This is a genomic window from Roseovarius azorensis (assembly GCF_900109455.1).
Lineage (GTDB): Bacteria > Pseudomonadota > Alphaproteobacteria > Rhodobacterales > Rhodobacteraceae > Roseovarius > Roseovarius azorensis.
Genome location: NZ_FOAG01000011.1, coordinates 1 through 56431, shown reverse-complemented (window position 1 = coordinate 56431; position 56431 = coordinate 1). Strand labels below are relative to the sequence as shown.

Annotated in this window: 53 protein-coding genes and 1 tRNA gene (1 of these 54 cut by a window edge); 31 read left to right on the top strand and 23 right to left on the bottom strand. The window is 64.8% G+C overall.

Features of this window, described 5'->3' with window-relative positions; genetic code table 11:
• On the top strand, positions 1-26 hold the final stretch of the coding sequence (locus BSG08_RS15070) for an outer membrane protein (RefSeq protein ID WP_093038640.1). Its footprint begins 568 nt before the window's first position; the window shows 26 of its 594 coding nt (coding positions 569-594); its start codon lies off the left edge, out of view; its stop codon occupies positions 24-26.
• 60 nt (positions 27-86) lie between these two features.
• Here BSG08_RS15070 and hisG read toward each other — a convergent pair whose 3' ends face one another.
• The 3 genes from hisG to hisS are packed head-to-tail and all read right to left on the bottom strand — an operon-like array spanning position 87 to position 3438.
• Positions 87-782, bottom strand: coding sequence for an ATP phosphoribosyltransferase (gene hisG / locus BSG08_RS15065; protein WP_093038638.1), 696 nt, complete (start codon positions 780-782; stop codon positions 87-89).
• Positions 779-1864, bottom strand: coding sequence for an ATP phosphoribosyltransferase regulatory subunit (locus BSG08_RS15060; RefSeq protein WP_093038636.1), 1086 nt, complete (start codon positions 1862-1864; stop codon positions 779-781). Before BSG08_RS15060 ends, hisG begins: the two co-directional genes overlap by 4 nt.
• A complete protein-coding gene (hisS, locus tag BSG08_RS15055; RefSeq protein ID WP_093038634.1) occupies positions 1864-3438 on the bottom strand; it encodes a histidine--tRNA ligase in 1575 nt (524 codons plus the stop codon). Before hisS ends, BSG08_RS15060 begins: the two co-directional genes overlap by 1 nt.
• Positions 3439-3549: 111 nt before the next feature.
• Between hisS and BSG08_RS15050 the strand changes: the two genes are divergently transcribed.
• Positions 3550-3744: a SlyX family protein gene (locus BSG08_RS15050; RefSeq protein ID WP_093038632.1), complete on the top strand. Its 195-nt coding sequence runs from the start codon at positions 3550-3552 to the stop codon at positions 3742-3744.
• An 88-nt stretch (positions 3745-3832) separates the two neighbouring features.
• On the opposite strand, the gene dnaE is transcribed toward BSG08_RS15050, so the two are convergent.
• Complete coding sequence (dnaE, locus tag BSG08_RS15045) at positions 3833-7333, bottom strand: DNA polymerase III subunit alpha (protein ID WP_093038630.1); 3501 nt, start codon at positions 7331-7333, stop codon at positions 3833-3835.
• A 160-nt stretch (positions 7334-7493) separates the two neighbouring features.
• On the opposite strand from dnaE, the gene xdhA reads away from it, so the two are divergent.
• The 7 genes from xdhA to BSG08_RS15010 all read left to right on the top strand — a co-directional run bounded on the left by xdhA (position 7494) and on the right by BSG08_RS15010 (position 17288).
• Positions 7494-8918 (top strand): xanthine dehydrogenase small subunit, encoded by a 1425-nt coding sequence (xdhA, locus tag BSG08_RS15040; RefSeq protein ID WP_093038628.1) that lies wholly within the window; start codon positions 7494-7496, stop codon positions 8916-8918.
• Positions 8915-11272, top strand: a complete 2358-nt coding sequence (gene xdhB / locus BSG08_RS15035) for a xanthine dehydrogenase molybdopterin binding subunit (protein ID WP_093038626.1) — start codon at positions 8915-8917, stop codon at positions 11270-11272. The genes xdhA and xdhB overlap by 4 nt, the downstream gene beginning before the upstream one ends.
• Positions 11265-12191, top strand: a complete 927-nt coding sequence (gene xdhC, locus BSG08_RS15030; RefSeq protein WP_093038721.1) for a xanthine dehydrogenase accessory protein XdhC — start codon at positions 11265-11267, stop codon at positions 12189-12191. Before xdhB ends, xdhC begins: the two co-directional genes overlap by 8 nt.
• 426 nt (positions 12192-12617) lie before the next feature.
• Positions 12618-14135, top strand: a complete 1518-nt coding sequence (locus BSG08_RS15025; RefSeq protein ID WP_093038624.1) for an ABC transporter ATP-binding protein — start codon at positions 12618-12620, stop codon at positions 14133-14135.
• A gap of 48 nt (positions 14136-14183) precedes the next feature.
• Complete coding sequence (locus BSG08_RS15020) at positions 14184-15266, top strand: ABC transporter permease (protein WP_093038622.1); 1083 nt, start codon at positions 14184-14186, stop codon at positions 15264-15266.
• Positions 15266-16186: an ABC transporter permease gene (locus BSG08_RS15015; RefSeq protein ID WP_093038620.1), complete on the top strand. Its 921-nt coding sequence runs from the start codon at positions 15266-15268 to the stop codon at positions 16184-16186. The genes BSG08_RS15020 and BSG08_RS15015 overlap by 1 nt, the downstream gene beginning before the upstream one ends.
• A gap of 28 nt (positions 16187-16214) precedes the next feature.
• A complete protein-coding gene (locus BSG08_RS15010; protein ID WP_093038618.1) occupies positions 16215-17288 on the top strand; it encodes a BMP family ABC transporter substrate-binding protein in 1074 nt (357 codons plus the stop codon).
• A gap of 48 nt (positions 17289-17336) precedes the next feature.
• Here BSG08_RS15010 and BSG08_RS15005 read toward each other — a convergent pair whose 3' ends face one another.
• Complete coding sequence (locus tag BSG08_RS15005; RefSeq protein ID WP_093038616.1) at positions 17337-17642, bottom strand: hypothetical protein; 306 nt, start codon at positions 17640-17642, stop codon at positions 17337-17339.
• Between the two features lie 219 nt (positions 17643-17861).
• Here BSG08_RS15005 and BSG08_RS15000 point away from each other — a divergent pair, with 219 nt between their 5' ends.
• Genes BSG08_RS15000 through BSG08_RS14985 form a run of 4 tightly spaced genes read left to right on the top strand, consistent with a single transcriptional unit; the run spans position 17862 to position 20514 of the window.
• The gene (locus tag BSG08_RS15000) at positions 17862-18719 is read left to right on the top strand and encodes an HpcH/HpaI aldolase/citrate lyase family protein (protein WP_093038614.1); all 858 of its coding nucleotides are present in this window, start codon (positions 17862-17864) and stop codon (positions 18717-18719) included.
• Between the two features lie 5 nt (positions 18720-18724).
• Positions 18725-19270, top strand: a complete 546-nt coding sequence (locus tag BSG08_RS14995; RefSeq protein ID WP_093038612.1) for an NnrU family protein — start codon at positions 18725-18727, stop codon at positions 19268-19270.
• A 5-nt stretch (positions 19271-19275) separates the two neighbouring features.
• Positions 19276-19479, top strand: coding sequence for a DUF1737 domain-containing protein (locus BSG08_RS14990; RefSeq protein ID WP_093038610.1), 204 nt, complete (start codon positions 19276-19278; stop codon positions 19477-19479).
• 3 nt (positions 19480-19482) lie between these two features.
• Positions 19483-20514 (top strand): MaoC family dehydratase, encoded by a 1032-nt coding sequence (locus tag BSG08_RS14985; protein ID WP_093038608.1) that lies wholly within the window; start codon positions 19483-19485, stop codon positions 20512-20514.
• A 6-nt stretch (positions 20515-20520) separates the two neighbouring features.
• On the opposite strand, the gene BSG08_RS14980 is transcribed toward BSG08_RS14985, so the two are convergent.
• Both BSG08_RS14980 and hrpB read right to left on the bottom strand, forming a co-directional pair.
• The gene (locus BSG08_RS14980; protein WP_093038606.1) at positions 20521-20979 is read right to left on the bottom strand and encodes an NUDIX hydrolase; all 459 of its coding nucleotides are present in this window, start codon (positions 20977-20979) and stop codon (positions 20521-20523) included.
• Between the two features lie 71 nt (positions 20980-21050).
• A complete protein-coding gene (gene hrpB, locus BSG08_RS14975; protein ID WP_093038720.1) occupies positions 21051-23507 on the bottom strand; it encodes an ATP-dependent helicase HrpB in 2457 nt (818 codons plus the stop codon).
• 144 nt (positions 23508-23651) lie between these two features.
• Here hrpB and meaB point away from each other — a divergent pair, with 144 nt between their 5' ends.
• Positions 23652-24626, top strand: a complete 975-nt coding sequence (gene meaB, locus BSG08_RS14970) for a methylmalonyl Co-A mutase-associated GTPase MeaB (RefSeq protein WP_093038604.1) — start codon at positions 23652-23654, stop codon at positions 24624-24626.
• On the opposite strand, the gene BSG08_RS14965 is transcribed toward meaB, so the two are convergent.
• Positions 24627-24866, bottom strand: a complete 240-nt coding sequence (locus BSG08_RS14965) for a hypothetical protein (RefSeq protein ID WP_093038602.1) — start codon at positions 24864-24866, stop codon at positions 24627-24629. It abuts the gene before it with no gap.
• A gap of 118 nt (positions 24867-24984) precedes the next feature.
• Here BSG08_RS14965 and BSG08_RS14960 point away from each other — a divergent pair, with 118 nt between their 5' ends.
• The gene (locus BSG08_RS14960; RefSeq protein WP_093038600.1) at positions 24985-25707 is read left to right on the top strand and encodes a M48 family metallopeptidase; all 723 of its coding nucleotides are present in this window, start codon (positions 24985-24987) and stop codon (positions 25705-25707) included.
• 35 nt (positions 25708-25742) lie between these two features.
• Here BSG08_RS14960 and tsaA read toward each other — a convergent pair whose 3' ends face one another.
• From tsaA to BSG08_RS14910, 10 genes are all read right to left on the bottom strand, one after another.
• Complete coding sequence (gene tsaA / locus BSG08_RS14955) at positions 25743-26234, bottom strand: tRNA (N6-threonylcarbamoyladenosine(37)-N6)-methyltransferase TrmO (protein ID WP_093038719.1); 492 nt, start codon at positions 26232-26234, stop codon at positions 25743-25745.
• Positions 26235-26363: 129 nt separating this feature from the next.
• Positions 26364-26440, bottom strand: a tRNA-Pro gene (locus BSG08_RS14950).
• 111 nt (positions 26441-26551) lie between these two features.
• On the bottom strand, positions 26552-27658 hold the full coding sequence (gene leuB, locus BSG08_RS14945) for a 3-isopropylmalate dehydrogenase (protein ID WP_093038598.1): 1107 nt from the start codon (positions 27656-27658) through the stop codon (positions 26552-26554).
• Between the two features lie 79 nt (positions 27659-27737).
• Positions 27738-28793, bottom strand: a complete 1056-nt coding sequence (locus BSG08_RS14940) for an endonuclease/exonuclease/phosphatase family protein (protein WP_093038596.1) — start codon at positions 28791-28793, stop codon at positions 27738-27740.
• A gap of 11 nt (positions 28794-28804) precedes the next feature.
• Positions 28805-29620, bottom strand: a complete 816-nt coding sequence (locus BSG08_RS14935) for a hypothetical protein (RefSeq protein ID WP_093038718.1) — start codon at positions 29618-29620, stop codon at positions 28805-28807.
• Positions 29621-29991: 371 nt separating this feature from the next.
• A complete protein-coding gene (gene leuD, locus BSG08_RS14930) occupies positions 29992-30597 on the bottom strand; it encodes a 3-isopropylmalate dehydratase small subunit (RefSeq protein WP_093038594.1) in 606 nt (201 codons plus the stop codon).
• Positions 30597-31223, bottom strand: coding sequence for a GIY-YIG nuclease family protein (locus tag BSG08_RS19305; protein WP_139274579.1), 627 nt, complete (start codon positions 31221-31223; stop codon positions 30597-30599). The genes leuD and BSG08_RS19305 overlap by 1 nt, the downstream gene beginning before the upstream one ends.
• Before the next feature lie 26 nt (positions 31224-31249).
• A complete protein-coding gene (gene leuC, locus BSG08_RS14920) occupies positions 31250-32653 on the bottom strand; it encodes a 3-isopropylmalate dehydratase large subunit (protein WP_093038590.1) in 1404 nt (467 codons plus the stop codon).
• Between the two features lie 477 nt (positions 32654-33130).
• On the bottom strand, positions 33131-33832 hold the full coding sequence (locus BSG08_RS14915) for a response regulator (RefSeq protein ID WP_093038588.1): 702 nt from the start codon (positions 33830-33832) through the stop codon (positions 33131-33133).
• On the bottom strand, positions 33829-34326 hold the full coding sequence (locus BSG08_RS14910) for a MarR family winged helix-turn-helix transcriptional regulator (RefSeq protein ID WP_093038586.1): 498 nt from the start codon (positions 34324-34326) through the stop codon (positions 33829-33831). Before BSG08_RS14910 ends, BSG08_RS14915 begins: the two co-directional genes overlap by 4 nt.
• A 166-nt stretch (positions 34327-34492) precedes the next feature.
• On the opposite strand from BSG08_RS14910, the gene BSG08_RS14905 reads away from it, so the two are divergent.
• The 3 genes from BSG08_RS14905 (at position 34493) to BSG08_RS14890 (ending at position 37462) form a co-directional block, all read left to right on the top strand.
• Positions 34493-35359: a branched-chain amino acid aminotransferase gene (locus tag BSG08_RS14905; protein ID WP_093038584.1), complete on the top strand. Its 867-nt coding sequence runs from the start codon at positions 34493-34495 to the stop codon at positions 35357-35359.
• An 849-nt stretch (positions 35360-36208) separates the two neighbouring features.
• Positions 36209-36898 carry a sugar transferase gene (locus BSG08_RS14895; RefSeq protein ID WP_093038580.1) on the top strand — a complete coding sequence of 230 codons (690 nt, stop codon included), beginning with the start codon at positions 36209-36211 and terminating at the stop codon, positions 36896-36898.
• Between the two features lie 63 nt (positions 36899-36961).
• Positions 36962-37462 (top strand): L,D-transpeptidase family protein, encoded by a 501-nt coding sequence (locus tag BSG08_RS14890; RefSeq protein WP_093038578.1) that lies wholly within the window; start codon positions 36962-36964, stop codon positions 37460-37462.
• Here the strand turns inward: BSG08_RS14890 and BSG08_RS14885 are convergent.
• On the bottom strand, positions 37459-38112 hold the full coding sequence (locus BSG08_RS14885; RefSeq protein WP_093038717.1) for a YggS family pyridoxal phosphate-dependent enzyme: 654 nt from the start codon (positions 38110-38112) through the stop codon (positions 37459-37461). The genes BSG08_RS14890 and BSG08_RS14885 overlap by 4 nt on opposite strands.
• 112 nt (positions 38113-38224) lie before the next feature.
• Here BSG08_RS14885 and BSG08_RS14880 point away from each other — a divergent pair, with 112 nt between their 5' ends.
• Complete coding sequence (locus BSG08_RS14880) at positions 38225-38728, top strand: DUF3576 domain-containing protein (RefSeq protein ID WP_093038576.1); 504 nt, start codon at positions 38225-38227, stop codon at positions 38726-38728.
• 68 nt (positions 38729-38796) lie between these two features.
• Here BSG08_RS14880 and BSG08_RS14875 read toward each other — a convergent pair whose 3' ends face one another.
• Positions 38797-40047, bottom strand: a complete 1251-nt coding sequence (locus tag BSG08_RS14875; protein WP_093038574.1) for a glycosyltransferase — start codon at positions 40045-40047, stop codon at positions 38797-38799.
• Between the two features lie 150 nt (positions 40048-40197).
• Between BSG08_RS14875 and leuS the strand changes: the two genes are divergently transcribed.
• From leuS to BSG08_RS14855, 4 genes are all read left to right on the top strand, one after another.
• Positions 40198-42801, top strand: coding sequence for a leucine--tRNA ligase (gene leuS, locus BSG08_RS14870; RefSeq protein ID WP_093038572.1), 2604 nt, complete (start codon positions 40198-40200; stop codon positions 42799-42801).
• Positions 42788-43279 carry an LPS assembly lipoprotein LptE gene (gene lptE, locus BSG08_RS14865; RefSeq protein ID WP_093038570.1) on the top strand — a complete coding sequence of 164 codons (492 nt, stop codon included), beginning with the start codon at positions 42788-42790 and terminating at the stop codon, positions 43277-43279. The genes leuS and lptE overlap by 14 nt, the downstream gene beginning before the upstream one ends.
• Complete coding sequence (gene holA / locus BSG08_RS14860; protein ID WP_093038568.1) at positions 43276-44304, top strand: DNA polymerase III subunit delta; 1029 nt, start codon at positions 43276-43278, stop codon at positions 44302-44304. Before lptE ends, holA begins: the two co-directional genes overlap by 4 nt.
• A gap of 408 nt (positions 44305-44712) precedes the next feature.
• Complete coding sequence (locus BSG08_RS14855) at positions 44713-45300, top strand: glutathione S-transferase family protein (protein ID WP_093038566.1); 588 nt, start codon at positions 44713-44715, stop codon at positions 45298-45300.
• Here the strand turns inward: BSG08_RS14855 and BSG08_RS14850 are convergent.
• Positions 45276-46457 carry a TIGR03862 family flavoprotein gene (locus BSG08_RS14850; RefSeq protein WP_093038564.1) on the bottom strand — a complete coding sequence of 394 codons (1182 nt, stop codon included), beginning with the start codon at positions 46455-46457 and terminating at the stop codon, positions 45276-45278. The two genes, BSG08_RS14855 and BSG08_RS14850, sit on opposite strands and share 25 nt — an antisense overlap.
• 66 nt (positions 46458-46523) lie before the next feature.
• On the bottom strand, positions 46524-47273 hold the full coding sequence (locus tag BSG08_RS14845) for an SDR family oxidoreductase (protein ID WP_093038562.1): 750 nt from the start codon (positions 47271-47273) through the stop codon (positions 46524-46526).
• Positions 47274-47402: 129 nt separating this feature from the next.
• Between BSG08_RS14845 and BSG08_RS14840 the strand changes: the two genes are divergently transcribed.
• From BSG08_RS14840 to BSG08_RS14825, 4 genes are all read left to right on the top strand, one after another.
• Positions 47403-48929: a DUF2125 domain-containing protein gene (locus BSG08_RS14840; RefSeq protein WP_093038560.1), complete on the top strand. Its 1527-nt coding sequence runs from the start codon at positions 47403-47405 to the stop codon at positions 48927-48929.
• 116 nt (positions 48930-49045) lie between these two features.
• On the top strand, positions 49046-50392 hold the full coding sequence (locus BSG08_RS14835) for a TldD/PmbA family protein (RefSeq protein WP_093038558.1): 1347 nt from the start codon (positions 49046-49048) through the stop codon (positions 50390-50392).
• Positions 50379-51161, top strand: coding sequence for an inositol monophosphatase family protein (locus BSG08_RS14830; protein ID WP_093038557.1), 783 nt, complete (start codon positions 50379-50381; stop codon positions 51159-51161). The genes BSG08_RS14835 and BSG08_RS14830 overlap by 14 nt, the downstream gene beginning before the upstream one ends.
• Before the next feature lie 68 nt (positions 51162-51229).
• Positions 51230-52150 carry a DMT family transporter gene (locus BSG08_RS14825; RefSeq protein WP_093038555.1) on the top strand — a complete coding sequence of 307 codons (921 nt, stop codon included), beginning with the start codon at positions 51230-51232 and terminating at the stop codon, positions 52148-52150.
• Here the strand turns inward: BSG08_RS14825 and BSG08_RS14820 are convergent.
• On the bottom strand, positions 52089-52907 hold the full coding sequence (locus tag BSG08_RS14820) for a glycosyltransferase (RefSeq protein ID WP_093038553.1): 819 nt from the start codon (positions 52905-52907) through the stop codon (positions 52089-52091). The two genes, BSG08_RS14825 and BSG08_RS14820, sit on opposite strands and share 62 nt — an antisense overlap.
• Before the next feature lie 351 nt (positions 52908-53258).
• Here BSG08_RS14820 and rpsL point away from each other — a divergent pair, with 351 nt between their 5' ends.
• From rpsL to BSG08_RS14800, 4 genes are all read left to right on the top strand, one after another.
• Positions 53259-53630 carry a 30S ribosomal protein S12 gene (gene rpsL, locus BSG08_RS14815; RefSeq protein ID WP_008281863.1) on the top strand — a complete coding sequence of 124 codons (372 nt, stop codon included), beginning with the start codon at positions 53259-53261 and terminating at the stop codon, positions 53628-53630.
• A gap of 12 nt (positions 53631-53642) precedes the next feature.
• Positions 53643-54113 (top strand): 30S ribosomal protein S7, encoded by a 471-nt coding sequence (gene rpsG / locus BSG08_RS14810; RefSeq protein WP_093038551.1) that lies wholly within the window; start codon positions 53643-53645, stop codon positions 54111-54113.
• Positions 54114-54134: 21 nt separating this feature from the next.
• Positions 54135-56258, top strand: a complete 2124-nt coding sequence (fusA, locus tag BSG08_RS14805; RefSeq protein WP_093038546.1) for an elongation factor G — start codon at positions 54135-54137, stop codon at positions 56256-56258.
• A 79-nt stretch (positions 56259-56337) separates the two neighbouring features.
• Positions 56338-56431 (top strand): GTP-binding protein (locus BSG08_RS14800; RefSeq protein ID WP_217649904.1); only part of this gene is annotated, 94 nt, incomplete at its 3' end.

Sequence of the window (56431 nt, the reverse complement as noted above, 5' to 3'; positions counted from 1 at the left end):
AGGCGCGCGCGGCCTTCCGCTTCTGATCCGCGTGACATGACCGAATGGCGGGCGGCCTGCGGGCCGCCCGTTTTCGCATCCCGACCTCAGTCCAGATCAAGCCGCGCCTTGAGCACCTCCAGCGTGCGCCGGTCCTCGGCCTCCATCGACGCCACCCGCGACTTGAAGAGCGTGGCCTGCGATTTCAGGATCATCCCGTCCTCGAGGATCTTCAGGTGGTTGGCGCGCAGCGTGTCGCCGCTCGACGTGATGTCGGCGATCGCCTCGGCGGTCTCGAACTTGACCGTGCCCTCGGTCGCGCCCTGACTGTCCACCAGCTGATAATCCGCGACACCGTTCTCGCGCAGGAAGTCGCGCACGAGGCGGTGGTATTTCGTTGCGATCCGCAGGCGAAACCCGTGCCGGGCACGAAACGCGGCGGCCGCGGCGTCGAGATCGTCGAGACAGTTCACATCGACCCAGGCCCGCGGCACCGCCAGCACCAGATCGGCCTGACCAAAGCCCAGTTCCGCCAGTTCCCGCACCCGTTGCTCCCATTGTCCCAGCCGGTCGCGCACCAGATCCGTGCCGGTAACACCCAGATGGATGCGCCCGGCGGCCAGTTCGCGCGGAATCTCTCCGGCAGAGAGCAGGATCAGCTCGACATTGTCGATGCCCTGCACGTAACCGGCATATTCCCGTTCTGATCCCGACCGCCCCAGCGTGATGCCGTGCCTGCCGAACCACTCGAATGTCTTGTCCATCAGCCGCCCCTTGGACGGCACGCCCAGTTTCAGCGTCATGCGCGCCCCCCAAGGCTCAGCACCAGACCGGGGCGGATCACGCCGCCGACCGCCGGGATTTCCCGCCCGCGCCCCAGGTGCCGGGTCAGGGCATCATAGCGCCCGCCCGAGGCCACGGGTGGCAGGTCGGGGCGCTCGGCGGCATAAAAGCCAAAGACGAAGCCGTCGTAATATTCCATCTGCGTGCGCCCATAGCTGGCCTCGAAATCCAGCGCCGTGATGTCGATGCCGCGCGCACCAAGCTCGTCGAGCCGCCGCGCCAGACGCTCTGTCGCGGGCTGGATCGCGGGCAGATCGACGGCGATGTCGCGCAGGTTTTCCAGCGCGTTGTCGCTGGTTTCGCGCACGGCGAGAATGGCGTCTATCAGCGCCACCTCCGAGGCCGAAATCGGCCCCAGTGCGGCATCCTCGCGTAACGCGGTGATCCGGGCGGCAATCTCGTCAGGGCCGCGCAGGCCGATGAACGGCCCGGCCCCGGCCATCGGGTCGGTGGTCGCCAGCAGGGCGGCGCGTGCCTCCGGCATCGGCGCGCGGCCCGAAAACCGGTCGATCAGCGCGCGAAACCGTCTGGGCCGCCAGATATGCCGCAACAGTGCCGCCTTGCGCCGGTCAGAGGTCCGCAGCCCGGCGACAGCCGCCATCAGGATGCCGATGTCACCCGTGGCGGCGCGCAGGCCAAGCGGGCGCAGGATGTCGAAGAACAGCGCGAACACCTCGGCATCCGCCGCCTCGGGCGCGTCGCGCTCGAAGATCTCGAATCCCACCTGCGTGTATTCATTGGCGCGGCGCGCATCCTCTTCCTGCCGGCGGAACACCTCGCCGGAATAGGTGTAGCGCGCGGGTTCCGCGCCGTGTTCCATGTGCATCTGCACCACCGGCACGGTGAAATCCGGGCGCAGCATCTGCTCGCCGCGCAGCGCGTCCGAGGTCACATAGGCGCGCGCGCGGATATCCTCGCCATAAAGGTCAAGCAGCACCTCGGCAGGTTGCAGGACAGAGGTTTCGACCGGCAGCGCGCCCGCCGCCTCGAATATTGCGCGCAGGCGCGCCGCCTCGGCCCGGATCGCGGCGCGCTCGGGCATCAGCCTTGCCCCGCAAGGATTTCGCGCACCTTTTCAACAAGCTGCCCGCGCGGCACCTCGTATTGGCTGGGCCGTTCCTTCCATTCCTCAAGCGTCGCATTCTCGGCGATCTGCGCGCCAAGGATCAGGTCCTTGATCTGCACCACATCTTTGGCAAACTCATCGCCACCCGCGATGATCGCCACCGGGCTGCCGCGCCGGTCGGCGTATTTCATCTGGTTGCCGAAATTCTTCGGGTTGCCCAGATAGACCTCGGCGCGGATGCCCGCGCGGCGCAATTCGCCCACCATCGCCTGATACTCAGCCATCCGGTCGCGATCCATGACGGTGACGACCACGGGGCCTTGCGCCGTGCCGCCAATGCGCCCCTTGGCATGCAGCGCGGCCAACAGGCGGTCAACCCCGATGGAGACCCCCACGGCCGGCACCCGTTGCCCGGTAAAGCGCGCCACGAGGTCATCGTAGCGCCCGCCACCGGCGACAGAGCCGAACTGACGCGGACGGCCCTTTTCGTCAAGGATTTCAAAGGTCAGCTCCGCCTCGAACACCGGGCCGGTGTAATAGCCAAGGCCGCGCACGACGGAGGGGTCGATGACGATGCGGTCGGGACCGTAGCCTTGGGCGGCGAGGAGGGCGGCGATTTCTTCGAGTTCGGCTACGCCTTCGGTACCAATCGTGGATGATTTCACCAACGAACGAAGGAAAGATATAGCAGACTTGCTTGGATTCGATCCTCCCGCGAATGCCATAGGCCTGCCGGACATCGCTAAGCGTTGTGTCTGTTCCCTTGCTTTCAAGCTAAACATCATATCGCCAATATTTAAGAAGGATATAATCTTGGCGGCTTGTTCATTGTTTAGGTTGGCGCCCTTCGTAAAATCCCCACTCTCATCCTTCCGCCCTTCCCCAAGCAGGGCGCGCACCCCCTCAGGCCCCAAACGGTCCAGCTTGTCTATCGCGCGCAACACGATGCCGCGTTCCTCCGCAAAATGGTCAGGATTGGCCGGATCAAGGATACCAGCAACCTCCAGCACCCCATTCAAAACCTTCCGGTTGTTCACCCGCACCACGTAATCGCCGCGCTCGATGCCCACCTCTTCCAGACAATCCGCGAGCATCGCGCAGATCTCGGCATCCGCCGCCATGCTGCTCGTGCCCACCGTATCCGCATCGCATTGATAGAACTGCCGGAACCGCCCCGGTCCCGGCTTTTCATTGCGCCAAACCGGACCCATGGCGTAGCGGCGGTAGGGAGTAGGCAGATCGTTGCGGTGCTGGGCGTATACGCGGGCGAGAGGCGCCGTCAGGTCATAGCGCAGCGCCAGCCATTTCTCGTCCTCGTCCTGCCAGGCAAAGACCCCATCGTTGGGGCGGTCCACATCGGGCAGGAACTTGCCCAATGCCTCGACCGTCTCGACCGCACTCGACTCCAAAGCATCGAAACCATAGCGATGATAGACCCCCGCAATCTTGCCCAGCATCTCGGCGCGCGTCGTCACCTCTGCGCCGAAATAATCGCGGAACCCTTTTGGCGCCTCTGCCTTGGGGCGGGGCTGTTTGCTCGGCTTGGCCATGGCGTGTGTCCTTAACGGGCTTTGTCGTGGCGCGGCATAGCCCAAGGGCCGCGCCGGGGCAAGGCGGGCTGCACGATTGACCGGATGTCGCGGCCCGGCTAGAGCGGTGCCATGACAGAGCTTGAAGAAAAGATCGCCCATCTGACGCGCGCGCTTGACGACCTCTCGGATGTGGTCGCGCGGCAGGACCGCGAGATTGACCGCCTGCGCGCGCGTGTCGACATGCTGATCGCGCGCGAGGCGGCGCGGCAATCCGACAGCGACGGCGGCGTGATCCTGGGCGACGAGCGCCCGCCGCATTACTGACCGGCGCAACCCGTCACCCCGGACTTGATCCGGGGTCTCATGATACCGGAAGATCCCGGATCAAGTCCGGGATGACGGGGCGGACCCGTCAGATTTCCTCGACCATCACCACGCCGTTAAGACTCTTGATCGCGCCCTTGATCTGCGGCGTGACCGGGTATTCCATCCCGCTGTCGATCTCGACCTCGCCGGGCAGACCCTGACCCAGCAGGCAGAAATGGATCGGCCCCGGTGCGCCCGCGCGCACGGCTTTCGCCGCCCCCTCCAGCACCGTGGCGACCGAACCGATCGCGCCGGGCTGATCGACAAAGATCCGCAATCCCACAGCGCCCGCGCCCGCGACCATGCCGTCGATGGGCTGCACGTTGCGGCACAACAGCTTCAGCTGATCGCTTTCCAGCGTCGCCTCGGCGGTGATCACCACCTGCGCGCCGGTCTCCAGAAAATCGCGCGACTTCTCCAGCGTTTCCGAGAACAGCGTCACCTCGTAACCGCCCGTGGTGTCGGATAGCTGCACAAAGGCAAAGCGGTTGCCGCGCGCCGACTTGCGCTCCTGCCGCCCGGCCACGACCCCGGCCATCCTGACCAGCGCCGGGCCGCGTTCGGCCATTGCCGTAACCTCGTCCAGCGTTTTCACGTCCTGCCGCCGCAGCACGGTCATGTAATCGTCCAGCGGATGTCCCGAGAGGTAGAATCCCACGGCCTTGAATTCCTCGGTCAGCCGTTCGGCGGGCAGCCAGTCCTCGACCGTGGCAAGGCGTGGCTCGGGCAGATCGTCGCCCGCCTCGCCGAACAGCGAGACCTGGCTGGAATTGCGCTGTTCATGGGTGGCGGCGGAATAGTTCATCAGCGCCTCGATGCTCTCGAACACCCGGTGGCGGTTGCGGTCGAGCACGTCAAACGCCCCGGCGCGCGCCAGCATCTCCAGCGGGCGCTTGCCGATCCGCTTGAGATCGACCCGGCGGGCGAGATCATAGAGCGTGACGAACGGGCGCTCGCCCCGGCCCGCGACGATCAGCTTCATCGCCTCGACGCCCACGTTCTTGAGCGCGCCCAGCGCATAATGCAACGCGCCCTCGCGCACCACAAACGTGGCCTCGGACCGGTTCACGCAGGGCGCGGCCCATTTCAGGCCCAGTCCCTTTTTCACCTCTTCGAAATAGACTGCCAGCTTGTCGGTGAGGTGGATGTCGCAATTCATCACACCGGCCATGAATTCGACCGGGTGATTGGCCTTGAGCCATGCAGTCTGATAGCTGACGACCGCATAGGCGGCGGCGTGCGACTTGTTGAAACCGTAGTTGGCGAATTTCTCCAGCAGGTCGAAAACCTCGTTGGCCTTCTTCTTGTCCACGCCATTCGCCATAGCGCCCTGTTCGAATTTCGGGCGCTCCTTTGCCATCTCGGCGGCGATCTTCTTGCCCATGGCGCGGCGCAGCAGGTCCGCACCGCCAAGGCTGTAACCCGCCATCACCTGCGCGATCTGCATCACCTGTTCCTGATAGACGATGATGCCTTGGGTCTCTTCCAGAATGTGGTCGATCAGCGGATGGATGGATTCCAGCGCGCGCAGGCCGTTCTTGACCTCGCAATAGGTCGGGATGTTCTCCATCGGGCCGGGACGATAGAGCGCGACCAGCGCCACGATATCCTCGATACAGGTGGGTTTCATCCGCTTGAGGGCATCCATCATGCCCGAACTTTCCACCTGAAACACCGCCACGGTGCGCGCGCGGGCAAAGAGGTCATAGGTCTTTGCGTCGTCGAGCGGGATCTGCCCGATGTCGTTCTCGGCCCCCTCGAAGGGCTGGTAGATCACGCCGCCATCGGCGGCGACATGCAGATCGCGCCCCGAGGCGCGGATCTGCTCGATCGCGTTCTGGATGACGGTCAGGGTCTTGAGACCCAGAAAGTCGAACTTGACCAGCCCCGCCTGTTCCACCCATTTCATGTTGAACTGCGTCGCCGGCATGTCGCTGCGCGGATCGCGGTAGAGCGGCACCAGCTCGTCCAGCGGGCGGTCGCCGATCACCACCCCCGCCGCATGGGTCGAGGCATTGCGCAGCAATCCCTCGACCTGCATGCCGTAATCGAGCAGGCGCTGCACCACTTCCTCGGATCGCGCCGCCTCGCGCAGGCGATCCTCCTGCGCCAGCGCCTGCTCGATGCTGACCGGCTTGACCCCCTCGACCGGGATCAGCTTCGACAGGCGGTCCACCTGCCCGTAGGGCATCTGTAGCACCCGGCCGATGTCGCGCACCGCCGCCTTGCTGAGCAGCGCGCCAAAGGTGATGATCTGTCCCACCCGGTCGCGGCCGTATTTTTCCTGCACGTATTGAATCACCTCCTCGCGGCGATCCATGCAGAAGTCGATGTCGAAATCGGGCATGCTGACCCGTTCGGGGTTCAGGAACCGCTCGAACAGAAGGCTGTAGCGCAGCGGGTCAAGGTCGGTGATGGTCAGCGCATAGGCCACCAGACTGCCCGCGCCAGAGCCGCGTCCCGGCCCCACCGGGATGTCGTGATCCTTGGCCCATTTGATGAAATCGGCCACGATCAGGAAATACCCCGGAAACCCCATGCCCTCGATGATGCCCAGCTCGAATTCCAGCCGCTTCCGATACTCCTCGACCGGCGCGGCATGGGGGATGACCGCCAGCCGCTGTTCCAGCCCGGCGCGCGCCTGACGGCGCAGTTCCTCGACCTCGTCATCGGCAAAGCGCGGCAGGATCGGATCGCGCCGCGCGGCCCCGAAGGCGCAGCGCCTTGCAATCTCGACCGTGTTCTCCAGCGCCTCGGGCAGATCGGCGAAAAGCGTGGCCATTTCCTGCTGCGACTTGAAATAATGCTGCGGGGTCAGCCGGCGGCGCGGCGCGCTCTGATCGACATAGGCCCCCTCGGCCACGCACAAGAGGGCATCATGCGCCTCAAACATCCGCGCCTCGGGGAAATAGACGTCATTGGTGGCGACCAGCGGCAGATCCATCGCATAGGCCATCTCGACAAGGCCCTGCTCGGTCAGCCGTTCGGCCTCGGGTGCGCCGGTCTCGCCGGGGTGGCGCTGCAACTCGACATATAGCCGGTCGCCGAACATGTCCCGCAGCCCCGCCATCAGCGCCTCCGCCGCCGGGCGCTGCCCGCCCTGCAAGAGCCGCCCCACCGGCCCGTCCGGCCCGCCGGTCAGACAGATCACCCCCCCGGCATGGGTCTGCAATTCCTGCATCGTCACATGCGGCAGCGCCCCGTCGCCGCGCAGATAGAGGCAGGAATTGAGCTTCATCAGGTTGGCGTAACCGGCCTCGTTCTGCGCCAGCAGGACCACCGGCGCGGGCGGTCTGGCGCGTTCGCCCGGCGCGGTGGCCACATAGGCCAGATCGACCTGGCAACCCATGATCGGCTGTATCCCCGCCGCCTGCGCCGTGACGGAAAATTCGAGGGCGGCGAACATGTTGTTGGTGTCGGTGACCGCCACCGCGGGCATTGCGGCCGCGGCGCATGCCCCCGGCAGCTTCTTCAGCCGCACGGCCCCTTCGAGCAGGGAATATTCGGTATGCACGCGCAGGTGAATGAATCGGGGATGGCTGCTCATGCCGGCCACCCTAGCCGCCGGGCCGGACAAACAAAAGACTTGCCAAAGCGCATTTTGATCGCTTTCATCGAAACCCGACAGGACACGCCCGCCGCCTTCTACGCCGCATCGAAGGTCAGGCATGCAAGGGCAGGTATCGGTAACGCGGCGGGCTTCAGGAATGACAATCTCGTTTCTTCTGAACGGAGAGACCGTGGCGCTGCGCGATGTGGCGCCCACGCGCACGCTGCTCGACTGGCTGCGCGAGACGCGCGGCCTGACCGGCACCAAGGAGGGCTGCAACGAAGGCGACTGCGGGGCCTGCACGGTGATCGTCACCGATGACACCGGCAGCCGCGCGCTCAACGCCTGTATCCTCTTTCTGCCACAGCTTCAGGGCCGCGCGGTGCGCACCGTCGAGGGGATCAGCGGACCGGACGGGCAACTGCATCCGGTGCAGCAGGCGATGATCGAGCATCACGGCTCGCAATGCGGGTTCTGCACGCCGGGCTTCATCGCGGCCATGGCCTGCGCGCATCTGCGCGGCGACACCGATCACGACCGCAGCCTTGCGGGCAACCTGTGCCGCTGCACCGGCTATGCGCCGATCCTGCGCGCCGCGCGCGCCGCCGAGACCGCCCCGGTGCCGGACTGGATGCAAACCGATCGGGCGGCGCTGGCCGATCCCGGTTTCTGCTTGGGTGAAATACCCTCGGGGGGGCCCGCAGGGCGGGGGGTGGACAGCCCCCCTCGCGGCCAGCACCCGCAGAGCGCCGATGAACTGGCAGAGATCTATGCCGCAAACCCCGATGCCACGCTGATCGCCGGGGCAACCGATGTCGGCCTCTGGGTGACGAAACAGCTACGGGATCTCGACGGCCCGATCTTTCTCGGCGGATGCGCGGATCTGCAGGAGGTCGCGGTAACCGACAGCCATATCCGCATTGGCGCGGGCGTGACCGTCGCCCGGCTGATGCAGGCGATCGCGCCGCATCACCCCTCTTACGCCGCGATGCTGCGGCGCTACGGCTCCGATCAGGTGCGCTGTGCGGCGACGCTGGGCGGCAATATCGCCAATGGCTCGCCCATCGGTGACAATGCGCCTGCCCTCATCGCCCTTGGGGCCACGCTGCATCTGCGGCGGGGCGAGGTGCGGCGCAGCCTGCCGATCGGGGATTTCTTTCTCGATTACGGCAAGCAGGACCGTGCGCCGGGCGAGTTCGTCGAGGCGGTCACGATCCCGCGCCAGCCCGACCGCCTGCGCTGCTACAAGATTTCCAAGCGCTTCGATCAGGACATCTCGGCGCTGCTGGGGTGTTTCAGCATCACGGTAGAGGATGGGCGCGTTCAGGCCGCGCGCATCGCCTTTGGCGGCATGGCGGGCATCCCCAAACGCGCCGCCCATGTCGAGGCGGCACTCATCGGCCAGCCCTGGGAGGAGGCCAGCGTCCTAGCCGCTGGGGATGCCTGGGGGCGCGATTTCACGCCGCTGTCGGACATGCGCGCCTCGGACGCCTATCGTCTCGCGACCGCGCGCAACCTTCTGATGCGGTATCTGCTGGAGGATCAGGGCGCACCCGTCTCGGTGCTGGAGGTGCGGGCATGAGTGTCTCGGAGTCCCTGCCGCATGACGCCGCGCGCCTGCATGTGACGGGCGCCGCGCGCTATGTCGATGACATCCCCGTCCCCCGCGACACGCTGCATCTGGCCTTTGGCCTGAGCGATATCGCGCGCGGGCGGATCACCGCGATGGCTCTGGCAGAGGTGCGCCGCGCCCCCGGCGTCGTGGCGGTGCTGACCGCCGCCGATCTGCCGCATGACGCCGATTGCTCGCCCTCGGCGCATGACGAACCGCTGCTGAGCACCGGCGCGATCCATTACCACGGACAGCCGCTGTTTCTCGTCATCGCCACGGATCATCTCGCCGCGCGGCGCGCCGCGCACCTTGCGGTGCTGACCTGCGCGCAGGAACCGCCGATCCTCACCATCGACGAGGCGCTGGCCGCAGACAGCCGGTTCGAGGAGGGTCCGCGCCTCTGGCAAAAGGGCGACGCCGCCGCCGCCATCGCCGGCGCGCCGCATGTGGTGGAGGGCGTGATCGGAATCGGCGGGCAGGAGCATTTCTATCTCGAAGGCCAGGCCGCGCTCGCCCTGCCGCAGGAAAACGGCGACATGCTGGTCCACGCCTCGACGCAGCACCCCACCGAGGTGCAGCACAAGGTGGCCGATGCGCTGGGCCGGCCGATGCACGCGGTGCGGGTCGAGACGCGCCGCATGGGCGGCGGTTTCGGCGGCAAGGAGAGCCAGGCCAATGCGCTCGCCGTCGCCTGCGCGGTGGCCGCGCATGTGACGGGACGGCCCTGCAAGATGCGCTATGACCGCGACGACGACATGGCCATCACCGGCAAGCGCCACGATTTCCGCATCACCTATCGCGCGGGTTTCGACAACACGGGTCGGCTGACCGGGGTGGAGTTCGTGCAGTACGCCCGTTGCGGATGGTCCCAGGACCTGTCGCTGCCGGTGGCCGACCGCGCCATGCTGCATGCCGACAACGCCTATCATCTGCCCGCCGCGCGGATCGAGAGCCACCGGCTGCGCACCAACACCGCGTCGGCCACCGCATTCCGCGGATTCGGCGGGCCGCAGGGGATGGTCGGGATCGAACGGGTGATGGATCACATCGCGCATGTGCTGGGTCTGGACCCGCTCGCGGTGCGGCAGCGGAATTACTATGCGGCGGCCGCGGACGGGGGGCTGTCTGCCCCCCACGCGCCTGCGGCGCGCCCCCCCGAAGGTATTTCCCGCCAGATGAAGCCGCAGACCACGCCCTATGGACAGGTGGTCGAGGATTTCATCCTGCACGAGATGACCACGGCGCTGGTCGCATCGAGCGACTACCACGCGCGACGCGACGCCGTTGCCGCGTGGAACGCCGCCAACCCGGTGCTGAAGAAGGGCATCGCGCTCACCCCGGTCAAGTTCGGGATATCCTTCACGCTCACCCATCTCAATCAGGCGGGGGCGCTGGTGCATGTCTATCAGGACGGCTCGGTCGCGATCAATCACGGCGGCACCGAGATGGGGCAGGGGCTGTTCCAGAAGGTGGCGCAGGTGGCCGCCGCGCGTTTTGGCCTGTCGCAGGGTGCGATCCGCATCACCGCCACCGATACCGCCAAGGTGCCCAACACCTCTGCCACCGCCGCGAGTTCGGGCAGCGATCTCAACGGCATGGCGGTCCGGGCGGCCTGCGATACCATACGCGAGCGGATGGCGGAATTTCTGGCGGAATATCATCAGCAGCGACCGGATGAGGTTGTTTTTGCAGGCGGCGCGGTGCAGGCGGGCGCGCATCGCCTGAGTTTCGCCGAGGCGGCAAGGCTGTGCTACGAGCACCGGATCAGCCTGTCATCGACCGGGTTCTACAAGACGCCGGGGCTGGCCTGGGACCGGATCCGGGGTCAGGGGCGACCGTTTTTCTACTTTGCCTATGGCGCGGCGGTGACCGAGGTGGTGATCGACACGCTGAGCGGCGAGAACCGAATCCTGCGCGCCGATATCCTGCATGATTGCGGAACCTCGCTCAATCCCGCGCTCGATATCGGCCAGATCGAGGGCGGCTACGTGCAGGGCGCGGGCTGGCTTACGACCGAGGAACTGGTTTGGGACGCCGCCGGGCGGCTGCGGACGCATGCGCCCTCGACCTACAAGATCCCGGCCTTTTCCGACCGGCCCGAAGTGTTCAACGTGGCGCTCTGGGACGCCGGGAACCGGGCCGAGACGATCTATCGCTCCAAGGCGGTGGGCGAACCGCCGCTGATGCTGGGCATTTCGGCGCTGATGGCGCTGTCGGACGCGGTGGCGGCCTGCGGGCCGGGCTATCCCGCGCTTGACGCGCCCGCCACGCCAGAGCGTATCCTGCGGGCGGTCGAGCGGCAGAGGGGCTGTGGCGGTGTTTGATCTCGACGTCTTGCGCGCGGCGGTGGCGGCGGAGGGCCGCGTTGCGCGGGTCGTGATCGCGGAAACCCGCGGTTCGGCCCCGCGCGAGGCGGGCGCGGCGATGCTGGTCTGGAACGGCGGGCAATCCGGCACCATCGGCGGCGGGCGGCTGGAATTCGAAGCGGTCAGTGCGGCGCGCGATATGCTGGCGGGCGGCCCGGCGCAACGGCTGGTGCGGCAGGCGCTTGGCCCCGCGCTCGGACAATGCTGTGGCGGGGCGGTTACGCTGGTCACCGAAATCTATGACGCCGCACGACTGGACGAGGCGGCGGCGGCCATCGCCGCAACCGCAGTCTGGGCGCGCCCGGTGGCGGCGGGGGCGGGCGCCCCGCCCGCTGCCGCCCTGCGCCGCGCCGGTATGGTGCTGGCGGGCGGCTGGCTGATAGAGCGGCCCCATGCGCCCGCCTTGCCGGTGGTGATCCACGGCGCGGGCCATGTCGGGCGGGCGCTGGCGGGCGTCCTGGCGCCCCTGCCGGAGATCCGCGTCACGCTCGCCGATACCCGTCCCGACCGGCTGAACGATCTGCCCGCAGGTATCGGGGTCTGCACCGATCCGCTGACCGCGATGGACCATGCCCCCGATACGGCGGCGCATCTGATCATGACCCATGACCACGCGCTCGATCTGGCGCTTTGCCATCGTCTGCTGTCCCGCGACTTTGCCTTTGCCGGGCTGATCGGATCGGACAGCAAATGGGCGCGGTTCAGGCGGCGTCTGGCCGCGCTTGGCGATGCCGACGCGCAGGTGTCGCGGATCACCTGCCCGATCGGCGACCCGGCGCTGGGCAAACATCCGCAGGCGATCGCCATCGGCATCGCCGGACAGCTGCTGATACCTGCCCGAACGGGCAGCAGGAAATTCGGAAGCTCTTTCGCATGAAATTTGAAAGTCCCCGGCATCTTTTCAGATGCGAGGATAAAATCGAGCCCGGACAACAGGTTAAACGGGACCGGCCATGAACGATCACGAAAGCGTGAGCTGACCTAGGGACAACCCTTGCAGCGCGGCGCTTGTCACGAAGCAAAAGCGTTTCCTAAGATTTCGGAGATGACAACGAGGATCAGCAGAAAATCCCGGCTGCAATGCCGGATCCGATGCGAACCGATCCCATGAAGGACAGGGAAATGATCAGGACATTCGACAAGGGCCATGACAAGGCCACCCGCGCCGCCCGCCGGTTCCGTCTAGGCGGGCGCGCTTGAATACTGTTAGGATCGCGCCCATCCGGCAAGAGAACCCTGCGGAATGCGGCGCACCGGACGAGACGGCGGGCGCAGGGCCCGCCAAGGAACGAGAGGACAGCGTGTGACAGGGGAATTGCTGAGCGTCTCCGGCCTGACCAAGGCCTATCCCGGTGTTCTGGCCAATGACAAGGTTTCCTTTACCCTCCGCGAGGGCGAGGTGCATGCGCTGCTGGGCGAGAATGGCGCCGGCAAATCGACCATGGTCAAGATGATCTATGGCCTTGTCAAACCCGACAGCGGCACGATGGCCTTTCGCGGCGCACCCTATGCGCCGTCCGATCCGCATGCCGCGCGAGGCGCGGGCGTGGCGATGGTGTTTCAGCACTTCTCGCTCTTCGACGCGATGAGCGTGGCCGAGAACGTGGCCCTGGGGATGGAGAACCCGCCCGCCCTGCGCGACCTTGCCAGCCGGATCCGGCAGGTTTCGGAGAATTACGGCCTGCCGCTCGATCCGCACCGCACGGTAGGCGATCTGTCGGCGGGCGAACGCCAGCGGGTCGAGATCATCCGCTGCCTGCTGCAAGGACCGCGCCTGCTGATCATGGATGAACCGACCTCGGTGCTGACCCCGCAAGAGGTGGAAATCCTGTTTCAGACGCTACGCAAGCTGACCTCCGAGGGGGTGGCGATCCTCTATATCTCGCACAAGCTCGAGGAAATTCGCGCGCTCTGCGATCACGCGACCATCCTGCGGCTGGGGCGCAACGTCGGCACCTGCGTGCCGCGCGACACCTCGGCGCGCGAGATGGCGGAACTGATGGTGGGCGGAGCCTTTGCCGCGCCGGCCCGTGCAGGGGGCGACATGGGGCCGATCGCGCTCGATGTGACCGGGCTGTCGGTTGCGGCGCCGGGGCAGTTCGGCACCTCGCTCCGGAATATCCATTTTACCGTCCGCCAGGGCGAGGTTCTGGGGCTGGGCGGCGTGGCGGGCAACGGTCAGGACGAACTGCTGGCGGCGCTGTCCGGCGAGTTGCCGGTCGACGCCGAGGCGATCCGTCTGCATGGCGCGCCGGTCGGGCATCTGGATCCCGCCGCGCGCCGCGCGCTGGGCCTGCTGACCGCCCCCGAGGAACGCTTGGGCCATGCCGCCGCCCCGGACATGAGCCTGACGGAAAATACCGTGCTCACCGCCGTCCGGCGCGAGAACCTGATGCGGAACGGCTTTCTAAGGTGGGGCGCGGCAGAGGAGTTTGCCCGCCGGATCATCACCACATTCGATGTGCGCACCCCCGGACCGGCGACAGCGGCGCGGGCGCTGTCGGGGGGAAACCTGCAGAAATTCGTCATCGGCCGCGAGGTGCTGCAACGCCCCGGGGTTCTGGTCGTCAACCAGCCCACCTGGGGCGTCGATGCCGCCGCCGCCGCCGCCATCCGGCAGGCGCTGCTGGATCTGGCGGCGGGCGGCACGGCGGTGATCTGCATCAGTCAGGATCTTGACGAACTGATGGAAATCTCCGACCGCTTCGGCGCGCTGAACGAGGGGCGGCTGTCGGAAATCAAACCCACCAGAGGTCTTGGCGTCGAGGAAATCGGCCTGATGATGGGGGGCGCGCATGGCATGGAGGTGGCGCATGGCTGAGCCGTCGGATTCGGGTATTTTTCCCAAGAAGAAACCAGGGGGCGCGTCATGCTGAAGCTGGAAAAGCGGCCACAGCCGTCGCGGTTCTGGACCTGGCTGACGCCGCTGCTGGCGGTGCTGATCACGATGGTCGCGGGCGGGGCGCTGTTTGCGGCGCTGGGCAAGGATCCGGTCGAGGCGATCGCCACGATCTTCTGGCAGCCGCTGTTTGGCGAATTCGCATTCTATTACCGGCCGCAACTGCTGATCAAGGGCGCACCGCTGGTGCTGATCGCCATCGGCCTCAGCCTGGGATTTCGGGCGGGCATCTGGAACATCGGGGCAGAGGGCCAGTATATCGTGGGCGCGCTCACCGGCGCGGGCGTGGGGCTGGCATTCTATCCCGCCGAAAGCTGGGCGATCTTTCCGCTGATGGTGCTGGCGGGCGGCCTGGGCGGCTGGGCCTGGGCGATGATACCGGCGGTGTTGAAATTGCGGTTCGGCACCAACGAAATCCTCGTCTCGCTGATGCTGGTCTATGTCGCCGAGCAACTGCTGGCGGCGATGGCGCTCGGGCTGATGAAGAACCCCGAGGGCCACGGCTTTCCCGGTTCCCGCAACCTGCGGCAATACGAGAGCGCGCATAATGCCGAACTGATTGCCGGAACGGGCATGCATTGGGGCGTGGTGGCGGCGCTGATCGCGGTGATCCTTGCCTATATCCTGCTCAGCCGTCACATTCTGGGCTATCACATCCGCCTGATGGGCCAGGCGCCGCGCGCGGCGCGCTTTGCGGGCGTGCGCCCGGCGCGGCTGGTGCTCTTTTGTCTTGGCGCATCCGGCGCGCTGGCCGGGCTGGCGGGACTGTTCGAGGTGGCGGGACCAGCGGGACAGGTCAGCATTGATTTCAACGTGGGCTACGGGTTCACCGCGATCATCGTGGCCTTTCTGGGGCGGCTGCATCCTGTTGGCATCCTGCTTGCGGGTCTGCTGATGGCATTGACCTACATCGGTGGCGAGATCGCGCAATCCAACCTCGGCCTGCCCGCCGCCGCGATCCAGCTCTTTCAGGGCATGTTGCTGTTTTTCCTGCTGGCGGTCGATGTGCTGACCAATTACCGGATCCGGATGATCCGGCGGGAGGTGGCGTGATGGTATTCGGCTCGATTGATCCGACGCTGCTTCTGGCCTCGCTCATGGTGGCGGCGACGCCCATTCTGTTTGCCGCGCTGGGCGAACTGGTGGTCGAGCGCGCGGGCGTGCTCAATCTCGGCGTCGAGGGGATGATGATCACCGGCGCGATCTGTGGCTTTGCCGTCGCGGTGAATACCGGCTCGCCCCTGGTGGGTTTCGTCGCGGCGGCGGCGGGTGGCGCGGTGCTGGCGCTTCTGTTTGCGCTTCTTACCCAGTACGCGCTGGCCAACCAGGTGGCGTCGGGCCTTGCGCTCACGCTTTTCGGCCTTGGGCTGAGCGCGCTTCTGGGGCAGGGTTATGTGGGCATCAAGCCGCCCCGCACGCCCAAGCTGGACATTCCGCTGCTGAGCGACATCCCGTTTTTCGGGCGGGTGCTGTTTTCGCATGATCTGATGGTCTATCTGGGCCTTGCACTGGTGGTCGCGGTCTGGGCCATGCTGAAATACACGCGCGCCGGGCTGATCCTGCGGGCGGTGGGCGAAAACCACGAGGCGGCGCATGCGCTTGGCTACAAGGTGGTGCGCATCCGGGTGCTGGCGATCCTGTTCGGCGGGGCCTGCGCGGGGCTGGGCGGGGCCTATATCAGCCTCATTCGCGTGCCTCAATGGACCGAGGGCATGACGGCAGGCGCGGGCTGGATCGCGCTGGCGCTGGTGGTCTTTGCCTCGTGGAAGGCGGGCCGCGTCCTGCTGGGGGCCTGGCTCTTTGGCGGGGTCACGGTGCTGCAGCTCAATCTTCAGGCGGCGGGGCTTGCCATTCCGGTCGAATATCTTTCCATGTCGCCCTACTTGATCACCATCCTTGTGCTGGTCATCATGGCGCGCGACAAATCCCGCGCGCCCGCCTCGCTGGGCCGCAGTTTTCACGCTTCGCAATGAAACCATGTCAAAAACAGGGAGACCCCGAATGAGAATTACCCAACTGCTGACCACTGCCGCGCTTGCGCTTGGCCTTGCCACCGCCGCCGTGGCCCAGGACAAGACCAAGGTCGGCTTTATCTATGTCGGTCCCATCGGCGATGGCGGCTGGACCTATGAGCATGACAAGGGCCGTCTCGCCGTCGAGGAACATTTCGGCGATGCGGTCGAGACCGTCTACCAGGAGAGCGTGCCAGAGGGCGCGGATGCCGAACGCGCGATCACCCAGATGGCGCTGCAGGGGGCGGATCTGATCTTTACCACCTCCTTCGGCTTCATGGAGCCGACGCTGGCGGTGGCCGCGAAATTCCCCAACGTGAAATTCGAGCACGCCACCGGTTACAAGACCGCGCCGAATGTGTCGACCTATTCGGCGCGCTTTTACGAGGGGCGCGCGGTGCAGGGCCATATCGCGGGCCGCATGACCAAGTCGAACATCATCGGCTATATCGCCTCGTTCCCCATCCCCGAGGTGATCCGCGGCATCAATGCGGCCTATATCCACGCGAAGAAGGTAAATCCCGATGTCGAGTTCAAGATCATCTGGGCCTTTACCTGGTTCGATCCGGCCAAGGAGGCCGACGCCGCCACGGCGCTGATCGACCAGGGCGCGGACGTGATCCTGCAACATACCGATTCCACCGCGCCGCAGGCGGCTGCGGAAAAGGCGGGGAATGTGATCACCTTCGGTCAGGCATCCGACATGTCGGAATATGCGCCGCTGCCGCGGGTAAGCTCGATCATCGACAACTGGGCGCCCTATTACATCGCGCGCACGCAGGCGGTGATCGACGGCACATGGGAGAGCACGGAAACCTGGGACGGGATCGGCCCCGGCATGGTCGGCATCGGCGAGATTTCCGATGCCGTCCCGGCGGATGTCAAGGAAGAGGCGCTCGCGCTCAAGAACGCGATTGCGCAGGGGGCCTATCACCCCTTTACCGGCCCGCTTAAAAAGCAGGACGGCTCGGACTGGCTCGCCACCGGCGAGGTGGCGGATGACGGCACGTTGCTGGGCATGAATTTCTATGTCGAGGGAATCACCGGGCAGATCCCCAACTGATCCGCCGACAGGATGACCGCCCCGGCCCCGCACCGCGCGGGGCCGGGGTCATGTGTCCTCGCCCGCTGCGGGCGGGGTGTCCGTCATCGTTTCGAACGCCTGACCGCTGGCGACCAGACAGGTCATGCCGTTGGTGCCGGTCACGGTGATCGTCCAGCTGCCAGAGGTCTCCGAGGCAAAGACCTCGATCACCGCGTTATTCGCGCCCAGCCCCATCGAGCGCCGGGTCTCGCCATACCCCTCGGCCAGCCGTTGCACCACCGTCTCGCGCGGGGCGCAGTTGCGCGATTGCGCGAGGGCCGGGCCGGTCAACAGCGTCAGTGCGGCCAGCGCGGCCATCAGTCTCTTGATCATCGTCACACCCTTTCTTCTGCAAATCCCCTGCCGTCATGCCGGAAAGGATGCTGAGCGAGGCGTGAATACTTGGTTAACGCCGCGCGCCCCGGCGCACCGATGCGCGGGAACTTGATCGCGTGCTGCGTCGCGGCGGGAAAGAGCTTGAACATTTCCGCCGAAAAGTGCCATTCCAGCGCAAGTTTATTGCCGTCAATGGAATCCAGCGGAGGTCACACCATGAGCAGCATGCACCCCTATCGTTCCGTGCTCTATATTCCCGGCTCCAAGGAGCGCGCGCTGGAAAAGGCCCGCGATCTGCCGACCGACGCGATCATCTTCGATCTTGAGGATGCGGTGGCCCCCGACGCCAAGGCCGGCGCGCGCGCCACGCTGGCGGCAGCCCTGCGCGAGGGCGGTTTCGGCAAGCGTGCGAAAATCGTGCGGATCAACGCGCTGACCACCGAATGGGGGCTCGAGGATGCCCGCGCGCTGCGCGACGCCGGGGCCGATGCGATCCTGCTGCCCAAGGTGAACGCCGCCTCGGATATCGACAATCTTGTCGATGTGATCGGCACGGACCTGCCGATCTGGACGATGATGGAAACCCCGGTCAGCGTGTTCAACGCGCGCGAGATCGCCGCGCATGCGCAGGTGGCGGGGCTGGTGGCGGGCACCAACGACCTGACCAAGGATCTGGGCTGCCGGGTGCGCAGCGACCGGCTGCCGCTGATGACGGCGTTGCAGATGATCGTCATGGCGGCGCGCGCCGCGCGGATCGTGGCGGTCGACGGGGTCTATAACCGGTTCCGCGACGGCGACGGGCTCAAGGCCGAATGCGAACAGGGCCGCGATCTGGGTTTCGACGGCAAGACGCTGATCCATCCCGCGCAGATCGAGATCGCCAATACCGCCTTTGCCCCCACCAATTCCGAGATTGATCTGGCCGAACGCCAGATTGCCGCCTATGAAGAAAGCCGCGCCTCGGGTCAGGGGATAGCGGTGGTCGATGGACAGATCGTGGAAAATCTGCATGTGGTCGCCGCGCAGCGTATCCTCGCCAGGGCACAGGCGATACGGGAAATGACAGCGGAGTAGCGACCATGATTTACCTCATCCTCGGGCTGATCCTGTGGACCGTCGCGCATCTGTTCAAGCGCGTGGTGCCCGACCTGCGGGACCGGATGGGCAATGCTGGCAAGGGCCTTGTGGCGGTCGGTGTGCTGGCCGGCCTCGTGCTGATGGTGGTCGGCTACAGGCAGGCGGAATTCATCAACGTCTGGTTTCCGCCCGACTGGATGGTTCATGTCAATAACCTGATGATGCTGGGGGCCGTGTTCCTTTATGGCATGAGCGCCACCAGGGGCCGTTTGCGCGGCGCGATCCGGCATCCGCAACTTACGGCGATCAAGGTCTGGGCGGTGGCGCATCTGCTGGTCAACGGCGATCTTGCGTCGCTGGTGCTCTTTGGCGGACTTCTGAGCTGGGCGGTGCTGGAGGTGGTGGTGATCAACCTTGCCGAAGAATGGCAACGCCCCGAACCGGGCGAGGCGAAAAAGGATATCCTGCTGGCGGTGATCACCGTGGTGATGTTCCTTGCCATTACCTTTATCCACAACTGGCTGGGCGTCTGGCCATTTCCGGGGTGAAATCCATGAAACTCTATCGTTTTCTCAGCGCCGACGACACGTCGGAATTCTGTCACAAGGTCACCGCCGCGCTGAATGCGGGCTGGCAGCTTTATGGCGACCCGACCTATGCGTTCGACTCCGCCAATGGCGTGATGCGCTGCGGGCAGGCGGTGGTAAAGGAAAAAGAGGGCAGCTATGCGCCCGGCATGAAACTGGGCGAGCAGTAAGTCATGGCCAAGACCAATCCGGGCCGGTTCTTCGAGGATTACACGATCGGCCAGGTCATCGCCCACGCGGTGCCGCGCACCGTGTCGGGGGGCGAGCGCGCGCTCTATCACGCGCTCTACCCGGCGCGCCATGCGCTCTATTCCTCGGACGAATTCGCGCATGTCTGCGGCCTGCCCGCCAGCCCGCTGGACGATATGGCGGCGTTTCACATCGTCTTTGGCAAATCGGTGCCGGATATTTCGCTCAACGCCGTGGCCAATCTCGGCTATGCCGAGGCGCGCTGGCTGCGCCCGGTCTACGCGGGCGATACGCTGCGTGCGCAGTCCGAGGTGATCGGGCTCAAGGAAAACTCATCGGGCAAGACCGGGGTCGTCTATGTGCGCACCACCGGGTTCAACCAGCATGATCTGCCGGTGATGGAATTCGTCCGCTGGGTCATGGTGCGCAAACGCGACACGGCAGCCCCCGCACCCGCCGCCCATGTGCCGCAGACCGCCGCCGTGGTCGATCCTGCCGATCTGGTCATCCCGGCGGGGCTGGATTTCAGCCATTACGATTTCACCCTCGCGGGCGAACCGCATCGCTGGGGCGACTACGCGATTGGCGAACAGATCGACCATGTGGACGGCGTGACCATCGAAGAGGCCGAGCACATGATGGCCACCCGCCTCTGGCAGAACACCTCCAAGACGCATTTCGACGCCACGCCCCGCGCCGATGGCAAGCGGCTGATCTATGGCGGGCACGTCATCTCGATGGCCCGCGCGCTCTCGTTCAATGGCCTAGCCAATGCGCAGATGATCGTGGCGATCAACGCAGGCAGCCACGCCAACCCCTGCTTTGCCGGCGACACCGTGCGCGCCTGGTCAGAGGTGCTGGACCGCGCCGATACACCTGCACCCGGTGTCGGCGCGCTGCGTCTGCGGCTGGTGGCGACCAGTGGCGGAGAGCCCTTCACGCTGCGGGGAGAGGACGGCAGGTATCTGCCACATGTCCTTCTGGATCTGGATTACTGGGTGCTGATGCCGATCTGAGACCGCTCACAGCCTGCGCAGGATGTCCTGCAACTCCGGCTCATCCACCAGTTTGGCGGCCTTGCGCGGCGCGACCCAGATACGTTTGCGCTCATGCGCTTCGGGATAGCTGTCCTCGACATCCTCCATGCGCAGGCGCACCTTGTAAAGCTCGGCCCTGACCGGCAATTCCTTGCCGTTGTCCAGCACCTTGTCATAGCAGAACTGCCCGGCATAACGCGCCTTGTCGGCGTCACCGCGCACGCCCGCCTCCTCCCATGCCTCGCGCAGCGCGGATTGCGGCGCATTCAGCCCGTCGATCGGCCAGCCCTTTGGCACGACCCACCGGCCGGTGTCCCGGCTGGTGATCAGCAATACCTCTTTCCTGCCCTTGCGCTTGCGCCAGCACAGCGCCGCCACCTGCATGTCGGGCGGAAACGGTGGGACATGAACCGCGCCAGCGGCACGGGGGAAGTGTTGCGTCATTCGGATATACCCTGCTCGGAGTAACTCTTTGTTATCGCATCAAGTTAAGGCAGGAATGTGAAAATTGCAAATCACGGAGTGTTGCGTGGCTTTGCACGCAACGTCGGATCGGCCCTGGTGGGATCCTCGGGCCAGGGGTGCCGGGGATAACGCCCGCGCAGATCCTTGCGCACATCCGCATAGGACGTGGCCCAGAAACCCGGCAGATCCATGGTGGTCTGCACCGGGCGCTGACCGGGCGACAACAGCGTGACCCGCAGGGGCTTGCCCGCCACCGCCGGATGAGTCGTCTGGCCGAACATTTCCTGCAGCCGCAGGGTGATCTCCGGCGCGTCACCGCTGTAATCAATCGGGATCCTGCGGCCCAGCGGCGTGGTGAACTGCGCGGGCACTTCGGTGTCGAGCGCCTGCATCTGCGCCCATGTCAGCCGTGCCCGCAGCGCATCGGTCATGTCGAACCGCCGCCAGTCCTGTGCGGTCTTCACGCCGCTCAGACAGGGCAGCAGCCATTCCTCCAGACCGTCGAGCAGCGCCGTGTCGGTCATGTCGGGCAGGTCCGGCGCCTGCGCCCTCGCCAGCATCACCCGTGCCGCAAAGCGCCGCGCGGCATCGGTCCAGTTGAGGCCCAGATCGCGGACACCCTCCAGCATGGCGCGGGCGATGGCGTCGGGTGGCGCGTCCTTCCAGTGCCGGTCGTCGAGGATGAGCGCGCCAAGACACTCCTGCTGCCGGGCGATCACGCGTCGCTCGCGACGGTCCCAGGTGCAGAGGTCGCGCCACGCGATCTGATCGGCATATAGCGCGCGGATTTCGGCCTCGGTGATCTGGATCGCCTGTCGGATGCGCGCCTCGCGCGGGTCGCCATCCAGATCGGTTGCCACGATCAGCCGCGCCCCCGCCATCGGGTCGCCCTCGGGCAGCACCGCGCCCTTGCCCCCCGAGAGCACATGGCGCGGCGCATCGCCCTTACGGCGCAACCCTATCCGGTCAGGGTATGCCAGCGCGGCACATTGCGCGTCGCTCAGACCGGGCCGATCAGCGCGCCTTGCCTGCCTGCCCAGCCGTTTCGCCTCGGTCTTGATCCGCTCGATCGCGGCGCGATTGGCAGGATGCGCGTAACGCTCTGAATAGGCGCGAAAATCCCGCAGCGCCGCCAGCCGCAGCGCCAGATCGACCGGCGCTCCACGCCCCAGCGGATCACGATCCGCCAGCAGCGCCGCCAGCGGGGCCGTCTCTGGTCCCGCCAGCACCAGCATATGCGCCAGCCGCGGATGCAGCGGCAGGGCCGCCAGCACCCTGCCATGCGCGGTGATGCGCCCCTTCGCATCGAGCGCCCCCAGCATCGACAAGAGCGCCTGCGCCTCGGCATGGCTCGCGGGATTGGGCGGGGTGAGAAACGGCAGATCCTCGGGCACCGCCCCCCAGAGCGCCAGTTCCAGCGCCAGACCGCTCAGATCCGCCGCCTCGATCTCGGCCGGAGGAAAGGGCCGCAGCGCGCCCTCTTCGCCGCGCGTCCAGAGCCGGTAACAGACCCCCTCGGCCACGCGCCCCGCACGACCCGCGCGCTGCGCGGCCTCGGCGCGGGTCACCGGCTCTGTCACCAGCCGGGACATGCCCGATCCGGGATCGAACCGCGCCCGCCGCGCGCGCCCGCCATCCACCACCACGCGGATGTCCTCTATGGTCAGCGAGGTTTCGGCAATCGCGGTGGCCAGCACGATCTTGCGGCCCGAGGCCGCAGGCGCGATCGCGGCGCGTTGCGCGGCAAACTCCATCGCGCCAAAGAGCGGGCGGATGTGGCAATCGCCCGGCAACCTGCCCGATAACAACGCTTCGACACGGCGGATTTCGCCCTCGCCGGGCAGAAAGACAAGCACACCGCCCTGCGTCTCATCCACCGCCGCGCGCACCAGCCCGGCCAGCGCCGCCTCGAACCTCTGTCCCTTCGGCAGCGGTCGCGGCAGCCAGCGCGTCTCGACCGGATAACTGCGCCCCTGCGAGGTGATCACCGGCACATCGCCCATCAGCCGCGCCACAGGTTCGGCATCCAGCGTGGCCGACATCGCCAGAAGAATCAGATCCTCGCGCAGCGCGCCCGCCACTTCGAGGCAGAGCGCGAGACCCAGATCGGCATTGAGCGAACGCTCGTGAAACTCGTCAAAGATCACCGCGCCCACGCCCGGTAGATCCGGGTCGGACTGGATCATGCGGGTGAGAATCCCCTCGGTCACCACTTCGATGCGGGTGCGGGGCGTGACCTTTGCCTCGCCCCGGATGCGGTAGCCCACCGTTTCGCCGACGGCTTCGCCCAAGGTCTCGGCCATCCGTTCGGCAGCGGCGCGCGCGGCCAGACGGCGCGGCTCCAGCATCACGATGCGGCCCTCGGTCAGCCCCGCGCGCAGCATCTCAATCGGCACCACCGTGGTTTTGCCCGCACCGGGCGGCGCCTGCAGCACCGCGCGGCCCCGCCCGCGCAGCGCCTCGGTCAGGGCAGGGATCGTGTCATGGATGGGGAGGCGGGGCGTCATGGCCGCTTTATCGGGGATCGGGCGCGTCTTGACCAGTGGCGGGTGTCGTGATTCGAGTGTTCGGAGAACGATCAAGGGCAACGGGCTGGACATTTCCGCAACAGCCGGGGCATCTAGGGTCAGATCACCAGGGAACGAGGCCGCATGGATATTGCAGATCTGAGCGCAAGGATCACGGGCGGCGACCGGCGCGCGCTGGCGCGGGCGATCACCCTGATCGAAAGCACCCGCGCCGATCAGCGCGGGCAGGCGGCGGCCCTGATGGAGGCGCTGAAATCCGCCGGGCGCGAGGCCATCCGCATCGGCCTTTCGGGCACGCCCGGCGTGGGCAAATCGACCTTTATCGAGAATTTCGGCCTGATGCTGACCGGGCAGGGCCTGCGCGTCGCGGTGCTGGCGGTCGATCCCTCGTCGGCGCGCTCGGGCGGGTCCATTCTGGGCGACAAGACCCGGATGGAACGGCTCAGCCGCGACGCCCGCGCGTTCATCCGCCCCTCGCCCAGCCAGACCCATCTGGGCGGCGTGGCGCGGCGCACGCGCGAGGCGGTGGCGCTCTGCGAGGCCGCCGGTTTCGATGTGGTGCTGATCGAGACCGTGGGCGTGGGTCAGTCCGAAACCGTGGTGGCGGAAATGTCCGACCTCTTCGTGCTGCTGCTGGCCCCGGCAGGCGGCGATGAGTTGCAGGGGGTCAAGCGCGGGATCATGGAAATGGCCGATCTGATCCTCGTGAACAAGGCCGACGGCGATCTCAAACCGGCGGCCACACGCACCTGTTCGGACTATGCCGGGGCGCTGCGCCTGCTGCGCAGGCGACCGCAGGATCCGGAAGGGTTCCCCAAGGCGATGACCGTTTCGGCGCTGCATGATGACGGGCTGGTCCGCGCCTGGGCAGAGATGACCGCGCTTGTCGCGTGGCGGCGCGAGCAGGGCCATTTCGCCGCCCGCCGTGCGGAACAGGCGCGTTACTGGTTCGCCGAGGAGGTGCGGCACGGCCTTCTGGCGCGGCTAGATACCCCCGCCGCGCGGGCCTTGATGCAGGATCATGCGGCGCGCGTTGCGGCGGGCGACGTGACCCCCGCCGTGGCCGCGGCAGAGGTTCTGGCGCGGATCGGCGAATAGCTAGGGTTTCCCGGGGGCGTGGATATAGACCCCTTCGGGCAGGTCCAGCGCAGCGCCGAGATCGCGCAACTGCGCCATCGACAGGGTGATCTTGTGCAGTCGGTCGGTGCGCGGATCGTATTGTTCGATCGTCACGCATTCCTCAAAGGCGTTCACGATCACATCCTCGGTGAGCGGGGCCTGCCCTTCGTCCACGAGGGTGATCACGGTGGCGTCAAAATCGTGCTCGATGGAAAACATGAGTCCAGAGTAAACGGTTGGCGGGTCTTTGCAAGGGCAGACCACATGCTTGCAAAAGGGCTGTCAGTCCGGCACAGGCCTGCTAAAACGAAAGGGACAGATAGTGCAGGAGTGATACATGAAGCACTGGTTTTCCCCGATCGCCCTGATCTCCCTGATCGCCGTGGCAGGCTGTGTAGAAGTGGTCGAATCCGGACCGGTCACCCGCCCCACCCCGCAGGCGGCGGCGCGACCCGCCCCGGCGATGCCGACTCGCGACAGGGTGCAGCAGTTCATCACTGTCGTAGAGCGCGTCGAGCCGGTCGCCGAGCGCGAATGCCGCGCCCGCGCCCCGCGCCTCAATTGTGATTTCCGGATCGTCGTGGACGACCGCCCCGGCCAGCCCGCCAATGCCTATCAGACGGTCGATCGCAGCGGACAGCCGATCCTTGCCTTCACGCTGGCGATGATCGCATCCGTGCGCAACCCCGATGAGCTGGCCTTTGTCATGGGACATGAGGCGGCGCATCACATTGCCGGGCACATACCACGCCAGCAACAGAACGCGGCCACGGGCGCGATCCTGCTCGGGGGCCTCGCGGCGATGACCGGAGCCAGCCAGGCTGCGGTCGATCAGGCGGTGGAAATCGGCGCGGGCGTGGGCGCACGCAGCTATTCCAAGAATTTCGAACTGGAGGCGGATGCACTGGGCACGGTGATCACGCATCGCGCCGGATATAACCCTGTGAAAGGTGCCGCGTTCTTCAGCCAGATCCCCGATCCGGGCAATCGCTTTCTGGGCACGCACCCGCCCAATGCGCAACGGCTCGAGACGGTGCGGCGGGTGGCGGCCGGTCTTTGATCGCTGCGGCGGGGGGGACATGCCGGAGCAATCGTTCAGCCCTGTCCGTGCGGGTCCGCCGCCTTGGCCGGGGCCTTGGGGGTGAATTCGCAGCGGTCGGGCTTGATGTCGATGAGCGGCGTGCCGTCAAGACAATCCAGCCCCCGCACGATCAGCGCTGCCCCCTCGACCGCGACCAGCCGCACCTTCGATATCCCGATGGGATTGGGCCGCTGCGGCGAACGCAGGGCGAATGTGCCAAAGAACCGCTGCCCGTCATCCTTGGGGTTCTGCCGCACCAGATCACGGCGCGAGCGGTCCAGCCAGTAGAGGATTTCGAGATGGCCATAGGCCCCGATGCCCTCGAGCGCCGCCGCCCAGGGCGCGAAGATCTCGATCCGGCACTCTGGCCCGTCCAGCCGCCCCTGGCGCGGGCAGTCCTCGCGCATCGCCCATGGCGTGTGGATGCGGCCGATGAACCACAGACCGGCATCGGGCGTTTCCGGCGGCGTGACCGTGCGTTCGCCGCTGCGCAGTCTCGAATGCATGATGTCATCTCCCGACATGTCGCCCGCAAGGTAGCCAGGCGCGACCCCGCCACCACCTCAGGTTTAGCCTGTCTGCCAAAGATCGCAAGCGGTGGCGGTGAGGGTGTCGGAGAAACCTTCGAAGATCCCTGGTCGGGCTGAGAGGATTCGAACCTCCGACCCCCTGCTCCCGAAGCAGGTGCGCTACCAGGCTGCGCTACAGCCCGACCGTAGACAGGCGAGTATACCGCGTGGCGCGTCATTGCAAGCGGGATTTGGGCTGAGACTGCCGTCGAGCGTGCTACCCGCACGGCTCTTCACGCTGTCCCGCCCCCGCTTCAGAGGCTGGCGTCGAGCGCGGCCACGACGGCGTCGCCCATCTGCGCGGTTGAAACCGGCACAGCGCCCTCTTCGCCCAGCAGGTCGGCGGTGCGCACCCCGTCCGCGAGCACTTTTTCCACTGCTTTTTCAACGCGCGTCGCATCCTCGCCCATGTCAAAGGAATAGCGCAGCGCCATGGCAAAGCTGAGAATGCAGGCGATCGGGTTGGCCTTGCCCTGACCCGCGATGTCGGGGGCCGAACCATGCACCGGTTCATAGAGCGCCTTGGGCCGGCCATTGGCCATCGGCGCCCCGAGCGAGGCCGAGGGCAGCATGCCCAAACTACCGGTCAGCATCGCGGCGGCATCCGACAAAAGGTCGCCAAACAGGTTGTCGGTCACGATCACGTCGAACTGCTTGGGCCAGCGGCAGAGCTGCATCGCGCCTGCGTCCGCGTACATATGGCTCAGCTCGACATCCGGGTAATCGGTGTCATGCACGCGCTGCACCACCTCGCGCCAGAGGATGCCGGATTCCATCACATTGGCCTTTTCCATCGAGCAGACCTTGTTGCCGCGCTTGCGCGCAAGCTCGAAGGCCGCGCGCGCCACACGGTCGATTTCGGATTCGGTATAGCGCTGCGTGTTGATGCCCACGCGCTCGTTGCCCTCGGTAAAGATGCCCCGCGGCTCGCCGAAATAGATGCCGCTCGTCAACTCGCGCACGATCATGATGTCCAGACCCGCGACCACCTCGCGCTTGAGGCTGGAGAAATCCGCCAGCGCATCAAAGCACTGCGCCGGACGCAGGTTGGCGAAGAGGTCCATTTCCTTGCGCAGCCGCAACAGGCCGCGTTCCGGTTTGACGCTGAAATCGAGGCTGTCGTATTTCGGCCCGCCAACGGCGCCCAGAAGAACCGCGTCAACCTCCTGCGCCCTTGCCATCGTGTCGTCATGCAGCGGTGTGCCGTGCTTGTCATAGGCGCAGCCGCCGACCAGATCCTCGCTCACGTCAAATGTGACACCGCGCCTGGCGCCGAACCAGCCGATGATCTTGGTCACTTCGGCCATGACTTCGGGGCCGATGCCGTCACCGGCGAGGATAAGAAGCGATGGGTTGCTCATGGGGGATGTCCTTGGTTGGCGGGGTGATGATGTCCGCCGGACTATACGCAAGGTCAGGGATGGTCAAGAAAGCGCGCCGTCAATCGGGCACGAGATCGACCCAGATCATGCGGTGACGGCTGGCAGCTGCTACCAGATCGCCCTCAGCCGTGCCCTCTGGCGGCCAGTGGACGCCCGCGCCCCGGATCGTCAGATCCACCGAGGGCAGGATATACGAAACCCGCGCACCGCCGGGGCCGGGCGCGGGCCAGTGAACCGTGTGCAGACCCGGATCGCCGGCCTTGCCTGGAGCGGTGGGTGCAGGGCCGGGGCGCATCGGGTGCGGATCCTGCAGACCCGGATCGGCCAGCAGGTCGCGGATCGCCTTGCGCCGCCCGTCACTGTCGTGCGGGTCGAGATTGGCGTCGCCCGTCAGCACATGCCGCCTCTCCGGCACGGGGCCGAACACGCCATCCAGATAAAGCTGCCAGAAACGGATTTCATCATGATTGCGCCGCCCGTTGGCATCCTCCGGCCCGTCAAAGACCGGCGGGCTGGCGTGGAACGTCATGACATGCAGCGGGCCGGAGGGCAGGATGACCGGCACCACCCAATGCCCGGTATAGGACAGCCGCTGAATGGCCTGCGCCTCTGCCGAGGGAAAGGGCGCGCCATTCACCTGCGGCTGGATCGCACCGGGCAGATCGCGCCACAGGAGCGCGCTGAAATCCCGCACGCCGTCACGGTCGATGGGATAGCGCGACAGGATCGCCATTCCGCCCTGACCGAAAAATTCGCCATACCCCTGCGCATCGCGCGGACCGCCCCGCAACCCGTCGCCGTCCATGTCCAGCCCGGTCGCCATGCCGCTGTTGGGTCGCAGCGCAAAGAGATGGTCATAAACCGGCCCGTGCTGTGCCAGCCGGTCGCGCAGCGCGGCGAGTGCGTGCAGATCATGATCGTAATCCAGTTTCTGCAACACCAGTATATCGGGACGGACCGTTGCCACCACCTGCGCAACCGCACTGATCTGGGGATCCTCGCCCTTGAGGATATCGCGCAACAGCAACCCTGGCCCGGTCCGGTCGAGCCCGACATTCCACGTCGCGATCCGCAAGGTTTCGGCTACGGCAGGGCAGGCGAACAGCAGCGCCATAAGCGCCGCGATCAGGCGCTTTGCAGCACCTCGTCGTCGCTGAGGACGGTTCCCCTGGCATAGGCGCGGCGGCGTTTTTCCTCGATCATGTCCGCGATCCGGCTCATGGCGATCCCGCGCATCAACATGCTGGCTGGCAAAAAGGCCCATGCGGTCATCGTCCAGATCAGGGTCTGCGGATGGCTGATCGAGATCGGATCAACCAGGTTCGAGACCACCCGGATGATGGCCGGTATCAGGAATGGCAGCAAAGCTCCTAACACAACGTTAAGACCGGCATCCCGACGCAGCCGAAACAGTACATCGCGGCCCCCGGTAGGATCGAACAGCGGCAGGTTGATCCAGACGTTGAACGCCCCCGACCGCGCGGGCCATCCCAGAAGCCGCACCTGCGTCACGAATATCAGCATCATGGCCAGTGAGACAGCATAGGAAATGCCGGCGGCAATCCGCACCATGTCAACCTGTGCGCGATCCGCGTCGGCAGGCAGCATCAGCAGCGCCAGGCGCACCGGCGAATAGGGAAAATCAATCGCCATCCCCAGACTGTGCCCCAGCCCGGTGAGCATCTGCGTCCACCCGGTCGGCAGCGTCTGGCCGCGGATGATCACCGACAGGCAGACCACGATGATCGCGAGGGCAAAGAACTTGACCCGGTTGAACGGCGGCGCAAAGCGGAACTCGATGATACTGGGATATTTGCCGTAATATTCGATGAATGTCATGAGACCGGCAAGCATCGACAGCACGATGGCGATCTGTGCCGTGTCCGCGCCGGTCGAGGGCACGAGCAAGGCTGGCGTCGCCACCAGAAGTGCGATCAATATGGCGCGCGCTATGGCGCCTGGTACTTCCGAGAACACTGCCCGTTCCCCTGCAACTTGGCCGACCGCGGTGCGTTGCCGCGGCCTTTTTCCAGCTTGATCCCGCAAATTGTGGCGGGTTGCCTCAATTTTGCCCAAGTTTTGCCTTCTTTCGCACTCCGCCACAAGACCGCAGACGAGTAGATGAAAGGTTTTGGGCTGTTTGTGGGTTGAACTGGTGCAGGATTACATCAAACCTGCATCTACTTTGCGGTGGAACCCCATGGGAACACAGCATCTTGTGGCATTCACGCATGCAGCCACAAGGGGTCAGTCGGGTAGAAATGAACGCCGCAACGGATCGCTGCGGCGTGTTTTCATGGCGTCATGCCGGATCAGACCCAGGGACGCGCCTGCGCCAGCTGCGCCTCGAACGCGTCGATCGCGGCAGCCTTTTCCAGCGTCAGCCCGATATCGTCCAGCCCCTCGAGCAGGCAGTGCTTCTTGAACGCATCCACCTCGAACCGGAACACCTCGCCCTCCGAGGTCGAGACGGTCTGCGCCTCCAGATCCACCTCGATGCGGGCATTGGCGCCCTTTTCGGCCTCTTTCATCAGCACATCCACCTGTTCCTGCGGCAGGGCGATGGGCAGGATGCCGTTCTTGAAACAGTTATTGTAAAAGATGTCGGCAAAACTCGGCGCGATGATGCAACGAATGCCGAAATCCTTGATTGCCCAGGGCGCGTGCTCGCGGCTCGACCCGCAGCCGAAATTGTCTCCCGCAACGAGGATCTGCGCGTCGCGATACTGCGGCTTGTTCAGCACGAAATCGGGAATTTCCCTGCCGTCGTCATCATAGCGCATCTCGTCGAACAGATTGACGCCCAGCCCCGACCGCTTGATCGTTTTCAGGAACTGCTTGGGGATGATCATGTCGGTATCAATGTTGATCAGCGGCAGAGGTGCCGCGATACCGCTGAGTTTCTCGAATTTTTCCATCAGTCTAAGATGCCTTTCCATTCATCAAAGTTTCTAGGCTCTATCAACCACTTAGCAACTTGTTTCCCTTTATCCTTATGAAGCGGTTTGTCCCAACCAGCCTTGAGCTTGGATTCTGAGGGTGAGTCCATAGCTTTGTTTACGGCGTTGTTCTTGTTGAGGAGCGGCAGAGATCCTCCTGAGTTGCTTTTGAACTTATCCAGCAGCATTTGTTCCAGATTTTTATGATCAAGCTTTGACTCGCGTAGGTCAGCGATATGGAAAGTTAGAGGTATTCCTCGCATCGCGTGCGCAAAATCAAAGAGCTTGTCTTTCAGATGAGACTTGAGTCTGCCATATACATTGCCGCTCCCAATGTAGACTACTCGCGACGCAAATCCGTCAGAGTATCGAATCTGATACTCCCCTCCTATCCCGATGCAGTAACACCCAGTAGAAACTGCGTTTATATCCTTTTCGCCGTTCTGATTGGCATATTCACGACGTAGCTCGCTGCCAAGTCGACCAACCACTTTCCCACGAAGTTTTTGGACACCATTAACCTTGAACGTTTTTTCAACGATATCGAGTGCATCGAAGCTGAGACCTGCTGCCTTTAAATGGGATTCAATTGAATAACCGTTCAAAGTTGTCCAAGTTACGGAGCAATTAATCACATCATCTCCCTCACATCCGTCAGCCGCCCCGTCACCGCCGCCGCCGCCGCCATGGCGGGGCTCATCAGATGCGTGCGTCCGCCGCGGCCCTGACGGCCCTCGAAATTGCGGTTCGACGTCGCCGCGCAGCGCTCGCCGGGGGACAGCTGATCGGGGTTCATCGCCAGGCACATGGAACAACCCGCAAGCCGCCATTCAAACCCGGCCTCGATGAAAATATCCGCCAGCCCCTCCTCTTCGGCCTGCGCCCGCACCAACCCGGAACCGGGCACCACCATCGCCCGCAGCCCCTCCTTGATCCGCTTGCCCTTGAGGATCGCCGCCGCCGCGCGCAGATCCTCGATCCGGCCATTGGTGCAGGAGCCGATGAAGACCGTGTCGATCTCGACCTCGCTCAGCTTCTGCCCGGGCTTGAGACCCATGTAATCGAGCGCGCGCCTGACCGCATCCACCTTGCCGCCCTTGAAATCCGAAGGATCAGGCACCGATGCCGTGATCGGCAGCACGTCCTCGGGGCTGGTGCCCCATGTGACCACCGGCGCGATATCCTCGCCCCTGAGCGTCACCACCTTGTCCCAATGCGCGTCATCGTCGGAATAGAGCGTCTTCCACCACGCCAGCGCCGCCTCCCATTGCGCGCCTTTCGGCGCATGCGGGCGGCCCTTCACATACTCAAACGTCTTTTCATCCGGCGCGATCAGCCCCGCGCGCGCGCCGCCCTCGATCGCCATGTTGCAGACCGTCATGCGGCCCTCCATGCTCAGATCGCGAATGGCCTCGCCGCAATACTCGATCACATAGCCGGTGCCGCCCGCCGTGCCGGTCTCGCCGATCACGCTGAGCGTGATGTCCTTGGCGGTCACACCGGGGCGCAGCTTGCCGGTGATCTCGACCTTCATGTTCTTGCCCTTGCGCTGGATCAGCGTCTGGGTGGCCAGCACATGCTCGACCTCGCTGGTGCCGATGCCATGCGCCAGCGCGCCGAAGGCGCCATGCGTCGCGGTGTGGCTGTCGCCGCAAACCACCGTCATGCCGGGCAGGGTCCAGCCCTGTTCGGGTCCGACGATATGCACGATCCCCTGACGAATGTCGTTCACCGGGTAATAGTGGATGCCGAAATCGCGGGCGTTCCTGTCCAGCGCCTCGACCTGAATGCGGCTTTCCTCGTTCTCGATGCCCTTCACCCTGTCGGGGGTGGTGGGCACGTTGTGATCGGGAACCGCGATCGTCTTGTCGGGTGCGCGCACCGTCCGGCCCGCCATGCGCAGGCCCTCGAATGCCTGCGGGCTGGTCACTTCGTGCACAAGGTGGCGGTCGATATAAAGAAGACAGGTGCCATCCTCGGCCTCATGGGCCAGATGGGCATCCCATATCTTGTCATAGAGTGTCTTGGGGGACATGTGTCCTCTCCCGTTTGCTGATTGGCTATAGAGACGAGACAAAGAGGCGCGCGCCTCAACGGCAGGCGGTAATGCTGCACATCGCCCCGAAAAACCGCCAGGGCAGGCGCGCGCGATCGTCCATGTCAATAATCCGTGTCATGCATCGCAGATACAGCGCCACCGCGTCTCTATCAAGAGGCTCACGCTCAATGAAAACAGGAACGCCGACGTGCCCCTGCTTCATCTGGCCGAAAATACCGCGGAGGAGTCGTCGCGCAGCGCACGACGGGGGCCGCGCCCCCAGGCTCCGCCAACCCCGCAAGATCAGGGCCTGTCGTCGTTCTCGCGCTGAGGGGAAAGAACCGCGCTTGTCACCCCGCGCAGCGGTCCTCGCACCGCACGACCCATGCCACTGAGTCCCGCCTGGCGCCAGTCCGGTTTCGATCGGTTACTCATCGTGCGCGCAATAATCGTGAGCAGTGCCGGTGACCCGCCTCAGTCGGGCGCCAGCATATACCCCTCACCACGCACGGTCTGCAGATAGCGGGGCTGTTTGGGGTCGCTCTCGATCTTGCGTCGCAGCCGCGTGATCTGAACGTCCACCGCACGCTCCTGCGCCTGACCGCCATCGCGGCCCAGATCCTCGACCAGCTTGGTGCGGCTCACCGGCTGGCGCAGGTTCTCGGCAAAGATCCGCATCAGTTGCACCTCGGTCGCGGTCAGCCGCACGGACACGCCCGCGCGGCTCAGTTCGGCGCGTTCGATGTCATAGCGCACCGTGCCCATCTGGACGATCTTGGGCTGCACCATCTCCGGCTCGGGGTCCGGCATGCGGCGCAGGATCGCGTTGATCCTGAGCAGCAGTTCCTTGGGCTCGAACGGCTTGGGCAGGTAATCATCGGCCCCCGCCTCCAGCCCCTCGATCCGGTCGGGCGTCTCGCCCTTGGCGGTCAGCAGCAGGATGGGCGTGTCATGGGTTTCGCGCAGCGCGCGTGTCAGTTCGACGCCGCTTTCGCCGGGCATCATCACATCCATCACGATAAGGTCGAAATCCAGCCCCGCCAGCACCCGCCGGGCATGGCCCGCGTCACGCGCGATCGACACCAGAAAACCGTGCCGCATCAGGAATTTGCGCAACAGGTCGCGGATCCGTTCGTCATCATCGACGATCAGCAGATGGGGGGCGGGTTCGCTCATCTGTCATCCTCCCTGATGGCATGGTAACGGCGGCGCAGATCGGGGTCCATCATCGCCTCCAGCACCTGACGGAAACCTGCCACGGCCTGTGGTCCCGCGGCCCGGTAGGCGGCACGCATCCGGGCGCGCTGCGCGTCCGAGAGCTTGCGTTCCAGCGCCGCCCCCGCCTCGGTCAGAAAAAGATGGCGCTCGCGCTTGTCGGCGCTGCCGACCCGGCTGATCACCAGCCCGTCCTCGATCAGCGTGCGCAGCACGCGGTTGAGAGATTGCTTGGTCACGCCAAGGATCGCCAGCAGATTGTTGACGGTGGTGCCCGGACTGCGCGCAATGAAATGGATCGCGCGATGATGCGCCCGGCCATAGGCCAGGGTGGCCAGGATCCGGTCGGGATCAGCGGTAAAGCCGCGATAGGCAAAGAACATCGCTTCAATGCCCTGCCGCAACTGCTCGTCGGTCAGAAACAGCAGGTTCTCGCCACCCTGGATCTCGGCCATTCGCATACTCCGTTCACAATTCAAGCGCCTTGTGTTTCATATTAAGTCAGCTTTGTTGACATTCCAAGATCAAACTGGTAGCGAATCGCAGTTTTTGCGCAATTTTATGTCCGAGACGGACGTAATTGACGCAATAAATGGAAAACCGACCAAGAGGAGGCGGAAAATGACTGGCTATGATGATCGTGACGGCAAGATCTGGATGGATGGCAGGTTGATCGAATGGCGCGATGCCAATGTGCATATCCTGACTCACGCCCTGCATTATGCCAGTTCGGTTTTCGAAGGCGAGCGTTGCTATGACGGCAAGGTGTTCAAGAGCCGCGAGCATTCCGCGCGCCTGCTCAAATCGGGCGAGCTGATGGATATGCCGATCCCCTACACCGTGGACGAGATCGAGGCGGCCAAGGCGGCGGTGCTCGAGGCGAACAACCTGACCAACGCCTATCTGCGCGTCGTGGCGTTCCGTGGCGCAGGTCCCGACATGGGCGTCGCCGCCGCCCGCAACCCGATCCGCATGGCGGTGACCGCCTGGGAATGGGGCAATTACTATGGCGACGCCAAGATGAAGGGCGCAAAGCTCGACATCGCCAAATGGAAACGCCCCAGCCCGGAAACGATCCCGGTCGCAGCCAAGGCTGCCGGGCTCTACATGATCTGCACCATGTCCAAGCACGCGGCCGAAGCCAAGGGCTGCTCGGACGCCATGTTCATCGACTATCGCGGCTATGTGGCCGAGGCGACCGGCGCCAACATCTTTTTCGTCAAGGATGGCGAGGTGCATACGCCGCTGCCTGACGCGATCCTCAACGGGCTGACCCGCCAGACAGTTATCGGCATGCTCAAGGATCGCCAGATCAAGGTGCATGAACGCCATATCATGCCCGAGGAACTCGAAGGGTTCGAACAGTGCTGGCTCACCGGATCGGCGGCCGAGGTCACGCCGGTGGGGCAGATCGGCGACTATCATTTCGAGGTCGGCGCCATGACCCGTGACGTGGCCGAGGCCTACGAGGCGCTGGTGCGCGCCTGAGCGCGCGATCACGGCGGACAGGCCCCCATCTCGTGCCCCGGACCTGATCCGGGGCGCGTGCGCATGATCCCGGTTCGGCGCAACAGGTTCCAATGGGCTGCCAGCGGGGCGATTCGCCGGATCGGGCCTTCCTGGCGCGGCCATGGCCGTCACGGCGTGTCAGGGGGGCTCTCTCCAGGGTTGTGACGCCCTGCAAAAGCGGAAGGGTTGCGCGCCGCCAAACCCATGCATCGCGGTGTCGCGCTCCACCCGAACATTAACCGTTTCCCTTTTCGGCACAATCCCCCCGAACCGATACATTTTACCCGCAACTTTTGCGGTATCTTGCCCGTTTTCGGTGACCTGCGTCAATTTTTGTTTCTTCTTTTGATACAATTGTAACCAGACGCTCCTGCGCAGACCCCTGGCGTTCCTGAAATACGTCAGAATCATGACAAAATCTGGCATTTTTGAGGCAGCAGAGCGCGAGGGGGCAGCCACCGGAGCCGCCGGACAGGGCGCTTTGCGAAGTTGGAAGAGTCGACGTCAGAATTCACGCAGAGGTTGTGGCGTCGCGGATTCCTTGACTTGTCCGCGGGCGAGGTGCACTCTTATAAAATCATTTAAGCACAATATAGATATCAAGGATCGAGCAGGCTGGGGGCGGTGATCTGCGGGATGGCGGGGACGAGAACTGGGGCTGAGACGCACTGGCGGTAATTGCCGCATAAGGTGCAGGCTGATCGGGCCGATTGCTCAGCATCGTTTCCGGAATTCGGGCAAAAATATGGCGGATTTACCGGCAAAACCGGCAAATCGGTAATCAGTTGTGCTGCAGCAGCAGCGGTAAAACGTTCGGGGAGTTTTGATATGTCATTTCGCGTGATGCGGTCGTCGATGCGACCCGAGGCACCCAACTATATTGAAAGCAAAGCAATTCTGAGAAGCGCGCCAAATTTTTACGCGCGGGCGGGAAAGCGTCTTCTTGATATCGTACTGGTGCTTCTCGCGGCACCAATCATTCTGCCGCTGCTGGCGGTTCTTGCCGCGGTCATCGCGCTCGATGGCAGATCACCCTTCTTTACGCAAGAGAGGGTGGGGCGCAACGGGCGTACATTCCGTATGTGGAAACTGCGCAGCATGGTGGTGAACGCCGAGGCGCAGCTTGAACGCTGCCTTGCGGCCAGCCCTGAACGTCGCCTCGAATGGGACGAGCATCAGAAACTGCGCGACGACCCGAGAGTGACCCGCATCGGGCATCTCATACGCAAGACATCGCTGGATGAGCTACCGCAGTTCTGGAACGTGCTCCGGGGCGAAATGTCGATCGTCGGACCGCGCCCGATGCTGCCCGAACAACGTGCGTTCTATCCCGGCACCGCCTATTACGCGCTGCGTCCGGGCATCACCGGCTTCTGGCAGGTATCGGTTCGCAACGGCAGCAGTTTTGCCGAACGCGCGCACTATGACACGAACTATCTGCGTGACATGTCGCTGCGTACGGATATTCGGGTTCTCTTCTGCACCATTCGCGTGGTGCTGGGTGGTACCGGCTGCTGACGCGGCTGCCGGGCGGCCATTATCCCGCTTTTCCGCCCGCCTGTTTTGCGGCAGAAGGGCAGGATGACACCTGACGATCTGGTCCTCACCCCCCTTGGCCTGCGGTTTCGCGGACAGCTTTACCCCTGCACCATAGGGCGCGGCGGCCTGACCCTGGGCAAGCACGAGGGCGACGGCGCGACCCCCGTCGGCACGCACCGGATCGTTGGCATGCTCTACCGGCCCGACCGCATGGCGCGCCCCGCCGACTGGGCACTGCCGATCCGCCCCGGCGACCTGTGGTCCGATGATCCGGCGGACGAGGATTACAACATGATGGTGCGGGCACCCTACGGTCCCAGCCATGAAAGGCTGCGCCGCGCCGATCCGCTCTATGATCTGATCCTCGTCACCGACTGGAACTGGCCCCATGCGGTGCGCGGGCGGGGATCCTGTATCTTTATCCACCAATGGCGGCGGCCCGGCTATCCCACGGCGGGCTGCATCGCACTCCGCCGCGATCACCTGCGCGGCATCGCTGCGGCGATCACCTGCCGAACCCGGCTGATCGTGCGCCCGGTCTAATCGTAGTCGCGCGCGCCAAAAATCGCTGATCCCACCCGCACATGCGTAGCCCCCTGAGCAACGGCGCGCTCGAAATCGCCGCTCATGCCCATCGACAGGCCCGCCAGCCCGTTGCGTTCGGCCATCTTCGCCAGAAGCGCGAAATGCAGGCTCGGCTCCTCGTCCACCGGCGGGATGCACATCAGCCCGCGCACCGGCAGATCAAGCGCACGGCACTCGGCAACGAATGTGTCCACATCCTGCGGCATCACACCCGCCTTCTGATCCTCCTCGCCGGTGTTGACCTGTATGAACAGATCCGGGCAATGGCCCGTCTCCTGCGCCAGCCTTGCCAGCGCACGCGCCAGTTTGGGCCGGTCCACCGAATGAATCGCCTGGAACAGTTCCATCGCCTGACGCGCCTTGTTGGTCTGCAACGGCCCGATCAGATGCAGTTCCACACCTTCGAAGCGCGTGCGAAAATCGGGCCATTTGCCCGCCGCCTCCTGCACCCGGTTCTCGCCGAAAACCCGGTGGCCTTCAGCCAGAACCGCCTCGATGCGCGCCTCGGGCTGCACCTTGGACACGGCGATCAGCCGCACGCCGCCCGGCGTGCGCCCCGCCGCCGCCTCGGCCTTGCGCAGCCGTTCGCTGATCTCGCTCAGGCTCATCCTGCCCCCGTTGCCAAACTCGAACCCGTCATGCCACAGGCCGCGCAATCAGCACAAGGGCGCACAGATGCTTCAAACGCCTTGCCCCTTCGCCCCGGCTTGGATAGTAGGGATGGAAACAAGACCGGACGGTGCCATGACCCAATCGCGTTTCAAGACCGCCAGCCTGACAATGGCCTGCCTCGTTTTTCTGACGGGCTGTGGCGCGTTCCAGAATGCCAAGCTCGACGAAGAGGCGATGCGCGTCAAAGGCGGGCGCGAGAGACAGGCGGCTCCCGGTGATGGATCGCTGCTCGACGCCTTCCGCGGCGCCAGAGATACGGTCAAGGTCAACCGTTTCCTGTGGACCGCCACGCTCCAGGTGCTCGATTTCCTGCCGGTCGAGGCGGCCGATCCCTTTACCGGCGTGATCTCTACCGGCTTTGGGACCCCGCCGGGCGGCGGACAGGCCTATCGCGCCACCATCCTGATCAGCGACCCCGCGCTCGATGCGCGCTCGCTCAACGTTGCGCTGCAAACCCGCAGCGGTCCGGTCGATGCGGCCACCGAGCGCGCGGTCGAGGATGCGATCCTCAATCGCGCCCGGCAGCTGCGCATTCAGGCGTCGCGTTTCTGACCGGGGCGGATCGGGGGCCAGCCCCCGAACCCTCGGGGTATTTTTGCCAAGAAGAAATACAGACCCTGTCAGCCGACTAGCGAGCCTTGTGCAAGGCCGCCGACCCATTGCACCTGAGCCGGCAGGCTGACGGTCCGCAGATCGTAACGCATGCGGATCAGATCGCGTGCCGCGCCGCCCAGGCGGGCGCGCGCCGCGTCATCCTCGAGCAGTGCACAGGTCTGCGCCACCAGCGCGTCGCCATCGAAGAAATCCACCAGCCGCCCGGTTTCGTCATCGCTGATCACCTCGCGCACCGGCGCGGTGTCGCTGGCGACGACCGCGGCGCCGCAGGCCATCGCCTCCATCAGCGACCAGCTCAGCACGAAGGGATAGGTCAGGTAGACATGCACGCGGCTGACCTGCAGAAGCCGCAGGAACCGGTCGTGCGAAAGGCGTCCCAGGAACCGCACCCGCGCCCAGTCGGCATCCGGTATCTGCCCGCGCATCTCGCCGATGAATATCTGCTTCCAAGTCTGCCCTTGGGGCGCGCGCGCCCCATAGCTCACCTCGTCGCCACCCACGATCAGAACGGTGGCGCGGGAGCGTTCGCGCAAAAGACGGGGCAGGGCGCGCATGAAGATGTGGTAGCCGCGATAGGGTTCCAGATTGCGGTTGACGAAGGTGATGACCTCATCCTCGCGGGTGAGGTCGCAATGCCCTTCGATGGTCAGCCGCGCATCGGGTGCGGGGCAGGTTGCGGTCGTGTCGATTCCGTCATGCACCACCGTGATGCGCTCTCGAAACGGCGCGGGAAAGGTATCGGCCTGAAACCGCGTCGGGCTGATCCCGCCCTGGGCCTGTTCGAAATGCAGGTGGTTGTTGATGTTCTTCATCCGGATGCGCAGCACCTCCAGATCCGCATCGGAAGCGGCGAATTCGGGGTCGAAGTTCAGATGCGGCCAGTCCGCCAGATGATAAAGCTCGCAATACAGCCCCAGCCGCACCTCGGGCCAGAGATCGCGCAGAAACAGCGATTCGCCCCAGCCGGGATGCGCGAGAATGAGATCGGGCCGGTAGCCCTGATCGCGCAGCGCCCGCGCCGCGCGGTAACACGCCTCGCCGCGCGTCACCTTGGTGTCGAGATCCACCAGCCAGGGATGCACGTCCTGCCGCGCGCGCTCGGGCAGGGCATAGGGCAGCACCCGCACCCCCTGCCACGTTCCGGGCCCCTTCACCCGCAGCGTCAGCGCCAGGCAGTCATGCCCCTGCCGCGCCAGCATCGGGGCCAGATGCTTGTACTGGCCGGGGAAATTCTGGTGAATGAACAGGATTTTCATGGGGCTGACCGCTCTGAATGCCGTGGCCAGCTTATAATCAGGCCATGTCCCCCGCAAACCCCCGCATTTTTGCCGCTTGCCCACTGGACCAGCGCGGGCCAAGCGCCTATCACCCCTCGCAGCAACGCAACCAGCAAGAGGGCGTCGTTCATGTCGCGCTATGCAGCCACTGACGTCGAGGCAAGATGGCAAGAGGCCTGGGACAAGGCCGGTATCTTCCGCGCCCGCCGCGACGCGGAGCGGCCGAAATACTACGTGCTCGAGATGTTCCCCTACCCATCCGGGCGCATCCACATGGGCCATGTGCGCAACTACACCATGGGCGACGTGGTAGCGCGCTACAAGATCGCGACGGGCCATAACGTGCTGCACCCGATGGGCTGGGACGCCTTCGGCATGCCCGCCGAAAACGCGGCCATGGCCTCCGGCGGCCACCCCAAGGACTGGACCTACGCCAACATCGCCGACATGCGCGCGCAGATGAAACCGCTGGGTCTCAGCATCGACTGGTCGCGCGAATTCGCCACCTGCGATCCCGAATACTACGGCCAGCAACAGGCGCTCTTCCTCGATTTCCTCGAACATGGCCTCGTCTACCGCAAGAACGCCGTGGTGAACTGGGATCCGGTCGACATGACCGTGCTCGCCAACGAACAGGTGATCGACGGCAAGGGCTGGCGCTCGGGCGCCGAGGTCGAGCGGCGCGAACTCACGCAATGGTTCTTCCGCATCTCGGACTTTGCCGAGGAACTGCTTGAGGCGCTCGACACGCTCGACGACTGGCCCGCCAAGGTCCGGCTGATGCAGGAGAACTGGATTGGCAAATCGCGCGGGCTGCAATTCGCCTTCTCGCTCATCGACGGGCCAGAGGGCCACGACCGGATCGAGGTCTATACCACCCGGCCCGACACGCTCATGGGCGCGTCGTTCATCGGCATCTCCCCCGATCATCCGCTGGCCAAACGGCTTGAGGCCGAGCGCGCCGATGTCGCCGCCTTCTGCGCGCAGGCGCGCAAGGGCGGCACCACCGCCGAGGCGATTGAAAAGGCCGAGAAGCTGGGCTTCGACACCGGCCTGCGCGTCCGTCATCCGTTTGACACCGCATGGGAATTGCCGGTCTACATCGCCAATTTCATCCTGATGGATTACGGCACCGGCGCGATTTTCGGCTGCCCCGGCCATGACCAGCGCGATCATGATTTCTGTGCGAAATACGATCTGCCGATCCTCGATACCTTCCTGCCGATTGACGCCGAACACGACATTCAGGCCGCGCCCTTCGTGCCCCTGAAATCCGAGCGTGTCCGCTACACCCGCCTCGTCGCGGGCGACGAGGTGCAGACCGGCGAGGTCGGCGTCAACGCCGCGATTGATTTCTGCGAGGCCAATGGCGTCGGCCAGGGCGTGACCAAGTTCCGCCTGCGCGACTGGGGCCTGTCGCGGCAACGCTACTGGGGCTGCCCGATCCCGGTCGTGCATTGCGACACCTGCGGCGTGGTGCCGGAAGCCAAGGAAAACCTGCCCATCCGCCTGCCCGACGACGTGAGCTTTGATGCGCCCGGCAATCCGCTTGACCGCCACCCGACATGGCGCGACTGCGCCTGCCCGCGCTGCGGCGCGTCGGCCCGGCGCGAGACCGACACGATGGACACTTTCGTCGACTCAAGCTGGTATTACGCCCGCTTCACCGCCCCCGATGCTGCCACGCCCACGGATATGGCTGAGGCTGAATACTGGATGAATGTCGATCAGTATATCGGCGGAATCGAACACGCGATCCTGCACCTCCTCTATTCCCGCTTCTTCGCCCGCGCGATGCAGATTTGCGGGCATTTGCCGGACAAGGCGATAGAGCCCTTCGATGCGCTTTTCACGCAGGGGATGGTGACGCATGAGATTTACCAGACCCGCGATGTCGCCGGGCGACCCGTCTATCACCTGCCTGAAGAGGTGTATTGGCGCGACGGAAAGGCTTTTGTTCAAGCGCAAGTATCCTTCGATGGCCAGTCAGTTAAGGTTGATGAAGACGCTGTTGTCGTTGAAGTAGAGGTCATCCCCTCCGCCAAGATGTCCAAATCTAAGAAGAACGTCGTCGATCCCTCCACCATCATCGCCCAATACGGTGCCGACACCGCCCGCTGGTTCGTCCTCAGTGACAGCCCCCCCGAGCGCGATGTCGAATGGACCGCCTCGGGCGCCGAGGCGGCACACCGGCACCTCTCGCGCGTCTGGCGCATCGCCGCCGAGATCGCGCAGAGCGACGCCCCCGCCAGCCCCGAGGATGAGACGCTCCTGCGCGAGATGCACAAATGTATCGACGAGGTGACAAAGGGCATCGACAGTTTCGGCTTCAACGCCGCCATCGCGCGGCTCTATGCCTTTACCAACACGCTGGCGAAATCGCAGGCGGGACAGGCGGCCAAATCCACCGCCGCCCGCACGCTGGCACAGCTCATGTCGCCGATGACCCCGCATCTGGCCGAGGATATCTGGGCCATGCTGGGCGGGCAGGGCCTTGTCACCACGGCCCCCTGGCCCCAGCCCGACCCGGCGATGCTGATCGACGATACCGTGATCCTGCCCATTCAGATCAACGGCAAACGCCGCGCCGAAATTTCCGTACCCAGTGACATGCCGAAATCCGAGGTTGAAAAACTGGCGCTGGCCCACAATGCTGTGGTCAAGGCGCTGGACGGGGCCCAGCCCAAAAAGATCATCGTCGTCCCCGGACGGATCGTCAATGTCGTGCTTTAACCGTCGCCTCGTGCTTCTTTGCGGGCTTGCCGCCCTTGCCGGGTGCGGCTTTAGCCCGGCCTATGCGCCATCCGGCGACGGCGGCGCGCTGCTGAACCGGGTGCAGGTAACGGCCCCCTCGACCCGCGCCGGTTTCCTGCTGACCCAGGAACTTGAATCCCGTCTCGGTCGCGTGCCTGACGCCAGATTCGTGCTTGCTCCCAGCATCAGCCTGCAACGCTCGGCTATCGCGATTTCGGCGCAGAACGTCGCCACCCGGCTGAACCTGCTGGGCAATGTGACCTATACGCTGCGCGACACCCTGACCGACACCGTGGTGACCAGGGGCAGCGTCAACAGTTTCACCAGCTATTCGGCCTCTGGCACACCCGTCGCCGCCCAGGCCGCCGAGCGCGATGCCGAAGAGCGGCTGATGCGCATCCTCGCCGACCAGATGATCACCCGCCTGCTGGCCGCAGCCGACGACCTGCCGGAATGAAACTTTCGGCCCGCGATGCCCCCCGCTATTTCGCCCGGCCAGAGGGGCATCGCACCGGCCTTCTGATCTATGGCCCCGACGCCATGCGTGTGGCCCTCAGACGGCAAGAGGTGATCGCCGCCCTCCTCGGCCCCGGCGCCGAAGAGGAAATGCGCCTCAGCCGCATGTCCGCCGCCGATCTGCGCAAGGATCCCGCGGCGCTCATCGACGCGATCAAGGCGCAAGGCTTTTTCCCCGGTCAGCGCGTGGCCTTTGTCGAAGAGGCGGGCGACAGCGCCGCCGACGCGATTATCGCCGCACTCGCCGACTGGCGCGAGGGCGATGCCCAGATCGTCGTCAGTGCCGGTTCGCTCAACGCTGGCTCGAAACTCCGCAAGGCGTTCGAGAGCCATGCCAATGCCTATGCGGTGGGGATTTACGACGATCCTCCCAACCGCGCGGAAATCGAGGCGATCCTGTCCGGGGCGGGATTGCGTGAAGTCCCAACCGCCGCCATGGCCGATCTGATGGCCCTGGCCCGCGCTGTCGATCCCGGCGACTTTCGTCAGACCGTCGGGAAACTGGCGCTCTACAAACTCGGCGATGCCTCGCCGCTGACGGCGCAGGACATCGCCGCCTGCGCGCCCGCCTCGACCGAGGCCGATCTCGACGAGATCCTCGATATCGTGGCCGAGGGCCGCTCTGCCGAGATTGGCCCCGTCATGCGCAGGCTCAGGGCGCAGGGCACACAGCCCGTCGGCCTCTGCATCGGCGCGACCCGGCATTTTCGCGCCCTCTACGCGGCGGCCTCCGATCCCGGTGGCGCGGCGCAGGGGATCGCGCGCATGCGGCCGCCGGTCTTTGGCCCCCGGCGCGACCGCATGCTGCGGCAGGCGCAGGGCTGGGGTACGGCCCGGCTGGAACAGGCGCTGACCATCCTCACCGACACCGACCTTCACCTGCGCTCCGCCGGCCAGCGCGCGCCCGACATGGCGCTGGTGGAACGCGCGCTGATCCGGCTGGCGATGCTGGCGGCATCACGGTGAGGGAGGGCGGGGCCGTAACCTCTCCCAAGGGCGCTGACAAGGGTCCGGGCCAAAAGGTCCGGGCAGGGGTCTTTCGGCCCAGAACCCGAGAGGGAGCGGGCAAGACTCGGAACCACCGACGTCCGACGCGTAAGTCCTCTGCCGGAAACTGCGGCGTGCTTGTCACCAATCTCTGATGACATGTCATATATGACATGTCATGTCGCGGTGTGGCGGGGGGCCAAGCTTACGGTTGCAGCGCCGTGCGTGCGCATCTTTTGGTGGCCAATCCCTGCGTATATAACCTGCGTACGCGATGCACGCGCTGTACGCGGCCCGCCTGCGCGACTCAAATCTGCGTGACCGCCATTGCGCCGCTTCTCCCAATAGAGCAAAGCTGCGGAAAGCCAACCGGAACAGGGAAAACGCATGTATGACGTCATCGGCTCGCGTGCCAGCCGCACCTTTCGTGTGCTCTGGCTGCTCGAGGAATTAGGTATTGAATACAATCACCTGGCTGTCGCCCCCCGGTCGTCCGAGGCACTGGCCGCCAATCCTTCGGGGAAGATTCCCGCATTGCGAACCGAGGGGACCGTGCTCACTGATTCGACCGCCATCATGACCTTTCTTGCGGACAAGCATCAGGCGCTGACCCACGCCCCCGGCACCCACACCCGCGCCCGTCAGGACGCGCTAACCCACAGAATTCTCGATGAAATCGACGCCCTGCTCTGGACCGCCGCCCGACATACCTTTGTGCTGCCCGAAGAGCATCGTGTGCCTGCGGTCAAGGACTCGCTCAAATGGGAATTCGCGCGCAATCTCGAAGAGTTCTCCGCAGTGTTGGAGGGACCATTCCTGCAAGGCGACGACATGACCATCGCGGATATCCTGCTTACTCATTGCCTGAGTTGGGCGGGCAAGGCGGGCTTTCCCGATGTGGGCAGGAAACTTGGGGATTATCTGGCCGTGATGACGGCGCGCCAGGCGTTTCAGCGGGCGGCGGCCCTGCCCTGAGCGATGGCGTGGGCGGCGGCATGACGCCCCGCCCAGAACCCCGTCGCGAGGCACGCGGTCAGCAGGTAGCCCCCCGTCGGCGCCTCCCAGTCCAGCATTTCCCCTGCGGCAAAGACGCCGGGTCGGTTGCGCAGCATCAGCCCCGCGTCCAGCACCTCGAATCGCAGGCCGCCAGCGGTGGAAATAGCCTCGTCCAGAGGCCGGGGCCCGGCTATGGGAACGGGCAGGGACTTGAGCGTCCGGGGCAGGTCGGCCATGCCGCCGCGCCTGAATTCCATCAGTATCGCCTGTTTCACCGGGTCCAGTTTCAGCGCCTTGCGCAGCCGGTTTTGCAGGCTGTCCCGGACTCTGAAGGTGTGCAGTTTCTGGTGGATCTCCGTCTCACTCAAGTCAGGAAGCAGATCCAGCACCAGCCCCGCGCCGTCGCGAATCGCGGCGCTGACCTCATAAATTCCGCCACCTTCCAGTCCTCTGGCGGATAGCATGACCTCCCCACGCGAGCGGGTGTTTCCTGCCTGCAATTCAATGCCCTTGACGGGATGGCCAAAATGCTTCGCCATATGAGGCGACCAGTCGATCCGGAAACCCATATTGGCAGGCCGGAACGGAGAGATTGCATCGCCTGCCAGATATTTCGTCCAGGCACCGTCCGATCCCAGCCGCGCCCAGCTTGCGCCGCCGCAGGCCAGCACCGTCACCGGCGGGTCGATCCGCCGCACCCCTTGGGGCGTATCAAGGACCGTGCCCTGATCCCAGCCCAGCCAGCGCCAGCGGGTTCGGAATTCGACACCCAACTCTCTCAATTCGCCCAGAAAACTGCGCAACAACGGCGAGGCTTTCATCGCCGTCGGAAAGACGCGCCCGGTGCTGCCGGTAAACACCTCCTGCCCGGCCGCGCGCGCCCAGTCCTGAACCGCTTGTGGGCCGAACGCCTCGATCATCGGGCGCAACGCCCCGGCGCGCGCCCCGTAGGCGCGCAGAAACGTCTCGAACGGCTCTGCTTTGGTGAGATTGAGACCCGACTTTCCCGCCATCAGAAACTTGCGCCCGACAGAGGGTTTGGCCTCTGCCACAATGACTTCCAGTCCGGCGCGCGCCATTTCCCGCGCGGCCATCAGACCCGCGGGCCCGGCCCCGATGACAAGCGCACCGGTCATGTGGCGACGGCCGGTCGTCGGCGCTTCATCGCATGGCCTGCGACCAGTTGCGTAATCCCGCACCGGTCATGTCAGGCCCACGCGCCTGCGAATGCTCTCTTCGCGCAGCGAGATTTCCTGGCCGATGAAGGCATCGGCATCGGCGTTACACATCCACAGCAGCGCCTTTGCGGGCCAATCGGCGGGGATATGCGCCGACCAGTCCAGTTGGCTCACGGCATTGACGCCACTTGCCTTGATCTCGCGCTGCATGTCGGTGGCCACGGTGCCGGGCGACAACCCCATGACCCGGACGCCCGTCGCCCGCGCCTCAAGATCAGCACAGCGCGTCAGCATCGCCACCCCGGCCTTGGAGGCGCAATAGGCGCTCCAGCCCTCGAGGGCGTTGTGCGCCGCGCCTGAGCTGACCGTCAGGATAGTGCCCGCGCCGCGCACCATCATGCCGGGCAGGGCGGCGCGCATGCCGTTGAAGACACCCTTGAGGTTGACGTCGATCGCATGACCCCAGGCCTCCGGATCGGCTGCGCCCAGCATGGTGATCGGTTCGATCACCCCGGCATTGTTGATCAGCACATCAAGTTGCCCGAACGCGGCATGGCAGGCCTCGACCGCCGCCTCGACCTCCCAGTAGCGGCTGACATCGCAGGGGATGGCGACGGCCGTTGGCCCGATTTCCCCCGCAATATCGGCAACCGCATCGCCGTTGCGCGCGACAAGCGCCACATTCGCCCCCGCCGCGGCAAAGACCCGCGCCGCCGCGGCGCCTATGCCCTTGCTGGCCCCGGTGATGAGAACGGATTTTCCTTGCATATCCATGGTATCCCCCATGATGATCCGCCCTTTAACTAACGCCGGGATGCGGCGAGTTCCAGCGCGTTCGTCCCTTGACCGCGCTCGCGCAACATCGGAAGCTGTCGAACAGCCCTATTTCGAAAGGTTTTGTTCATGGCCCCGTTCCGACCCGCCGCCACCTGCGCGCTTGCGCTGTCCCTTGCGGTCTCAGCCACATCCGCTCTGGCGGACCTGACCCCGGATCAGGTCTGGCAGGACTGGAAATCTTATCTCGGCGGTTTCGGCTATGAGGTGACGGGCGAGCCAGAACAGGTCGGCAACACCCTCACCCTCAGCGATATGGGCATGACGATGCAGATGCCGGAGGGTGCCGGCTCGGTTTCGATGCGGATGGGGCAGGTGCAGATGATCGGCAATGCCGATGGCACGGTTTCGGTGGTTCTGCCCGAGAAGATCCCGGTTGCGGTCGAGGCGCTGGATGACGAGGGTCAGCAGGTGACCACCACCATGGAGATCGCCCATCAGGGTCTGAACGTGACCGTTTCGGGCTCTCCCGAGGCGATGCAATACGCCTATGATGCTGCGGAGCTTTCGATGGCGCTGATTGATCTCATGGCGGGTGGGGAAAGTCTTGATATCAAAACAGCGCAAATCCGTTTTGCCGATGTATCGGGCTCAAGCCAGAGCAACCTGAGCGACGAGATGCGCATGCTGAGCCAAACGATGACCGCCGGGCCCGTGACGTATGATCTGGATTTCACCGAACCGGACGAAGGGGGGCGGCTGGCCTTTACCGGCAGCGTCGCAAAGGCGCGGTTCGTGGGCGAGGGCGAAATTCCGCAGTCGTTCGACGGCAACAACATCGCCGCGAGTCTGAATGCCGGTTTCCGCTTTGACAGCCGTTTCGAATACGAAACAGGCAGCAGCGCCTACCGTTTCGAGGATGCGGGCGATGTGCTGGAAGGCACCAACAGTTCCGACCGCGGCAACATCGCCACGGCCATCGGACCGGATGGGCTGCGCTATGCGGGTGCGGGTCATAACATGGCGATCGCCGTAAGTTCCCCCGATCTGCCCTTTCCGGTGACGCTAAACATGGCGCGCATGGGGTTCAGCTTTGCAGCGCCCCTGATCAAGAGCGAGGAAGCGCAGGATTTCGCCCTCACGCTCGATCTCAGCGATTTTACCATGTCCGACATGATCTGGGCCCTGTTCGATCCCGGCCAGCAACTGCCACGCGATCCGGCGACGATTGGTCTGGACCTGTCGGGCAAGGGGCGGCTCTTCTTTGACATACTTGATCCGGCGACAGCCGGAAAGCTCGAGGCGGACAATGCGGTGCCGGGGGAACTCGAATCGCTCGATCTGAACAACCTCACGCTCAGTATCGCTGGGGCCAGGCTGACCGGAGAGGGTGCGTTTGTCTTTGATCAGGACGATCTCACCAGCTTTGGCGGCATGCCCGCCCCCGAGGGCGCCTTGGATCTCACGCTCGTCGGGGGCAATGCACTTCTGGACAAGCTGATCGCCATCGGCCTCCTGCCTCAAGATCAGGCCGCCGGCGTGCGCATGATGATGGGGCTCTTTGCGGAGCCTGCCGAGGGCGAGGATACGCTGACCTCACGCATCGAAGTCACCAAGGATGGTCAGGTGCTGGCCAACGGGCAGCGCCTGAGATAGTGCCGCCCCGCTGATGTGACACGACCGCGGGCGTCCGCTCGCGGTCTTTTAGTATGTGCCGCACTTGCGCGTCCTGCCGCCGCGGTCTACCTCATGGCGGCACCAAGGAGACGCCCATGCCCCAATCGCTCGATGATCTGACCCATGCGCTGATCGAGGCCGCGATCAAGGCGGGTGCCGGCGCAGCGGATGCCATGGCGTTGCGCGGGCAGTCGGTGACCATCGACATGCGCGGCGGCACGCTGGAACAGGCCGAGCGCGCCGAGGGCGTGGATATCGGGTTGCGGGTGCTGATCGGCGGGCGGCAGGCCAATGTGTCCGCCTCTGACATGCGGCCAGAGACCATCGCGGCGCTTGCCGAGCGCGCCGTCGCCATGGCGCGCGAGGCGCCCGAGGATCCCTATGCCGGGTTGGCTGATCCGGGGCAACTGGCCAGGAACTGGGACATTGACGCCCTGCAGATCTGTGACCCCGCTCCTGAACCGGCCCCGGCGGCACTGGCGGAGATGGCGCAAGCGGCAGAGGCAGCGGCCCTGACCGTGACCGGCGTGACGCAGGTGCAGTCGGCGTCCGCCGCCTATTCCCGCCGTGCTGTGCATATCGCCGCGAGCAACGGGTTTTCCGGTGGGTATGAGCGCACCGATACCGGCCTCTCCTGCGTTGCGATTGCCGGGACGGGCAGCGGCATGGAACGCGACCATGATGGCGACAGCCGGGTCTATGCGACCGATCTGCGCGGTGCCAGAGAGATTGGCCAAACCGCCGGGGAGCGCGCGGTCGCGCGGCTGGGAGCGCGCAAGCCGCCCACGGGGACCTATCCGGTGCTGTTTGACGAACGCATCGCCGCCAGCCTGATCGGTCATCTTCTGGCTGCCGCCAATGGCGCATCGGTGGCGCGTGGTGCATCCTGGCTGCGCGACCGGCTGGGCGATCTGGTCTTGCCCGCTGCGCTGTCGATCACCGAAGATCCGCACCGTCCGCGCCTGACCGGCTCGCGCCCCTTTGATGCCGAGGGGCTGCCGACCGCGCCGCGCAGGATTGTGGAAAACGGCATTCTGACGGGCTGGACGCTCGATCTGGCCACGGCGCGCAAGCTGGGGATGCAATCCACTGCCAACGCAACGCGCGGCACCTCTGCGCCACCCGCGCCCGGCACATGGAACATTGCCCTGACGCAGGGCGCGCGCAGCCGCGAGGTTCTGATCCGCGAGATGGGTACCGGCCTGTTGGTGACCTCGATGATCGGCTCCACGATCAATCCCAACACCGGCGACTATTCGCGCGGCGCCGCAGGATTCTGGGTCGAGAATGGAGAAATCACCCGGCCCGTGAATGAATGCACCATCGCGGGCAGTCTGCCCGAGATGCTGCGCCGGATCGTGCCCGCCAATGACGCGCGCGCGCATCTGAGCCGGGTGGTGCCATCGCTTCTGGTCGAGGGGCTGACGCTTGCCGGTGCATGATCTGGCCTTGCTGGTCGAGGCCGCGCGAGAGGCGGGGCGGATTGCCACGCGCTATGTCGGCAGGTCGCTCAATGTGCGCGACAAGGCCGATGGCAGCGGGCCGGTGACCCTGGCCGATCTGGCGGTGAATGCCATGCTGGCAGAGCATCTGCGCGCCGCCCGTCCTGCCTATGGCTGGCTGTCGGAAGAGACCGAGGACGATACCACGCGGCTTGATCGCGAGCGCGTCTTTATTGTCGATCCCATCGACGGCACCCGCAGCTTTATCGAAGGCTCGAACACCTGGGCGCATTCGCTGGCGGTGGCCGAGCGCGGCGTGATCATCGCCGCCGTCATTTATCTGCCCCTGCGCGACAAGCTCTATACTGCCGCGACCGGACAGGGGACGCAGCTGAATGGCGCGCCGATCCGGGCTGCCACGCGGGCGGATCTGGCGGGGGCGTCGCTCTTGGCCGCGACGCCGAATTTCGCGCCCGAACGGTGGCGCGACGGGCATGTGCCGCAGGTGACGCGCGGGTTCCGCCCGTCGCTCGCCTATCGCCTCAGCCTTGTCGCCGAGGGGCGCTATGACGCGATGCTGACCCTGCGCCCCACATGGGAATGGGATATCGCGGCAGGTGATCTGATCCTGCGCGAGGCGGGGGCGGCAACCTCGGACCGGCGGGCAGCGCCGCTGAGGTTCAACAACCCTGTGCCGCGGCTTGACGGGGTGGTCGCTGCAAACCCGGTGTTGCACGGCGCATTGCACCGAGCCCTGACGCAGGACTGAAATGCGCTTGCGCCCGGACTCCATCCCTGTGTAATGCGCGGGCAAAAGTATCAGGATACAGGCAGATCATGGCCCGCTCCGACAATCTTACCGGCGCATTTCTGATGATGGGTGCGATGGCGGCGTTCACGGTCAACGATGCCATGATCAAGGGGCTGGCGGGGCAGATCCCAGTGTTTCAGGTGATGTTTCTGCGCGGTGTGCTGACCACGTTGCTGGTGGGGGTGATCGCGTGGCGCATGGGCGCGCTTGCCCGACGCCTGCCGCGTGCTGACTGGGGACCGGTGTTCTGGCGCATGGTGGGCGAAATCGGCTCGGCCTATTTCTTTGTCACGGCGCTTTTCAACATGCCGATTGCCAATATCAGCGCGATCATGCAGGCGCTGCCGCTGACGATCACGCTGGCGGCGGCGCTGTTTTTCCGCGAGCCGGTGGGATGGCGGCGGATGAGCGCCATCATGGCGGGGTTTGTCGGCGTCATGCTGATCGTGCGGCCTGGCACCGATGGGTTCAACGTCTATTCGGTCTACGGTCTGGCGGCGGTCGCCTTTGTCACCCTGCGCGATCTGGCCACGCGCAGGCTGTCGCGCGATGTGCCCTCGATGCTGGTCACGCTGATCACATCGTTCTGCATCATGGCGGCCTTTGGGCTAGCCAGCCTGACCGGCGAGTGGGCGACGCTCGACATGCGCTCTGTCGCCCTGATCGCGGGCGCCTCGGTGATGATCATCGGCGGCTATCTCTGTTCGATCATGGTGATGCGGGTGGGCGAGATCAGCTTTGTGGCGCCGTTCCGTTACACCAGCCTGCTCTGGGCGCTGATCCTTGGCTGGCTGATCTTTGGCGACTGGCCGCAGACGATCACCCTGATCGGCGCGGCCATCGTGGTGGCCAGCGGCCTGTTCACGCTTTACCGCGAGGCGCAGGTCAGCCGCCGGGCGCGGGCCGAGGAGAAAAGACAGCTTTCACTCGGTCCTCGTCCACGTTGAACTGTTTTTGAAAGAGGCTGCGTTCCTCGGCGCTGAGCGGATGCAACGGCCCGGTCTGATACCTGTCGGCGGAATCGTTGTCGTCATGCTTGGCCCGCAGATACATGCGCGGGGTCGGGTTCAGGAATGTCGGCATTTCCAGATGCAGCTTGTGATGCGCGAAATTCATCACCGTGAGCGGGTCGCCGGGGCGGAACAGCACGCCAAGCCCGCAGGCCCAGAACGGTGATTGCACCTCTTCTGCCATGATCCCCTGATCCGACAACTGCACCGAATAGCCGCGATTGTATTCGATCGCCATGTAGCGCCAGTTCTTGCGCATGGTGGCGCTGTGCTTGACGAACCAGCGCAGGCTGCGGGTGAAACCGACGGCCACCGCGTCGTCGTCATCAAGCCGGAACTGGATCGAATGGGTCGTGTCCTCGCCCAGTTCTTCCTTGATCGCGCGCTGCATCGCCAGCCGCTGTTTCATCGGCGGAAACTGCACCACCTTTATTTGTGGCACGCCTGCGGTAAGATCATGCAGCCGGTCGCGATAGGTTTTCGGTAGGCTTTCGCCAATGACGATGAGAAAGGTGAAATCGGGGCTTTGCTGGGCGGCGATGGAGGGCAGGGTGAGGCATTCAAAGTGCCGGAATCGCAACTCCATCCGTTCGGGCGCATAAAGATAGGCCTCGCGCTCCTCCGGCGTTTCATGCATGCGTTTGAAGCCGCCGAGGGCTGGGTAGGAAAACCGGCAGAGTCCAATCATGCGCATGCCTTCAATACCCCGGTCTGGCGTTGTTCTTTTGCAGTGCTGGCCGTGATATACATCGCATCCGCCGAACCCTTTCGCAAGCGCCGGGCGAGGCTGTTGACAACCCCCGCGACTCCCCCTATACGCGCCACATCCCGGCACAGGGGGTCGCCCCGTCGCCGATATCAGAACTGAAGTGGTCAAGATCCGGGCAAGGCTGCCCCGATCCTCTGGAAACCCACCGCGTCGGACCCGAAAGACAGGGTGCGATTGCGGTCTTTGCGTATTGCGGACGCGCGATGCGCTTTTGATTAACCGCAGGGGGGTGGCCTCTTGCAGACACATGTGTTGAGAGACGGGGAAAGAACCGGAATGCCAACGATCCAACAGCTGATCCGCAAGCCGCGGCAGCCGAAAGTCAGAACCACAAAGTCACAGCACCTGCAGGGCTGCCCGCAGAAACGTGGCGTGTGCACGCGCGTCTATACGACGACGCCGAAGAAACCGAACTCGGCCATGCGCAAGGTTGCAAAGGTGCGCCTGACCAACGGCTTTGAGGTCATCAGCTATATCCCCGGCGAGAGCCACAACCTTCAGGAGCACTCGGTGGTCCTGATCCGTGGCGGTCGTGTGAAAGACCTTCCTGGTGTGCGTTACCACATCCTGCGCGGCGTTCTGGATACGCAGGGCGTCAAGGATCGGAAACAACGCCGTTCGAAATACGGCGCGAAGCGTCCGAAATAAGAGGAATTACAGATGTCCCGTCGTCACGCCGCAGAAAAACGCGAAGTGTTGCCCGACGCCAAATATGGCGACCGGGTTCTGACCAAATTCATGAACAACCTGATGATCGACGGCAAGAAATCCGTCGCGGAAACGATCGTCTACAACGCGCTCGAACGGGTCGAGAGCAAGATCAAGCGCGCGCCTGTCGAGGTCTTCCACGAAGCGCTCGACAACATCAAGCCCGCTGTCGAGGTGCGCTCGCGCCGTGTGGGCGGCGCCACCTACCAGGTGCCCGTCGAAGTGCGCCCCGAGCGCCGCGAAGCGCTGGCGATCCGCTGGCTGATCAACGCCTCGCGCGGCCGCAACGAGCACACGATGGAAGAGCGGCTTGCCGGTGAATTGCTGGATGCCGTTCAGAGCCGCGGTTCGGCGGTGAAGAAACGCGAAGACACCCACAAGATGGCCGATGCCAACAAGGCGTTCAGCCACTACCGCTGGTAATATTGCAGAGGCATTTGAATCATGGCACGCGACTATCCCCTCCAGCGCTACCGGAATTTCGGGATCATGGCCCACATTGATGCGGGCAAGACCACGACAACCGAGCGAATCCTGTTCTACACCGGCAAGTCTCACAAGATCGGCGAAGTCCATGACGGCGCCGCAACCATGGACTGGATGGAGCAGGAACAGGAGCGTGGTATCACCATCACCTCGGCTGCAACCACGACCTTCTGGCAGCGCCAGGAAGATCCGACCGCCGAGGGCACCTCGGACACCAAGTACCGCTTCAACATCATCGACACCCCCGGCCACGTCGACTTTACCATTGAGGTAGAGCGTTCGCTGGCCGTGCTGGATGGTGCGATCTGCCTGCTTGACGGCAACGCCGGTGTCGAGCCGCAGACCGAAACCGTCTGGCGTCAGGCCGACCGCTACAAGGTGCCGCGTCTGGTGTTTGTCAACAAGATGGACAAGATCGGTGCCGATTTCTTCAACTGCGTCAAGATGATCCGGGACCGCACCGGTGCGATCCCGGCCCCTGTCGCCCTGCCGATCGGAGCAGAGGATCAGCTTGAGGGTCTGATTGACCTGATCAAGATGGAAGAATGGGTCTGGAAAGGCGAGGATCTGGGCGCGTCCTGGGTGCGGCAGCCGATCCGCCCGGAGCTTCAGGCCATGGCCGACGAATGGCGCGCCAACCTGATCGAGATCGCCGTCGAGATGGACGATGCCGCGATGGAGGGCTATCTCGAGGGCATCGAACCGGACGAGGCAACCCTGCGCTCGCTGATCCGCAAGGGCACGCTGTCGCTCAGCTTTGTTCCGATCATGGTGGGGTCCGCCTTCAAGAACAAGGGCGTGCAACCGCTGCTGAACGCGGTGATCGACTTTCTGCCCTCGCCGCTTGACGTGCCGCCCTACATGGGCTTCTCCCCGGATGACGAGACCGAGACCCGCAACATTGCGCGCCATGCCAGCGATGCAGAGCCGTTCTCGGCGCTCGCGTTCAAGATCATGAACGACCCGTTCGTCGGATCGCTGACCTTTACCCGCGTTTATTCGGGAACCCTTAAAAAGGGCGATGCCATGCTGAACTCGACCAAGGGCCGCAAGGAGCGGGTTGGCCGGATGATGATGATGCATTCGAACAACCGCGAGGAAATCGACGAAGCCTTTGCCGGCGACATCATCGCTCTGGCCGGTCTCAAAGAGACCACCACCGGCGACACGCTCTGCGATCCGGTCAAGCCCGTGGTTCTGGAAACCATGACCTTCCCCGATCCGGTGATCGAGATCGCGGTCGAGCCCAAGACCAAGGGCGACCAGGAGAAGATGTCAGCGGGTCTGGCCCGTCTGGCCGCCGAGGATCCGTCCTTCCGCGTCGAGACCGATATCGAATCCGGGCAGACCATCATGAAGGGCATGGGCGAATTGCACCTCGACATTCTGGTCGACCGCCTGCGCCGCGAATTCAAGGTGGACGCCAATATCGGTGCGCCGCAGGTAGCCTACCGCGAGACCATCAGCCACGAGGTCGAGCATACCTATACCCACAAGAAACAGTCGGGTGGTTCGGGACAGTTCGCCGAGGTCAAGCTGGTTATTTCGCCGACACAGCCGGGCGAGGGGTTCACATTCGAGTCGCGCATCGTTGGCGGTGCCGTGCCGAAGGAGTACATTCCGGGCGTTGAAAAAGGTATCCGGTCGGTCATGGACAGCGGCCCGCTAGCCGGCTTCCCGGTGATCGACTTCAAGGTGGCGCTGATCGACGGCAAGTTCCACGATGTGGACTCGTCCGTCATGGCCTTCGAGATTGCCGCCCGCATGGGCATGCGCGAGGGCCTGAAAAAGGCCGGGGCCAAACTTCTGGAACCGATCATGAAGGTCGAGGTGGTGACGCCCGAGGAATATACCGGCAACGTCATCGGCGACCTCACGTCGCGGCGCGGTCAGGTCTCCGGGCAGGAACAGCGCGGCAACGCGATTGCGATCAATGCCAATGTGCCGCTGGCTAACATGTTCGGCTATATCAACACGCTGCGCTCGATGTCCTCGGGGCGCGCCCAGTTCACCATGCAGTTCTCGCATTACGAACCTGTGCCGCACAACATCTCCGAAGAGATCCAGAAGAAATACGCATAAAGGGATGCCGGGATCAACCCGGCCTACCCATCACCTGTAGGCCGGGCCTGAGCCCGGCATCCGAACAAAGGAGGCCATCATGGCAAAGGCAAAATTTGACCGCACGAAACCGCATGTTAACATCGGCACGATTGGTCACGTTGACCACGGCAAGACGACGCTGACGGCGGCGA

What these genes read in the sequence shown, in the direction of transcription:
- BSG08_RS14835 (WP_093038558.1), top strand. Translation starts at nt 49,046, where the DNA reads ATGCCCCAATCGCTCGATGATCTGACCCATGCGCTGATCGAGGCCGCG.
- BSG08_RS14875 (WP_093038574.1), bottom strand. Translation starts at nt 40,047, where the DNA reads ATGAAAATCCTGTTCATTCACCAGAATTTCCCCGGCCAGTACAAGCAT.
- BSG08_RS14995 (WP_093038612.1), top strand. Translation starts at nt 18,725, where the DNA reads ATGATTTACCTCATCCTCGGGCTGATCCTGTGGACCGTCGCGCATCTG.
- BSG08_RS15060 (WP_093038636.1), bottom strand. Translation starts at nt 1,864, where the DNA reads ATGCCCGAGCGCGCCGCGATCCGGGCCGAGGCGGCGCGCCTGCGCGCA.
- BSG08_RS14940 (WP_093038596.1), bottom strand. Translation starts at nt 28,793, where the DNA reads ATGGCGCTGCTGTTCGCCTGCCCTGCCGTAGCCGAAACCTTGCGGATC.
- hisG (WP_093038638.1), bottom strand. Translation starts at nt 782, where the DNA reads ATGACGCTGAAACTGGGCGTGCCGTCCAAGGGGCGGCTGATGGACAAG.
- BSG08_RS14850 (WP_093038564.1), bottom strand. Translation starts at nt 46,457, where the DNA reads ATGACCGGTGCGCTTGTCATCGGGGCCGGGCCCGCGGGTCTGATGGCC.
- BSG08_RS15000 (WP_093038614.1), top strand. Translation starts at nt 17,862, where the DNA reads ATGAGCAGCATGCACCCCTATCGTTCCGTGCTCTATATTCCCGGCTCC.
- BSG08_RS14905 (WP_093038584.1), top strand. Translation starts at nt 34,493, where the DNA reads ATGACTGGCTATGATGATCGTGACGGCAAGATCTGGATGGATGGCAGG.
- BSG08_RS14855 (WP_093038566.1), top strand. Translation starts at nt 44,713, where the DNA reads ATGTATGACGTCATCGGCTCGCGTGCCAGCCGCACCTTTCGTGTGCTC.
- hrpB (WP_093038720.1), bottom strand. Translation starts at nt 23,507, where the DNA reads ATGACGCCCCGCCTCCCCATCCATGACACGATCCCTGCCCTGACCGAG.
- leuD (WP_093038594.1), bottom strand. Translation starts at nt 30,597, where the DNA reads ATGGAAAAATTCGAGAAACTCAGCGGTATCGCGGCACCTCTGCCGCTG.
- leuC (WP_093038590.1), bottom strand. Translation starts at nt 32,653, where the DNA reads ATGTCCCCCAAGACACTCTATGACAAGATATGGGATGCCCATCTGGCC.
- BSG08_RS14910 (WP_093038586.1), bottom strand. Translation starts at nt 34,326, where the DNA reads ATGGCCGAGATCCAGGGTGGCGAGAACCTGCTGTTTCTGACCGACGAG.
- BSG08_RS14985 (WP_093038608.1), top strand. Translation starts at nt 19,483, where the DNA reads ATGGCCAAGACCAATCCGGGCCGGTTCTTCGAGGATTACACGATCGGC.
- fusA (WP_093038546.1), top strand. Translation starts at nt 54,135, where the DNA reads ATGGCACGCGACTATCCCCTCCAGCGCTACCGGAATTTCGGGATCATG.
- BSG08_RS15015 (WP_093038620.1), top strand. Translation starts at nt 15,266, where the DNA reads ATGGTATTCGGCTCGATTGATCCGACGCTGCTTCTGGCCTCGCTCATG.
- lptE (WP_093038570.1), top strand. Translation starts at nt 42,788, where the DNA reads ATGTCGTGCTTTAACCGTCGCCTCGTGCTTCTTTGCGGGCTTGCCGCC.
- BSG08_RS14840 (WP_093038560.1), top strand. Translation starts at nt 47,403, where the DNA reads ATGGCCCCGTTCCGACCCGCCGCCACCTGCGCGCTTGCGCTGTCCCTT.
- BSG08_RS14845 (WP_093038562.1), bottom strand. Translation starts at nt 47,273, where the DNA reads ATGGATATGCAAGGAAAATCCGTTCTCATCACCGGGGCCAGCAAGGGC.
- BSG08_RS14960 (WP_093038600.1), top strand. Translation starts at nt 24,985, where the DNA reads ATGAAGCACTGGTTTTCCCCGATCGCCCTGATCTCCCTGATCGCCGTG.
- hisS (WP_093038634.1), bottom strand. Translation starts at nt 3,438, where the DNA reads ATGGCCAAGCCGAGCAAACAGCCCCGCCCCAAGGCAGAGGCGCCAAAA.
- BSG08_RS14965 (WP_093038602.1), bottom strand. Translation starts at nt 24,866, where the DNA reads ATGTTTTCCATCGAGCACGATTTTGACGCCACCGTGATCACCCTCGTG.
- tsaA (WP_093038719.1), bottom strand. Translation starts at nt 26,234, where the DNA reads ATGCATTCGAGACTGCGCAGCGGCGAACGCACGGTCACGCCGCCGGAA.
- BSG08_RS15005 (WP_093038616.1), bottom strand. Translation starts at nt 17,642, where the DNA reads ATGATCAAGAGACTGATGGCCGCGCTGGCCGCACTGACGCTGTTGACC.
- BSG08_RS14990 (WP_093038610.1), top strand. Translation starts at nt 19,276, where the DNA reads ATGAAACTCTATCGTTTTCTCAGCGCCGACGACACGTCGGAATTCTGT.
- BSG08_RS14890 (WP_093038578.1), top strand. Translation starts at nt 36,962, where the DNA reads ATGACACCTGACGATCTGGTCCTCACCCCCCTTGGCCTGCGGTTTCGC.
- BSG08_RS14885 (WP_093038717.1), bottom strand. Translation starts at nt 38,112, where the DNA reads ATGAGCCTGAGCGAGATCAGCGAACGGCTGCGCAAGGCCGAGGCGGCG.
- leuB (WP_093038598.1), bottom strand. Translation starts at nt 27,658, where the DNA reads ATGAGCAACCCATCGCTTCTTATCCTCGCCGGTGACGGCATCGGCCCC.
- BSG08_RS15020 (WP_093038622.1), top strand. Translation starts at nt 14,184, where the DNA reads ATGCTGAAGCTGGAAAAGCGGCCACAGCCGTCGCGGTTCTGGACCTGG.
- leuS (WP_093038572.1), top strand. Translation starts at nt 40,198, where the DNA reads ATGTCGCGCTATGCAGCCACTGACGTCGAGGCAAGATGGCAAGAGGCC.
- xdhA (WP_093038628.1), top strand. Translation starts at nt 7,494, where the DNA reads ATGACAATCTCGTTTCTTCTGAACGGAGAGACCGTGGCGCTGCGCGAT.
- BSG08_RS14820 (WP_093038553.1), bottom strand. Translation starts at nt 52,907, where the DNA reads ATGCGCATGATTGGACTCTGCCGGTTTTCCTACCCAGCCCTCGGCGGC.
- BSG08_RS14825 (WP_093038555.1), top strand. Translation starts at nt 51,230, where the DNA reads ATGGCCCGCTCCGACAATCTTACCGGCGCATTTCTGATGATGGGTGCG.
- BSG08_RS15050 (WP_093038632.1), top strand. Translation starts at nt 3,550, where the DNA reads ATGACAGAGCTTGAAGAAAAGATCGCCCATCTGACGCGCGCGCTTGAC.
- BSG08_RS15010 (WP_093038618.1), top strand. Translation starts at nt 16,215, where the DNA reads ATGAGAATTACCCAACTGCTGACCACTGCCGCGCTTGCGCTTGGCCTT.
- BSG08_RS14895 (WP_093038580.1), top strand. Translation starts at nt 36,209, where the DNA reads ATGTCATTTCGCGTGATGCGGTCGTCGATGCGACCCGAGGCACCCAAC.
- rpsG (WP_093038551.1), top strand. Translation starts at nt 53,643, where the DNA reads ATGTCCCGTCGTCACGCCGCAGAAAAACGCGAAGTGTTGCCCGACGCC.
- rpsL (WP_008281863.1), top strand. Translation starts at nt 53,259, where the DNA reads ATGCCAACGATCCAACAGCTGATCCGCAAGCCGCGGCAGCCGAAAGTC.
- dnaE (WP_093038630.1), bottom strand. Translation starts at nt 7,333, where the DNA reads ATGAGCAGCCATCCCCGATTCATTCACCTGCGCGTGCATACCGAATAT.
- BSG08_RS14880 (WP_093038576.1), top strand. Translation starts at nt 38,225, where the DNA reads ATGGAAACAAGACCGGACGGTGCCATGACCCAATCGCGTTTCAAGACC.
- meaB (WP_093038604.1), top strand. Translation starts at nt 23,652, where the DNA reads ATGGATATTGCAGATCTGAGCGCAAGGATCACGGGCGGCGACCGGCGC.
- xdhB (WP_093038626.1), top strand. Translation starts at nt 8,915, where the DNA reads ATGAGTGTCTCGGAGTCCCTGCCGCATGACGCCGCGCGCCTGCATGTG.
- holA (WP_093038568.1), top strand. Translation starts at nt 43,276, where the DNA reads ATGAAACTTTCGGCCCGCGATGCCCCCCGCTATTTCGCCCGGCCAGAG.
- BSG08_RS14915 (WP_093038588.1), bottom strand. Translation starts at nt 33,832, where the DNA reads ATGAGCGAACCCGCCCCCCATCTGCTGATCGTCGATGATGACGAACGG.
- BSG08_RS14980 (WP_093038606.1), bottom strand. Translation starts at nt 20,979, where the DNA reads ATGACGCAACACTTCCCCCGTGCCGCTGGCGCGGTTCATGTCCCACCG.